Here is a 57,671-nt window from a genome sequence, read left to right as displayed (position 1 = left end):
GAACCTACTCCTGAGCGCTTCGATACTTTTGTGAGAGACAATGCAGAGTTTGCCTGGCAAAATCCTGACGTACAAAATTTTATTGGTGAATATTATGATAATCCCAATAATGCCAGCTATATCAGTCAGGGCAAACAATGGGCTAATCAGATTTTGACAAGCAAGGCAAATATTCCGATGGTGGGTGCCTCTGGGGCTATTTTTGGCATACTTATGGCGTTCGGGTTACTTTTTCCTAACACTGAATTATTTCTGTTATTTTTTCCTTTTCCTATTAAAGCAAAATATTTTGTATTATTCTACGGACTATACGAGCTTTGGGCAGGATTTGAACGCGTACCCGGAGACAATGTAGCGCACTTTGCTCACCTTGGCGGGATGTTATTTGCTTTCATACTCATCAAAGTATGGCAAGGAAAACGTAATACTTTCTATTAGCAAAGGTTGTCATGAACAGTATATTAGACGAATTTAAAAATGCCTTCAATAGGCCTAACAACGGCCTGATGAAGATTTTGGTAATAAATTTAGTAGTATTTGTAGCCCTGATCTTTTTCAGGGTTATTTTGGCTTTCTCCGGGGCTGGAGATATATATGAACTTATACTCCGCCAACTGATGCTGCCTGCTGCACTGGACAATTTTATTGTCAAGCCCTGGACACTGATTACTTACTTTTTCACCCACGAAGGTTTTTTTCATATTCTTTTCAACCTGCTTTTCCTTTACTGGTTTGGTAGTCTGATTATGGAGTTTTTAGGCAGCCAGAAGTTTGTTAATTTATATGTATTGGGAGGGCTTGCCGGAGGAATCTTTTATATTCTTATTTATAATACGCTTCCGTACTTTGCCGGACAAGTAGAAACCTCTCGTATGCTAGGTGCTTCCGCAGGAGTATATGCAGTGGTGGTGGGGGCAGCTACCTTTATGCCTAATTATACCATTTCGCTTATTTTGCTGGGGCCAGTCAGAATCAAATACATCGCTATTTTTTATGTTATTCTTTCGTTTGCTCAGTCTGCCGGGCCCAATGCCGGTGGAGAACTGGCCCACCTAGCAGGTGCAGCGCTTGGCTTTATCTACATTAAGCAGCTTCAGAGTGGAAACGATTTGGGTAAACCTCTCACTTCCTTCTTTTCTTTTGTCAAAAGTTTTTTTGTAAGGCAGCCCAAGGTCAAAGTCTCTTATCGTAATGCGCAGAAGAAGAGGAGCAATGGCCGCCCGACCGCAGATACCCAGAGTAAGCAGGAAGAAATTGATGCCATTCTAGACAAGATTTCTGAGAGCGGTTATGACAGCCTTACCAAAGAAGAAAAGCAAAAACTCTTTGACGCCAGTAAGAATTGAAAATCACAATATAAAAAAGTTGCAGATTTCAAATTGAACCGGTGCAATGATAAGTTGAACCGGTTTTTTTATTGGCCGTAGGCTGTCAATACCAGCCGACGATTACCACCCCGGTTGCGATGTTCGCAAAGATAAATCCCCTGCCAGGTTCCCAGGTTGAGCCTTCCTCCAGAAATGGGAATAGTAACACTGCTTCCCATGAGTGAGCCTTTGATATGCGCTGGCATATCATCAGGACCTTCTAATGTGTGCTCATAGTAGGGAGCGTTTTCAGGCACCATCTTATTCATATGGCTCTCAAAATCTTCTCTTACCGTAGGGTCAGCATTTTCGTTGATGGTGAGGCTGGCCGAGGTATGCTGGATAAACACATGGAGCAACCCCTGCTGGATTTTTTTGATCTCCTCAAATTCCTTTTCTACCTGATGCGTAATAATATGAAAACCTCTAGGGTAGGAGGGTAGTCTTATTTCCTTCTGAAAGATTTGCATGATATCAGTAGTAATTTATGGTTAAAAAATCTATTCAATCTGCTTCACATATTCATATGCGCCTAAATCAGGCTTTTCATCTCTTTCTTTTGACTCAATGTCTTCTTTTACAAAAGTGATTTCACCCTGATCTATGGCCGCAGATGTTGAGTCTAATGCATATTGATATATTGCCGGATCTGTAAACTGGGGGTCTTCGTTAAGGATATTGGCCTCTGAAAAAGGGAAATCCGCTCCCGCTGCTTTGATGAGATTGGAAGTTATTGCGAGCGCAGAGCTTTCTTCAGCAAGGATAAAGCTCAATTCATTCTCCATATTTCCCCAGATGATGTTATTCCGAAGCTCCAGATGAAAAGCCTGGCTAAGGGACGGATCAGCCTGTAGCGTATCTATAAAAAAAGCGGTGCTCCCTTCGCGGGCAAAGTTTACCGCATCATTGGCAAAAGTGCAGTGAATATATCTGTAATAACCTTTACCAAAATTACCCACAGCGTTAACGATGCAATGATTAACTACCAGGTTGTAGGCATCAATATCCGAGTTAATGGCTAATATTCCATTGACAGACATGTTTTCAATAATTGTATTACTGATACTCAGGTCGGGTATGGTATCTTCATCCGGTTTGGAGATATACAAACCCACTTCAGCATTGCGGATGATTGCATGGTCTATGCTGTGCTGTTGGCTTTTTTCACTCATCAGTATACCCTGCCATTGCCCCGGGCCATTGGCATAAGGGCCGTCCTGACGAACATAGGTAAACCTGACTGGATTCTCTGCACTGCCTGTTACTTCCAGGCTACCATCTACCCATAAGCTTCCTCCTCTTTCAAAAAATATACTTGCTCCTTCGGGAATTTGCAGCTTTGCATTTTCTTTCACCCAGATAGAATCTTTGATCACATAAGGTCGCTCACCGCTCAACACTAAATCTTTATCAATCTGCCAGCTCTCCATGAAATATGCATCCTGCCCCCAACTTAGTAGTTTCACTCTTTGCTGATTACCATTGGTGAGAAAAAGAAGGGAATCTTCAACAATGAAAGGAGCGTCTTCATCTCTGGATGCAATGTTGACCTCTACGAGCACCAGTAGGCTATCACCTCCACGGAGAAGTACATTTTCAAAATGTACTCCTTCTGCACCATTTAAAAAAATACTGTAGGCCGAGTTACTTCCCCCTGCCAGCTGTATAGTAGTTTGCACAGCTTTTTCCTCAGTATTGTAAACTTGCAGAGCATGGGTGATACTTTTCTGCGTACTAAAAAGTGTATCAAAACGCACTGTATCCTGGCTGAAGTTTAGCCTTATACCTTCCTCAGTAGAGATAATTTCCTCTTCAGGCGTACATGATAGTGCTATGCCTAGCAGCAACAAAACTGCCAGCTTACAAAGATCAACTATGAACCTCATGCTAAGCTTCTTCCGACTTATGGCTTTCCTTCTTCCATTTTTTCAGTATTATCGGCGATTCTCAGTTTCTCAACAAAATCATCCAGGTCACCATCTACTACTGAGGGTAAATTATATACAGTATGATTGATTCTATGGTCTGTCACACGGCTCTGAGGATAATTATAGGTTCTGATCTTATCGGAGCGGTCACCACTTTTCACCATAGAACGGCGCTGAGCGCCTATTTCCGCATTATGCTTTTCCAGTTCTATCTCGTATAAGCGGGAGCGAAGTACTTTTAGCGCTTTTTCCAGGTTTTTGATCTGTGACTTCTGATCCTGACAGGTGACCACCAGTCCGGTAGGCTCATGAGTAAGGCGCACCGCAGAATAAGTGGTGTTAACCGACTGACCACCCGGCCCTGAAGAACAGAAGGTATCTTTACGAACATCATTCATATCAATCTCTACCTCCACATCTTCCATCTCAGGTAATACGGCCACGCTGGCTGCTGAAGTATGCACCCGTCCCTGAGTTTCGGTAGCAGGTACTCTCTGTACACGATGTACACCAGATTCAAATTTGAGCTGGGCATATACATCTTCGCCTGATACTGTACTGATAATTTCTTTATACCCTCCCGAAGAACCTTCGGTCAAATCCAGCACTGTCAGGTTCCAGCCTTTTTTCTCTGCATAGCGCTGATACATACGGAAGAGATCTCCTGCAAAAATAGCAGCTTCATCTCCACCGGTTCCTGCCCTTATCTCCAGAATTACATCTTTGCTATCATTAGGATCTTTGGGAATCAGCATTTGCTTGAGCTCTTCTTCCAAAGTCTCCTTCTCTTCTTCCTTAACCTCAATTTCTTCCTTGGCCATTTGCCTGAACTCCGGATCTTTCTCAGTAGAAAGTAACTCTTTGGCACTCTTCAGGTCAGAAAGCACGTCCTGGTAAGCCTTATATTTTCTCACTACCTTCTCAAGGTCTTTGTATTCTTTACTTAGCTTGGAGTATTTTTTCATGTCAGCCATGGCGTCAGGCTGCACTATCAACTGCCCTACTTCTTCAAAACGGTCTTTTATGGCTTCTAATTTATCTATCATTACATTTTGGGTTTGAATACAAAGTTAATAAACAGCACGGATTGTAGAAGTACTAGTTTTAGCATTACGATGTATAACCTGAAAAAATTACTTCACGATAAGTTACAATATTGGACGGTGGCAGGTCAAAAAGCTTAAAGAAATTACCCTGTAATATTTCATCTTCAGATAAGTTTTATATCCGCCAATAAAGATGAAAACTTGTACTCTACTAATATACCTTTTTCTAATCACATAGTTTTGATCCGTTTATCCGAAAAATCGGGCCATTAGCATAGAATACATCTGTAATCATTATGAAGAAACCTAAGTTCACAATTGGGAGTAAAATTTTTGGCGGTTTTATTTCACTGATTGTCATTTTCGCCATCAATGCGGCTGTTAGTATTATCACAATTAGTAACAGTAATACCCTGATCAATGAAAACACAGAGGTCATTGATCCTTCAGTAAAAGCGATTGATGAATTTATCCTTTTGGTAACTGAATCCAAAATGCTGGTCACCAACTGGGTTTATTTACAGAATAACCAGGAAGACAAGGATGCGCTTAAAGACCTGCATAGTTTCCGCTATCCAGAGCTTAAAGATAAGCTGAGTACTCTTCTTCCTAACTGGCAGGATTCCATCCAGCGTCAAACTGTAGATTCAGCATTTATCGGCTTTGAAGAGCTGATAGATATTGAGAAAGATATTATGTCGCAGTTGGTTTCTTTTGAAGATTACGAGGATGCTATGGTAAAGTGGCAGGCCACTGAAGCTGTAGAGAGTGAGGTACTACCCAGAACCAATAAGCTTAAAGACCAACTGTACAAAATCAGTGCGCTAAAGCGTGAAGAAGCGGATCAGGCTCAGGCCAGTATCATTGCTTCTTCTGATAAGCTTAGTAACATAATCTTAATTCTGTGTACTATTACCATCGTTATTGGCCTTCTTGGAGCATTTTGGCTCACCCGTAATATTACCAAACCCATTAACTATTTGAAGGGCTTGATCCAAAGACTCGGTAGAGGCGAACTTCCCCAGGAAGAAGAGGGTACAGAGAGCAATAGCCAAAAGTTCAATCATGATGAAGTAGGGGATATGGCTAAAGCAGTAGATGTACTGGTCAACGGCCTACGCGATACCTCCGAGTTTGCAGAACAAATCGGAGAAGGAAATTATCAGGCATCTTTCAGCCCGCTTAGTGAACATGATGTACTGGGTAACTCATTGATCAATATGCGTAATAACCTGCAAAAGGTAGCCGAAGATGATAAGAAAAGAAACTGGGCTACTGAAGGTTCTGCTAAATTTGGTGAAATACTCCGTCAAAATAACCATAGCGTAGAAGAGCTGAGTAATACTATCCTATCTGATCTTATCAAATACCTGAATGCCAACCAGGGAGGCATGTTTATAGTACAGGATACCGAAAGTGACGAAGCTTATATGAAGCTGGAGGCATGTTATGCCTGGGACCGACAGAAGTATGTTGAGCAAAAAGTCTATAAAGGTGAAGGCTTAGTAGGACAATCATGGCAGGAAAAAGACACTATTTTTCTCACTGATGTACCGGAAAATTATATAGCAATTACTTCCGGCTTGGGAGACAGCAATCCCACTAGTATTCTGATTGTTCCGCTTTTGGTTAATGAGGAAGTATACGGAGCTATTGAAATTGCTTCCTTCCAGGTATTTAAAGACTATGAAATAGAGTTTTTACAAAAGATTGCCGAAAGCATTGCTTCTACTATCTCTTCTGCTAAGGTGAACTCTCGTACCCAGCAGCTTCTTGAAGAATCTACACAGATGACTGAGCAGATGCGTGCTCAGGAAGAGGAGATGCGCCAGAATATGGAAGAGCTTCAGGCTACCCAGGAAGAGATGAACCGTAAGCAAAGAAGCATGACAGAACGGGAGTCTCGCATCAAAGCTGTACTGGACACTGCGGCAGCTTCCTTCATAAGCATCAATGCCAATGGTGAATTAGACTTCTTTAATAAAAATACGCAGAAGATGTTTGGGTATACCGAAGAACAGCTAAGTGGGATCAATGTAAGTGCTTTCTTCAAGAATGTAAGCGAAGGTGAGATGATAAGCTATCTGAAAGAACATCTTCATACCGAATCACAACATACTCTGGTAAATAAAGCCGGACTTGAATTTGAGGCTGAAATTAAGTTTGACGATTTCAACCTGAATGGTCAGACTTATTTTATCGCCAGAATTGTGGATGCAAAAGCGTACGCTAATAAAGAGGCGGCTGAAGCATAATAGGCAAGTTTTATAATCCAAAAATATTGAAAGGGACCGGATAGCAGTATTATCCGGTCCCTTTTTTTATCTCAGCTTATCAAAATTATTAATAGCCGAGCAGTTTCATCATTGCTTCGCTATCCTGCTCCCGGGCGAATAGCTGATAGTCTAATGTGCCATCACTTTTTTTATTAATCACTACATGTTTAGGTGCCGGAATCAGACAATGCTGTATACCGCCATAGCCCCCTATTGCCTCCTGATAAGCGCCAGTATGAAAAAACCCAATGTACTGCTGATCGCCATTTTTGATCTTTGGCAAAAAAACCTCATTGGTATGTGCTTCAGAATTGTAGTAATCCATGCTGTCGCAGGTAAGCCCTCCCAGGTTTACTTTCTGATATTCGCTCTCCCAGTTGTTTACTGCCAGCATAATGTACTTTCTATTCAAACCCCAGATATCAGGCAGTTGGGTAATGAAAGAACCGTCTATCATATACCATAGCTCTTTATCATTTTGCAGCTTCTGATCCAGAATGGAATAAATCGCTGCCCCGCTCTCTCCTACGGTATAAATACCAAACTCTGTATAAATATTGGGCACTGGCACATCGTTCTCGTCACATATCTCTTTGATGTTGGCAACGATCTGCTCCGCCATATATGCATAGTCATAAGTAAACCAGAGGGAGTTTTTGATTGGAAAGCCGCCACCAATATCAATAGAATCCAGTTCGGGACATACTTTTTTTAGTTCGCAGTATTTGTACACAAAGCGGCTGAGTTCGCTCCAGTAGTAGGCTGAATCGCTGATCCCCTGATTCACAAAAATGTGAAGCATCTTAAGCTTAGCCCTGCTATTTTTGAGTCTCTCGTGATAAAAATCTACAATATCGCTATAGCGTACTCCCAAGCGTGAGGTGTATAGTTCGAAACGGGGTTCCTCATCCGAAGCTACCCGGATGCCTACTTCGTATTCCCCTTTGACATGCTCTTCGTAATAATTTATTTCCCCAAGGTTGTCCAGTACAGGGATACAATTTCTGAAGCCATCATTCAGAATTTCGCTGATGTACTGCTTGTATAAATCCCGCTTGAATCCGTTGCACACAATGCGAATGTCTTTATCAATCTTTCCCTGCTGATGCAGTTTCCTGATAATTTCAATGTCGTAGGTGGAAGAAGTTTCCAGGTGAATATCGTTTTTCAGAGCCTCACGCAACACAAATTCAAAGTGAGAAGACTTTGTACAGTAACAGTACTGATAGTTTCCCGGATAATTATGTTTATCAATGGCAGCATTAAACATCTGTTTGGCCCGCTGTATGTTCTCACTGATCTTTGGCAGATAAGTAAGTTTAAGCGGTGTACCAAATTCTTTGATGACATCCATCAAAGGAACATCATGAAAATAAAGTCCCTGCTGATCTACCTTAAAATCTTCGGTGGGCAGATCAAAAGTTTGTTCTATCAGATCAATATATCTTCTCATCAGAAGGCTTTAAATTTTTGTGTGAACTAAGAGGCATGCAATATTGATATATATTTGACATCTTTGCAAAACTTAAAACTGCGCTGCAAAAATCGCAAACGAATTGTCAATATCAGGCCGATGGATATAGAAAAGTTAATTGTTAAAGATATTATAGATGCGTTTCAGAGTCTTTATGGGCATGCACTGAATGCGGACGAAATTAAGCTGCAACCTACACGCAAGGAGTTTGCTGGTTCTCATACTTTTGTCGTTTTTCCTTATGCTCGTTTTTCTAAAAAAAATCCTCAGGCTACTGCCGAGGAGATCGGACAATACCTGAAGGAACAGAGTTCTGTTGTTAAAGCCTTTAATGTAGTAAAAGGTTTTCTGAATCTGGAAATTGAAGAGCAAATCTGGCTTTCATTACTGGAAGAGATCGCCAGATCAGGACTGCAGGAAGGGAAAAAATATGGATTCAGAGAGGTGCAGGAGCGTAAAGTAGTAGTAGAATTTTCTTCTCCCAATACCAATAAACCTCTCCACCTGGGGCACCTGCGTAATAATTTTCTGGGCGATAGTGTATCCCGCATTTTGGCAGCCAATGGGTATCAGGTGAGGCGGGTAAATCTCGTCAACGACCGGGGTATACATATTTGCAAATCCATGCTGGCTTATCAACGCTTTGGTAATGGCGAAACGCCAGCATCTTCCGGTATCAAAGGAGATCATCTGGTAGGGAAATATTATGTGGAATTTGATAAGGCTTATAAGGCAGAAATTGAGCAGCTAAAGTCAGAGGGCATGCCTGAGGAGCAAGCCAAGAAAGAAGCTCCTCTTATCAAAGCTGCGCAGGATATGCTGCAAAAGTGGGAGCAGGGCGATGCTGAAGTAACTGCTCTCTGGGAAAAAATGAATGGCTGGGTATACGAAGGTTTTGATGCTACCTATCAATCCATCGGTGTGCACTTTGACCAGATTTACCATGAGTCTCAAACCTATCTGCTTGGAAAAAATATTGTAGAAGAAGGGTTGGAAAAAGGTGTCTTTTACAGAAAAGATGATGGCTCAGTATGGATTGACCTTAGTGAAGATGGCCTGGACGAGAAGCTGGTACTAAGAGCCGATGGCACTTCAGTGTACATGACGCAAGACTTAGGCACCGCGGACCTGCGCTATAAAGATTACCCCTTTGATAATCTGGTATATGTGGTGGGCAATGAGCAGGACTATCACTTTAAGGTACTTTTTTTGATCCTGAAAAAGCTGGGAAGGAGCTATGCAGAGGGCCTTTACCACCTTTCTTACGGCATGGTAGATCTGCCTTCGGGCAAAATGAAATCCCGTGAAGGTACGGTGGTAGATGCTGATGACCTAGTGGCGGAAATGATAGACACTGCCAAAAATCATACAGAAGAACTAGGTAAAATAGAAGGTTTTACTGATGAACAGGCGGAAGCGCTGTACAAAATACTCGGCATAGGTGCGCTTAAATACTTCTTGCTCAAAGTAGACCCTAAAAAACGTATGCTGTTCAATCCGGAGGAATCTGTACAGTTTCAGGGTAACACCGCACCTTTCATCCAATATACTCATGCGCGTATCTCGGCCATCATAAGAAAAGCCAAAGAGATGCAATTAGACCTGGAGCATACCGATGTGCTTAAGGCCAATAAAATTCCTCATCCGGCAGAGTTAGAGGTGATTCGTATCCTCACAGATTTTCCCCAAAAGATTTCGCTGGCCGCTGATGATTATGCTCCTTCTGTCATTGCTCAGTATGTTTATGATCTGGCCAAAGAGTACAACCGTTTTTATACCGAAGTTTCTATCTTTGGTGAGGAAAATCCAGACCTCCTGCTCGCCAGGGTGATTTTCTCTAAGGCAGTGGCAGAAACAATCAAAAACGCCATGAGTTTATTGGGTATTCAGGTCCCTGAAAGAATGTAAACCTATGAAAAAGCTATTATTCTTCGTTTCATGTTTTTTATTGCTAGCCTTCGCTAATCCTATGAGTCAAATTAATGATGCCCCTGCTTCTTTCTATGATTTTAGCATGAACAGCATTGAAGGTAAAGCTATCAACTTCTCTCAGTTCAAAGGAAAAAAAGTGCTGCTGGTCAATGTAGCCTCTAAATGTGGATACACCCCACAGTATGAAGGTCTTCAGGAACTGAACGAAAAGTACGGTGATAAAGTAGTTGTCTTGGGCTTTCCCGCCAATAATTTTGGAGGACAGGAGCCCGGCAGCAATGAAGAGATCGCTACTTTTTGTGAAGCAAGTTACGGAGTGACTTTCCCGATGTTTGAGAAAATATCGGTCAAAGGTTTAGACAAACATCCCCTTTACCGCTGGCTGAGTGATAGCAGCCAGAACGGATGGAACGATCAGGAGCCCAGCTGGAACTTCTGCAAGTATCTGGTAGATGAAGAGGGCAAGCTGGTGAAGTTTTTTCCATCTTCAGTAAAGCCTCTTTCAGATGAATTAATCAAGGCGATTGAGTCTTAACATAGCATGAGTAAACTTCAGGCCTGGATACTGGCAGCACGCCCTCGTACCTTACCTCTGGCACTGGCCAGCATAGGGATGGGAGCTTTTCTGGCAGCCTATGCAGATCATTTCAACTGGCAGATATTTGCCCTTAGCGTGCTTACCACCATATTCCTGCAAATTCTCTCTAATTTTGCCAATGATTATGGCGACTCCATTCATGGTGCCGATAGTATTGAGCGTGAGGGACCTTCTCGTGCCGTGCAGGCCGGGCATATCAGTCCGCAGGCCATGAAAAAAGCAATTATCCTATTTGGAGTGCTTTCTTTTGTCAGTGGAGTGTTACTTTTGCTTACCGCGTTGCCCGGCAATCAATTGTTATTGCTATTTTTCCTCCTACTGGGCGTAGCAGCTATTTTCGCGGCCATTACTTATACCTCGGGTAGCAAACCTTATGGCTATGCCGGCCTGGGGGATATTTCTGTCCTGATCTTTTTTGGACTGGTAGGGGTGTTGGGTTCTTATTATTTATATGCCCAACAGCATCCATGGGATTATCTGCTACCCGCCCTGAGTTGTGGCCTCTTTTCTACTGCGGTACTCAATGTGAACAATATTCGGGATATACGGACCGATGAGCTGGCCGGAAAACGTTCTATTCCGGTGCGTCTGGGCCGTGGCCGTGCAGTCATTTATCATTGGATACTATTACTGTCAGGTATGCTTTGCTCTATCTGGTACATACTGCTCAACTTTGAGTCCTGGTGGCAATTACTTTTTTTGATTACAGTACCGCTACTCATCAAAAATGGCTTGGCTGTACAGCATAAAAAAACTTCGGTTGAACTAGACCCTTATCTTAAACAAATGGCTCTTACTACACTTATTTATGTACTCAGCTTTGGAATCGGCCATTTACTTATCTGAATTTTTCTGAAAAAGGCCTATTAATTTTTCTATATTATTACAAGCGGCTCGACTAATCCGATAAATCTTATAATTTACTGCTGCATTAGCCAATCAACGTAAAATTATTTTTAGTTATGAAAAGTATTCTTGTTCCTACTGATTTTTCTCAACAAGCGCAATATGCACTGGATCTTGCCCATGGTATAGCCAAAAAAACCTCTGCAACTGTAAAGCTACTCAACGTTGTTGAGGCTCCTCATGGCACTTCTTTCAACGCTATGGGGGAGGTAACTGCTCCCGACGGTATGGACTCCATGTTCTTTGCCCAATTGCTCAAGCGAATGAAAGAGCAACTCACTGAACTGGTAAAAAATCCTAAATACGCAGATATCCAATTAGATGGTGAGGTAGAGATCGGAAATCCTTACGAAAGTATTGCCCGAACCATTTCAGACCAGGAAGTTGACTTAGTGGTAATGGGTACTCAGGGCAGTAGCGGTATAGAAGAGGTATTGATAGGCTCCAACACAGAAAAAGTAGTACGCCGTGCCCATTGCCCGGTACTCACTGTCAAGGGAGCCGTTGAGCCTGATTCTATCAAAAACATTGTGTTTGCTACCAATCTGAGAGACGATGACGATAAGCTCGTGCCTGAGCTTGCTAAATTACAGGAACTATTTGATGCCACTCTCCACATTATATGTGTCAATACACCCAGCTCATTTGAGAGCGATCGTTACTACAAAAAGGAGATGAAAGCTTTTGTAGAAAAGCATAAATTGAAAAATTACACTTTGAATGTATATAACGATGATGTAGAAGAGGATGGCATAGTCTTCTTCGCTGAAGATATCAATGCAGACATGATTGCTCTGGCCACTCATGGTCGCAGAGGCATCAGTCATCTGCTGAGTGGAAGTATCGCTGAAGATGTGGTAAACCATGCCAAACGTCCGGTGTGGACGTTTAGCCTGGCAAAAAAATAATACACTAAAAGAGCTTAGGCATCTTGTTTCCAAAGATGAGGTGCCTTTCTCCACTCTTGCAGTGAAGAAAGATCGGTAGCTGAGATCAGGTCCTGCTCTACCGCTTCTTTGATTAATACATCATAATTACTCAACGAGATAAAGGGAATACCTGCATTGGCGAAGTGTTCTCGTGCAGTATCAAAACCATAGGTAAAGACTGAGATAAGCCCTAATACTTCCAGCCCTGATAAATCTAAGGCTGCGGTTGCTTTCAGCGAACTACTCCCGGTGGACACCAGGTCTTCTATTACCACTACCTTTTGGCCTTTAACCACTTCTCCTTCTACAATGTTTGTCATACCGTGTCCCTTAGGTTTGGTGCGTACATACAAGAAAGGCAATTCCAATAAATCTGCAAGTAACACTCCCTGAGGTATCCCTGCAGTAGCCACTCCTGCAATAGCTTCAGCATCCGGAAAACGTTTGCGAACAAGCTCTGCCAATTCCTCCTTGATGTAACTTCTTACCTGAGGGTAAGAGAGGGAAATACGCCCATCACAATATATTGGAGATTTCCAGCCCGAACTCCATTGAAAAGGTTCCTCGGTATTTAACTTTACTACTCCTATGTCAAGAAACATTCTTGCGATCACTTCTGCTACTGATGCATCTCTTCCGTCTGATATATGATTCATGCTTTTGTTTTTAAAAAGTAAAAAAATATGCTTTTATCCCACTTACCTGGCTTTAACTACTTTATCCTTCAGTATGTTGAGGTGCAAATTTATGCACATTACAAACATTTCCCTTATCCTTCCCAGAAAAGAGTCTCTAAAAATGAAATGAGTCATTGGTTTTGATAAATTGCAATAAGATAGTTGGCACATTAAATCTGCTTTTCTCGCATTCTCATAGGAAGGTTTAATCCATGAATCAAGAAAAACTTTATCATCTTTTTGAAAAATCTTCAGATGCTATCGTCATTTTTGATACTTCATATGGCATACAGTATGCTAATCCTTCTGCGCTGCATTTACTATCCTACGAAAACAAGCAACTAAGTTATCAGCCATTTTCCGGGCTGTTTTCGTCAGCATTTCAAGCCGAACTTGATATGTTTATAAGCTCTACACAAAAGAGTATCCATATATCTCAAAAACAGGTGCGGGGCCACCAGCAAGACTCGTTTACCGCAGATATAGGCATACAACGAATTTCTCGCCTGCACAAAATACCTGCGGTGTATCTTGCTACACTTTACCCTAAAAACAAAAAGATCAAGGCTGAAAGAGAGGAAACTCAACAACATATCCAGGCCGAAACCCGTCAGTTGCTCAACTTACTAAAGGATGAGACTGATATGCCCCTCAATACGCTTTCTACGCTGGTAGACCGTCTGTTGAATATGCACCCTCGTACTGACCAATTACCTCTCCTGCACAATATGCAGCATTCAGGTCAGCGGTTACAAAAAGCAATTGAGCACATACTACTTTATGATGACCTTATTCATGAACGAATGTCTCCAGATCCTCAACCTTTTAGCGTCCTCGAGGTGGTAGAAGCGATAGAAAAGGCTTTTAATACTTATCCGCAAACTCAGAGATTAAAGCTGAAATATGAGGCAGATACAGTACTTCCGCTCTTTTTGATGGGCGATATGCAGCTTATCTGCAAAGCGCTGATAATTATACTGGAAGCGCTTATAGAAGCCGCCACAGAAAAAAACAATGGTATCAAACTTCAGATTACCTATAACAAATCAGATGAGGATGCTGAAAAATTCAACTTCGTATTTAATGCGGAACTTGATAAAAATATATTTGACAAAGCAGCATTGGGGATTGGCGTTGTAAATCATATTGCTTCCCTTATCGGAGCAAATTGGTATGTTAATACCCACTCAGCTCGGCAAAAAGAACTATGCTTTACTGTTCCTCTTACTATTATAGGAAATGCTCAGGCTAACAATCAAAAGCAAGGTGAGGTATTCTCCTTTGATCAACCTCAGGACCAATCTGTGCTCCATGGTCTAAGGCTTTTGTATGTGGAGGATATTATTGCAAATCATTTCCTGATGGAAGGCTTATGTTCTATCTGGCAGGTACATCTAGATACTGCTCTCAATGGACGCGAAGCCCTGGACAGACTTCATCATCATCATTATGATATTGTACTGATGGACTTAAAGATGCCAGTGATGGATGGATACATGACTACACAGATTATCCGTCAGGCAGGATCATTATTCAATGCTTCAGTACCCATTATCGCATTATCTGGTTCATTTTCTGATGAGACCATCGAGCAAATTAAGCAGTACGGAATGAACGACTATATTCTCAAACCTATTAAGCCTGATGAGCTTTATCAGAAACTCCTTAGCTTTGTTTCAACGTAAATTTTCACTTTTCAAATCCTTGATTAATTTCTTAACTTACACGTTAATTTTGTATTTAATTGAGCAATTTATCTATAAAATGTTCTTTTTCAGGCTCAATTAAAGCTTATAAAGACTTAGTAAAGACATCTAGAAAAGATTATTTGTCATTTTTTAATAAAAAATATTATAATTTTTATATTTTTAATCAAATAAACCATACATTTGTGAGGAAAAATCCTCTGTACCTTGAAAATGGATAAAGGCAGACTTAATGAAATATTCAATGATGCTTCGGAAGCTGTTGTCATTTTTGACAAGCAAGGGAGTATCATTTATTTTAATTCCACTGCCAGTTATTTATTTCAATACACTTCAGCAGAAGCCGAAGGCAAAAGTATATTTGATCTAATAGAGCAAGACATTCATCAGAACCTACAAGCGTTCCTGTCCCATAAACCTGCTTCTTCATCTCAAACATTAGAACAAAAAGCTTTTATCATCCGCCAGGATGAACAGCTGTTGCCAGTCAGCTTTCTGCTTAGTACCATAACCCACGAAAAAGGTGATATCTACATGATGGTAATTGAAGCCCTGGCCGCCAGTGAAGATGCATTAAGCCTCAATTATAAACTGTTGGCAGATAATGTGCCTCACATAGTTTCACTCTACAATGCCCAATTGCAATGCCTGTACGTAAACCCTGCGGTACGTCAGCTCTATGGTTATCGTCAGGCTGAGTATATTGGTGTAGGAGGGTTTACAGCTCTTATAGCAGATGAAGACAAGGCGCGTATTCAACAGGAAATGGAGCAGGATACCCGAGACCGTCTTGCCTTAAAAACTTATACTTATCGGGCATACCAAAGTAACGGAGAACTTGTCCAGGTACAAAACATTGTAAAAAGGACATTTGATACCCAGGGAAAACTGAACCGGCTCATTGCTTACGAAAAAGGAGCAGAATATGAACCTCCGGTTTTTCCTTCTTCTTCAAACTCCTCAAGCCAGGCAGCGCTTTTGTTGTTAGATGCTCAAGGTAAAGTCAACTATATCAGTCCGGCCACTACCTCACTGCTTGATATTAGTGTCTATCAGGGCAGTAATTTTATTGATATGCTACATCCGGCAGATCAGCAACGCTTGCGGTTTGCCAAGGAAGAAGTAATACTTAACGGGATAGTCAGTACGCAATACCAGTGCAGAATCAAGCAGAATAATACTTTTATACCCATGCGGGTGATGCTGGACAAGTTTTATAGTGCTCAAGGCCAGCAAACCCATACTACGGTTCGGCTTTATCCACTGGACGAACAAGCATTAAATGATTTTCAGTCAGCACCTCAATACCTCAAACTCATCGCTGAATATGTAGATGAAGTAGTATGTTTTTTTCAGAAAGACCTAACAATAAAATACATAAGCCCTTCAATACGGCAAGTGCTTGGCTATTCGCAAGATGAGCTTGAGGGAAGAAGAATAGAAAGTATTATTCATGCTGAAGACCGTACCACTGCGGAACTTCATTTTCAGAATGCCTTTACTGCTCCTTTAGAAAGCTTCAAAAGTCGTTTTATCACTAAATCTGGAGAAATACTGGCGTTAGAAGTTGACTTTAGAAAACTGGAAGAGTCTGCTCAGGATGAATCTCCTTCTTTTCTGGTGCTGCTCAAACGTATCCCTCATGCAGAATCAGTATCTGACCCTGCTTCTTTATTCACCAATGTATTTAACTACCTGGCAGATGCAATTGCATTGGTAGAATTGCCCTCTTTGATAATTAAAAAGGTAAACAAAAACTTTCTGGAAGTTTTTGAAACCTCTGAAGAGGAACTGGAAGGGAAACATTTTCAAAACTTATTTGATAGCAGTACTGAGCTTGAGCCCCTGGAAAGCGCGTTGCTGAATACCAAAGCCTTGCAACAAAATATACGCTGTGTTGACTTGCACCAGAAAGCTTTCTGGGCCAATGTGGCTATCTCTTTTTTTCAGACCAATTATCAAAGTTTTGCCCTATTGCGCATTTCCGATATTAGCGAACTCAAAGAAAACGAAGAACGACTGGAAGAAGCACGCGAAGAGGCTGAGCAAACTTTGAAAAATAGAGAAGAGTTTTTGTCTACCATGAGCCATGAGATAAGGACACCTCTCAACGCTGTGCTGGGCATGACACATTTGATGTTACAGGGTACCCCTCGGGCAGACCAGACTAAGCTACTCCAGACCCTTAAGTTCTCTGGTGAAAGTCTTACAGCTCTTATCAATGACGTGCTGGACTATTCCAAAATTGAAGCGGGTAAACTAGGATTTGCCGAGGACGATTTTAATCTCAAAGAGTTTCTTCAGGGTATCAAAATGACTTACAAAACGCTTGCCCAGGAAAAAGGCTTGCTGTTTCGTACCTTACTGGAAGAAGAGCTTCCTGAGATGCTCAATGGTGATGTCAATCGCTTAGGGCAGATACTGAATAATCTCCTTAATAATGCTATTAAATTTACCGAAGACGGACAGGTAATCCTTAGTATATATGTAGACAGCGAGACTGAGCATGAATATACCCTTCTTTTTGAAGTGGCTGACACCGGCATCGGTATTCCGGATGATAAGCAAGAGATTATTTTTGATCCTTATAAACAAGCTAGCCAGCGAACGTCCCATTATTTTGGGGGTACCGGCTTAGGGCTCTCTATCGTAAAAAAGCTGGTAGATATGTTTGGGGGGGAAATTATACTTCATAGTGAAGAAGGTAAAGGCACTACTTTCAAAGTCAAACTTCCTTTCAAAAAAGTACCGGGTTCGGCATCTTCCCAGACAGAAAGTGATCAAAGCTTTATCCATGAGTTTCAGTCTTTGGAGGGACTAAAAGTACTATATGTTGAAGATGTGATTCCTAACCAGTTTTTGATGGAAGGGTTATGTGATACCTGGCATATACAGCTAGACACTGCCCTCAACGGACTGGAAGCCTTAGAGAAAGTAAAACAAAACCATTATGACCTTATCCTGATGGATATACAAATGCCCGAGATGGATGGTTTTGAAGCAGCCCGGGAAATCAGAAAACTCAAGGACCCACATTACAGCAATATTCCTATTCTGGCTTTGTCAGCCTCCGTATCAGACCGTACAAGGCTGCGTATTAAAGAAAACGGAATGGATGATTATATTGCCAAGCCTATTAATCCTAAAGACCTCCACCACAAACTCAGTTACTTCTCTAGCATTGTGAATGCTAAAATCGTAAACGATTCGGGAAACAATGAACATGAGGAGGAAGTAGTGACCGCCGATATTAACCTGGATACACCTGATTTTTCTCAGCTCAAAGCCCTTTATATAAATGATCAGGCAGATTATGTTAAGATTTTAGAACAGATTCTTAAGCTTACTGAAAATAGTAAGGTTTTCATTATAAACGCTTTGAAGGTAGGAGATGAAGAACTGTTTCGTAGTAACAACCATAAGGTAATGTCCTACATTAAACTGATGCAGCTACAGCAGATGGAAGATATTATCAATCATATTAAAGCGAACTTTGATGAATATAGTAAATCACCCGATCACTATACTCATCTTTTAGGTCTTCACTTCAACCATTTTATCACGAAGCTTATGCAGGAAATAGAGGAAACCTCCCCCTAATTAATCTGATTTAGAATTCATGATCAGCTGAAGTTCATTCAGCTTCAGCAAGGCTTCTACTGGTGAAACTGTGTTGATGTCTGTATTCTCCAACATCTCTTTGATTTTGATAAACTTAGGGTCTGCCTCAAATAATGAAAGCTGAAAATTTTGCTGTTTGGGGATTTCTTTCATCTGCTTTGATGCTTTACCATTGATCTTATCTTTTTCCAGATGACGCATGATTTCACTGGCACGCATCACTACCTGCTGAGGCATGCCCGCCATTTGTGCCACATGAATACCGAAGCTATGCTCGCTTCCTCCTTCTTTTAGCTTACGCAAAAACAAAATCTTATTGCCTACTTCCTTGACTGCTACATTGTAATTTTTGATCCTTTCAAAGTCGGAAGAAAGCTGATTTAACTCATGATAGTGGGTAGCAAAAAGTGTTTTGGCCTGAAAACGTGGGTGATTGTGCAGATATTCTACGATAGACCAGGCAATAGAGATTCCGTCATACGTACTGGTACCCCGTCCTATTTCGTCCATCAGTAATAAGCTACGATTACTCAAATTATTGATAATACTGGCGGTTTCTATCATTTCTACCATAAAAGTAGACTCGCCCTTTGCCAGGTTATCCGAAGCCCCTACACGGGTGAATACCTTATCCACTATCCCAATCTGCGCATGGGTAGCCGGTACGAAGGAACCCATCTGCGCCATCAGTACGATCAGTGCTGTCTGCCTCAACAGGGCTGACTTACCCGCCATATTAGGGCCAGTGATGATGATGATCTGCTGCTTTTCATTGTCCAGATAAATATCATTAGGCACATAATTTTCTCCGGGTGTCATCTGCTTTTCTATCACCGGATGCCGCCCCTCTTTGATATCAATCACCTCATCTTCTGTCAAAGCAGGCTTAGTATAGTGATTCTGAAAAGCAATCTGTGCAAAAGAAGAGAGACAGTCTACCACCGCCAGAGTACGGGCATTCTGCTGAATCTGTGTCACAAACTCAGAGGTAGCCAGCACTAAATCCTGATAAAGCTTTTGCTCAATATGGGTAAGCTTTTCTTCGGCATGCAGGATTTTTTCTTCGTATGTTTTTAGCTCCTCGGTAATGTAGCGCTCAGCATTTACCAAAGTTTGTTTCCTGATCCAGCTGGAAGGCACCTTGTTTTTGTGGGCATTGCTTACTTCCAGATAGTAACCAAATACTTTGTTGTATGACAATTTCAGAGAGCTGATGCCAGTATTCTGAATCTCCCTTTGCCGAACCTGCTCCAGATAATCTTTACCGGAGTAAGCAATTTTATTGAGTTCATCCAACTCCTCGTGTATTCCTTCTCTGATCAGCCCGCCCTGATTGGTGACCAGGGGAGGATCATCCCGGAGCTCACGCTCAATCTTATCCAGAATGTACTCACAGGTGTGGAGCTGATCGGCCAGCTTTTTAAGTTGAGGAATGTCTAAAGAAGCCAGCAACTGCTTAACCGGAATGGTATGCTTGATGGCTCTTTTAAGCTGTATCATCTCTCGCGGATTGATTCTTCCCGCCGCAACTTTGGAGATGAGCCTCTCCAGATCGCCAATAGTTTTAAGATACTGGATAATCTGTTTTCGGAGTTCTTCCTGTTCCAGTAAAGCTTCTACCGTGTGCAGCCGCTCTTCTATGGCCGTCTTGGATTTCAGAGGCAGTACAATCCACTTCTTAAGTAGCCTGGCTCCCATAGGGGTACAGGTTTTGTCCAGCACATCAATCAGGGGCACTCCCCCTTCGTGCTGCGGAAAGATGAGCTCTAGATTGCGGATCGTAAATTTATCCAGCCAAACATATTTTTCTTCCTCAATACGTGCCAGAGAGGATATATGACTGATCTCCCTATGCTCGGTTTCTTCCAGATAATACAGCACTGCTCCGGCAGCAATAATGCCTTCAGCTAGATTTTCTACCCCAAAACCTTTGAGGGATTGGGTATTAAAATGCTTGGTGAGCCTTCCGTAAGCATAATCGTGTGTAAACAGCCAGTCTTCCAGGCGATAGGTATTATACTGATCACGGAAAAGCTCTTCATAAATTTTTCTGTCCTTTTTGCAGTAAATAACTTCTGCCGGGTTGAAGCTCTGCAGCAGCTTTTCTATATAAGCAACTGTACCACAGGAAGCGAGAAATTCTCCGGTTGACAAATCCAGCAGGGCTATGCCGACTGTATCTTTTTCAAAATGCAAGGAGGCAAGATAATTATTGCGCTTACGGTCCAGCACGTTGTCGTTGAAAGAGAGGCCGGGTGTAACCAGTTCGGTAACTCCTCTTTTCACCACTCCTTTAGCAAATTTCGGATCTTCCAGCTGATCACAGATCGCTACACGCTGACCAGCACGCACCAGTTTGGTCAGATAATTATCCAGCGCATGATGAGGAAAGCCTGCCAGTTCTACTTCCGAGGCAGAACCATTTGCCCGCTTGGTTAGTACAATGTCAAGTATTTTGCTGGCCGTAATGGCATCTTCTCCGAAAGTCTCATAAAAATCTCCTACTCTAAACAGCAATAATGCCCCCGGGTACTTAGCTTTTACGGCATTGTACTGTTTCATGAGAGGCGTTTCTTTTTTTGCTTCCTTGCTGACCTTCTTAGCTTTGGCACCAGGCATATTTGTGTTTTTTTAAAACAGGAGATTTTACAAAAATAAGAAGAAGCCTTACCTCCGCAAAAACAATTCGTACTTCATAAGTGTAGATAAATTTTTATATTCATTGTCTTCATATCAATATCTTATATATTGACTATTTAGCCAAAACCCGCTTCTACTACAGAGTACATTCATGATAGGATAGCTTCATCTTGCTTAAGGTGAAACTCAGGATTTGTAGGGGAGCATATATCTATGCACATATGAGAAAACTTAAGAACGAAGAACTGGAACGCCTGAGCCTGGAAGAGTTTAAGGCTAAAAAGAAGCACCCGATCGTCATTGTGCTGGATAATATCCGCAGCATGAATAATGTAGGATCAGCCTTCCGCACGGCAGATGCTTTTTTGATTGAAAAAATCTATCTCTGTGGCATTACGGCTACTCCTCCTCACCGCGAGATTAATAAGACGGCTTTGGGCGCTACGGATTCCGTAAGCTGGGAATACCGCGAAAAGACTGTTGAATTAATTGAAGAGCTTAAAGAAGAAGGCTTCAAAATTTTATGTGTGGAACAGGTAGACGAAAGTGTACCACTACAGGATTTTCTTCCTTACCGAGATAATAAATATTGTCTGGTATTTGGCAATGAAGTTTTTGGGATTACAGACGAAGTAGTGGAGAAAGCAGATACCTGTCTGGAAATTCCCCAGTTTGGCACCAAACATTCGCTCAATATTTCTGTCAGCATAGGCATTGTCATGTGGGATTTTTACAAGAAGCTGGTGGATTAGATTTTTTTCTCCAAAACTTTGAGCATTAACTGCTTTCAAGAGCTTGCCAGGTAAGAGAGGGCTACTTCATTTTCTCACATTTGCCAAAACTACATACTGCTATTTTCGTTGCATTATATTTGTGCTCTGTTAAAAATCATCTGGAATTAACATTCTAAACATAGAGCGTATTAGCGGAAAAAATATATTGCGACATGAAAGAGCATATCAATCCCTGGAAGCAAATCAGTAGCAAAGAGATTTACCAGAATCCCTGGATAGAAGTCCATGAAGATCAGGTGATCAATCCACGAGGAGGGGAGGGTATTTATGGCAAGGTGCTTTTTAAAAACCTGGCAATAGGCATTATTCCAATAGATAATGAAGGTAACACCTGGCTGGTAGGCCAGTATCGTTATACGCTGAATGAATACTCCTGGGAGATACCTATGGGTGGCGGTAGCAAAGCCAACGATCCGCTGGAGTCTGCCAAGCGGGAACTTAAAGAAGAAACCGGCCTTACCGCCAAAAGCTGGACTTTGCTCATGCGTCTTCACACTTCTAACTCGGTGACTGATGAAGAAGGATTTACTTACATCGCTCGCGAGTTGGAAGAAGGCAATCCCGAATTTGACGAGACTGAAGATTTGGAAATTATGAAGCTTCCCCTCACGGAAGCAGTTGATATGGTGATGGAAGGTCGGATTACTGACGCCATTAGTGTTTCAGGATTGTTGAAAGCCGCTCGCCTCTTAAACCTTTAAATGGAAAGGAATTTTTTATCAGCCAGATTGTTTATCATCAGGCTATAATTTGGTCATACTTATTGACCGCCTATTTCAAGCATGTCATTACAACCTTTAAGCAAACATTTTCGGACTACTTTCATTATTGCTTATCCAATTGTGCTCAGCCAGCTCGGGCATATTACTGTTGGTGTAGCCGATAGCGTGATGGTAGGAGAATTAGGCACTGACCCGCTGGCTGCCGTGTCACTGGCAAACAGTATTTTTTCGCTGGTACTGATGTTTGGCATTGGCGTATCTATGGCCATCACCCCACTGGTAGCGGCTGCCGATGGCGAAGGCGATAAGCAAAAAAGCGGGCAGGTATTTCGTCATGGCTTCATCATTAATATATGCGCTGCTTTTTTGCTAGGCTTACTGGTGTTGGGAGGCTCGTCACTACTTTACTATCTGGAACAGCCTGAGCAGGTGGTTGAGATCACTATTCCTTACCTGCTGATCATCACGCTCTCATTGGTTCCTTTTATGCTGTTCCAGACTTTCAAGCAATATGCAGAGGGGCTTTCTTTTACCCGTACGGCCATGTTTATTACGCTGAGTGCTAACCTCCTGAATATAGCCCTCAATTATCTGCTGATCTATGGCAAGCTAGGCTTTCCTGCTCTTGGACTAAATGGTGCCGGGTGGGCTACTTTTATCTCAAGAATCATAATGGCAGTAGTAATGATTGCTTATGTGACTAGAGCAAGCTGGTTTCAGCAGGGCCTCAAGATCAAGCATTTTCAAAAAAAGCTGGTTGTACGGATGCTGAAATTAGGCGTACCTACTGGTTTTCAGTATGTATTTGAAGTAGGAGCTTTTAGCTGTGCAGCTATCATGATGGGCTGGCTGGGCGCACAGGCACTGGCAGCACACCAGATTGCGCTCAATATGGCAGCAGTCAGTTATATGATGGTCACTGGTATTGCCGCGGCCTCTACCGTAAGAGTTGGTAATCAATTAGGGAAGCAGGATATCCCCAACATGAGAAGAGCCGGCTTTAGTGCTTTTCTGATGAGCTTGATGCTGATGACTCTCTCAGCTATAATTTTTGTTGTAGGCAAACATTTTCTTCCCTCTCTCTATATTGACGAGCCGGAAGTAATAGAGCTGGCAGGCTCTTTACTGATAGTAGCTGCGTTCTTTCAGCTTTCGGATGGCGTACAGGCCGTGGGGCTGGGTACGCTAAGAGGAATGGCCGATGTGAAAATACCCACCATGATTACCTTGGTAGCTTACTGGCTGGTAGGCCTGCCTATTGCTTACTGGCTGGCTTTTACTATGGAGTTGGGTCCGCATGGTATCTGGTATGGATTACTCCTTAGCCTTACCATCGCTGCCATTTTACTTTTCGCCCGCTTCCATTACCTTAGCAAAAAGTTACTTAAAAGCTACCCTGTAGTAAATAAAGTGCAGACCGCTTAAAGGCAAAGTTGTACTCATCAGTTTATGACTAAATTTTATTGGATTCTCTTATTTCTGCTTTGCAGCATATTTGCCTGTGATTCTCCCCCTCCTACTGTACAGCAAGGAGACGTAGTGAATGTATACACCAATGCGCTGAATACTGCTGACCGAAAATTATTTACCGCCTTTGAGCGATCTTCAGGAGTGAGAGTGAATATTATAAGCGATACCGGTGAGCAGATTATTGAACGCCTGGTCCAACAGCAGCAGGATAGTGTAATGGCTGACCTTATTCTGTTAGAAGGCATCACTTATCTTCAGCAGGCAAAGCAGGCTGGTTTATTGGATACCCTTTCCCAGGGGAGCATTGTCAATGCCGTTCCAAATCATCTTCGCGATCGTAATTTACAATGGATAGGGCTGGGCTATAGTGCTAATGCCATTGCTTACCTGCGCGATAGTGTAGATACCCTACAAGTGCGTAGCTATGCTGAACTGACCAATCCTGAATGGCGAAGAAAAGTAGGCTGGGGAGCCCGGAACAAAAATATTTATTATTCACAGCTTGCCTCTATGCTGGCTGACCAGGGATCTGAAGCTGAAAAATGGATATCTGAGCTACCCGATAATTTGGTAGATTCTATTCAGAACCGTTCCTCTGCTCACTTTTCCATTAGTGATAGTACTGCCTGGCTTGCGCTTATGAATACAGCAGAATACGTAAAGCACCATAACGGTGATAAGCGTTTCCAATCCGCTCAACTGATCTTTCCCACTCCTGCTACCTATCTCCACCTGACAGGAGTCAGCATTCTCTACGAAGCACCTCATCCTGCTCAGGCTCGTGCGCTGCTCAATTATCTTTTCTCCCGTGACATTATTGCACAATACACTCGTTCACATTTTTTGTACCCTGCCCGGCCTGATATTGAAGTACCTGCCAGCCTAAGCAATCTAAAATTAGTCAGGGCAGATACTACTTCACAAAGTGATATTGCACGTTTTGCAGAAGAGGCAAAAAGCTTATTTGACCGTTACAGCTGGTGAAGCAGCTTAATCCTTCACCCATGTTACTTTTGTATCAATGGGGCTTCTCCGACCTTGCGGCCACCTACCTTCTTTTGGCATCCCTATGTACAAAAAGCCTAGAAGCTTATCTTCTTCATTCAAACTAAAAAATGGCTTGGCTTCTTTGCGATAGGTAATTCCTCCACTTCCCCAATAACAGCCGACTCCATAGGCAGTAGCTGTCAGGTACATATTCTGTACAGCACAGGCTGTGGATTCTACTTCTTCTATTTCGGGTACTTTTTTCTTAGGGTCACGGCTCATCCCTATAGCAATAATATGAGAGCATTGCAGAGGCTTATCCTTCAGCTTTTGGTATTTATTCTCATCAAAATTGCCTTCTGCCAAGCTCAATTCTTTATATAATTCCGACTGAAAGTCAGCTAGTTTTTGTAAGCCAGTTCCTGTGAATACTGTGAAACGCCAGGGTTCGGTCAGGGCATGAGTAGGAGCCCAGTTAGCGTTCTCTAACATTTGCTCAATAATATGATGGTCTACTGTTTCCCCACTATAGAGGGGAGGATAAATGGACCTTCTCTTCTGGATGAGTTCGTTGGCCTGCTCCGGAGTGATATGCATAACATTGATATTTTTTGAAAAAAACAAGTATACAAAATCCTTATCAGGGTCAGGGGCTGCAGTAGAATAAAATTCTCAGGACAAAAAAATAATTTATACTTGTTGCAGATTTTTTTTAACTTTTCCTTTGTAAATTATTTACATATATAACTTATGAAAATAGATTTATCAGGGCAGAAAATACTGGTCACCGGAGCCAGCCGGGGGATAGGAAAAGCAATTGCAGAACAGTTGGCTGAAGCTGGCGCGCAAATCGCTGTACACTACCATCGCAACAGCAATACAGCCCATCGGGTAGCGGAAGATATTGGTAGGGGAGCAGAAACCTTTCAGGCAGATTTAGGCAAACCGGTTGAAGTAATTCAGCTGTTTGAGAATGTTATGGCTAAGTTTGGCAGATTGCATGCAGTAATCAATAATGCAGGTATTGCCATCAGCTCTGAGGTTGAAGGCGATGATATTGCGTTTACGGATGCCTGGTCCAAGACAATGCTGGTCAACTTACATGCTACTGGCTTACTCTGCAAAAAGTCTATTGAGCATTTTACCAGCTGTGGTGGGGGGCGTATCATCAATATCTCTTCCCGCGCTGCGTTCAGGGGTGATACGGCAGACTTTCTGGCCTATGCGGCTTCTAAAGGAGGAATAGTAGCCCTTACCCGTTCTATTGCCAGGGCATACGGCAGACAAGGAATTAAAGCTTTTATTGTGGCCCCAGGCTTTACGCATACTGATATGGCTGATGATTTTATAAAAAAATATGGCGAGTCCTATGTCAAGGATGACTTAGCTCTTAACACATTGACCAAGCCGGAGGACATAGCGCCTACCGTTGCTTTTTTGGCCAGCGGACTGGCGGATCATGCTACTGGTTGTACGATAGATATTAATGCAGGAAGTTATGTGCATTAACAGGATAAAAATTTGCCCACTCCAAAGGATAAAAGTTGTATGCTAGAAGAGGAAGAACTAAGGGTAGAACCCTGGATGAGGGGAGTCTTACTACTTGCTGGCACATATAATTTAGGCTGGGGTTTTTTTATCTATAATTTTCCCAACTCTTTTTACCGATGGATCAGTCAAAGTGGATTGGATGCTCCTGCCATCATCAGTTGGCAGGGAGTAGGGGTTATGCTATTTGGCGCTATGTATGTAGCCATTGCTATTTATCCTACCCGTCTGTGGTATCTATTAGCAGTGGGGATTGCTTCTAAAATTGGAGGAGCCCTCTGGTTCTACTTTTTTGTGCTGGAAAAAGAAGCTACCAAGCAGTATTTGTTTCATCTCATCATGAATGACCTAATATGGGTAATTCCTTTTGTATTTATTCTGAGCAGAACTTATCAAGTCAAAAGTGCCGAATCAAGCTATGAAAAATTTACCTGACTGGATTGCTATAGTCCTTCGTTTTGCTGGCATTACCAATGCCGTCTGGGGACTAACTTTTGCGCTTTTTACTGAAGTAATGTTGCGCTGGGCAGGTATGCCTACTCCTTTTGTCCTTTTTCCCTGGAAGATACTAGGGTTAATAGCAGTGATTTTTGGTGCAGCATATTATCTCGCTGCCGACGATCCTGTCCGACATGTTTTGATCATTACCACAGGCATCTTCATCAAATTATGTGGTTCGGTAATGTTGGTCAGTTATTATTTTAGTGAGCTTATTACTGCCCGCCTTGCTTCATTTCTTGCCCTTAAAGATGTACTCTGGTCAATAATATTTGGCATCATACTTTACCATATTTTTAGAGCCTGGCAGTCGCCCAATGATGATAAATCTAACCCCCACGATTCTCTACCCGATACTTTAAAGAAATTCCATACGCAGGAAGGAGACTCATTAAATGATCTATCATTTCGCAAACCTATTTTTCTCGTCTTTTTACGTCACTTTGGCTGTACTTTTTGCCGTGAAGCTATGGCTGATATCCAAAAGCACCGTCAGGAAATAGAGCGGCAAGGAGTGGAAATAGTACTGGTACATATGAGCTCTCATTATGAAGGAGAGCTTTTTCTGGAGAAGTATGGCCTTGCAGATGTTAAGCATATCAGTGATCCGGATTGCAGCCTCTACAATACTTTTCAGCTTAAGCGTGGTACAATTAGTCAACTTTTTGGTATCCATGCCTGGATCAGAGGTTTCAAAGCAGGAGTTATCAAAACCCATGGTATAGGATGGCTAGCCGGGGATGGGTTTCGTATGTCAGGCGTATTTGTGCTTTATCAGGGAGAGATGCTCAAAAGCTACCGCCATCAACATGTAGCGGACCGTCCTGACTATGTAGCTTTGGCTAATTGCGAACTTGCTTAGAGTGTTATAGTTTCTTAGATAGTATATTTTAAAGCATAAAAATAACTATAATACTATAACACTTAGCATCATAACACCACCATGCTATTCTAAATACACTCCTAACAGCCCTTCTGGCAGATGGGTAAATACAATTTTTCTTTCTTTATCTACCTTCAGAATAATATCATCATTGAGGGGGATCAGAACTTCGCGGCTTTGATAATCCATCGCGATCAGGTACTGCTCGCCAGCCTCATATACATCTTTGACCGTACCAAGCTGACCTTCATTTTCATCTTCTACCTGAAAGCCGATGATCTCATGGAAATAAAACTGCCACTCCTGCAACTGAGGAAGCTGATCCAGGGGCAAATACAACCCTGCTTTCAACAGACTTTCTGCCTGCTCTATAGTGTCAATGTCTTCAAATTTGACAATTAGGCTTTCTTTATGAAGACGGAGGCTCTCAATAAAAAAAGGAATCAGCGTTCCTGAACCCGGAAGTTGCAGAAATACTGACTCCATTTCTTCGTATGCCTCAGGAAAGTCCACATCTAAATATACGTTAACTTCCCCTTGCAGGCCATGCGTTTTGGTGACGAATCCTAATTGATAGCAATCATCAGCCTGCATAGCGTATTAACTTTCTTTCTTTTCTTCAGAAGATTTGTCTTCTTTCTTTTCCTCAGCTTTCACCTCTTCTTTTTCAGCAGCAGGAGCTTCCTCTTTTTTCTCCTCGGTTTTTTCTTCTGCCTTAGGTTCTTCAGCCTTGGCCTCTTCTTTAGGCTTTTCAGCCTGAGACTCTTCAGCCGAAGACTCTTCCTTAGTCTGAGCTTCTTCTTTCTTCTCAGCTACTGGTGCATCTTCCTTCTTTTCCTCAGCTTTCACCTCTTCTTTTTCAGCAGCAGGAGCTTCCTCTTTTTTCTCCTCGGCTTTTTCTTCTGCTTTAGGCTCTTCAGCCTGAGGCTCTTCCTTAGCTTCAGGAGTTTCTTCTTTTTCTTTAGCAGGGGCTTCAGCTTGTGCCTCTTCTGCAGGAGCTTCTGTGCTGGCTTCCTCTGTAGTTTCAGCCTTAGCTTCTTCTGCTTCAGCTTCTTCAACCTCTGCCTGCTGGCTTGCTGCTAATTCCTTAGCGCGAGCTTCGTTGATTTTCTTCTCAGCTTCCAGGCGAGCTTTTCTCTCTTCCTCCTGCTTCTTAGCCAAAGATTCTTTCTTGCCTGTTACCTCAGCTTCTTTAGACTCAATCCACTCATTGAAGCGTTTGTCAGCTTCTTCCTGCGAAATAGCGCCCTTGTTGACACCAATCTGCAGGTGTTTTTTCAACATTATCCCGCGATAAGACAACATTGCTCTTACCGTATCGGTAGGCTTGGCACCTTTCAGCAACCAGTCCAAAGCTTTGTCTTCCCTGATATCAATCATCGCAGGGTTAGTGTTAGGGTTATAAATACCCAATTTTTCAATAAAGCGACCATCCCGTGGTGCTCTGGCGTCGGCTACGACTACGTCGTAAATTGCCAGTTTTTTGCGTCCTCGACGCGCCAATCTAATTTTTACTGCCATAATAAATGTTTGTTAAACATAATGGAACCCGTCCATTTGTCGTAAAAGACTGCAAAGTTAACAGATTTTGTTTTAAATGTCACAAATGCTTAGCTTTTAACTACTTTTTATTTCTACACGTTCCTTTATATCTTGCTCTTTTGAAAAATTTATGAGTCACACACCTAAATCTACTCGACGAAAGTTTTTGCGTCATGGCTTAACCGCCGCAGTAGTTGCTCCGGCATTGGCCCAAACTGCCTGTACCTCAAGCCAGCAAAAGCAGCAAGCTCAGGCCCCCTACATCAATTTTAATGAGACTTTTCGTTGGAAAATGGTAACTACCTGGCCGCCTAATTTTCCTATTCTGGGCGAAGGCTGTAATATGTTTGCCGACTGGGTTAAGGAGATGTCGGGCGGACGTATGGAAATTACTGTTTATGGGGGGGGAGAACTGGTTCCTGCGCTGGAAGTTTTTGATGCGGTGAGCAACGGAGCCATAGAGTTGGGGCATGGCGCAGCTTATTATTGGGCAGGAAAAATTCCGGCAGCCCAGTTTTTTGCTTCAGTACCTTTCGGCATGAATGCCCAGCAAACCAACTCCTGGTTGGTGGGTGGTGGTGGTACCGAACTGTGGCAGGAAACTTATGCGCCTTACAACCTTCTGCCTTTCCCTGCCGGAAATACCGGTATGCAGATGGGGGGCTGGTTCAATAAGGAGATCAATACCCCGGAAGACATTCAGGGACTGAAGATGCGGATTCCTGGTATCGGAGGCAAAGTTTTCAATAGAGCAGGAGGTACTTCTGTGCTGGTAGCAGGAGGGGAAATTTACACCAACCTGGAAAGAGGCGTGATTGATGCCACCGAATGGATAGGTCCTTTTCATGATTATCAGATGGGATTTTATGATGTGGCTCGCTACTACTATTATCCCGGCTGGCATGAGCCGGGCACTGCCTTAGAGCTTTTTGCAAATAAAGAAAAGTTTGAAGCACTTCCTTCCGACATTCAGGCAATCCTCATTACTTGCGTTCAGCGTTTGAATATGTGGGCCTTTTCTCAGTCTGAGGTGATGAATAGCCTCTATGCCATCAAACTTAGAGATGAAGAAAACGTGGATTTTCGTAAGTTTCCGGATGAGGTGCTGAATGTGTTCCGCCAAAATAGTGACGAGATCGTTAACGAAATGATTGAGATGGATCAAGCCAGCCGTAAGGCTTATGCGTCTTACAAAAAATTCCAGGAGCAGTTCAATGATTATGCTCAGTACAATGAGAAAATCTACTACTCCAGCTTTCATCCTAATGTCTGACTTATGCTTCGTTTCAAAAGCCTTGCTGTAATCTCTCTTCTTTTTGCTTTTGCCTGCGACACCCTTCCTGAAGAGGAAGAGTACCCGGTAATCAACCATCCGAATGTGATACTCATCCTTACCGATGATCAGGGTTATGGTGATATAGGCATTCATGGCAACGATACTATTGAAACACCCGTGCTGGATAATTTTGCCAAAGAAGGAGTAAGGCTAGATCGCTTTTTTGTAAGTCCGGTTTGCGCTCCCACCCGTGCCAGCCTCCTGACTGGTAGATACCATTTACGTACCGGCACTACATGGGTAACCGATGGAATGGAAGATATGCGTAGTGAAGAGGTAACACTGGCCGAAATGTTTAAGCAGAATGGTTATGCCACCGGCTGCTTTGGCAAATGGCACAATGGCGCTCACTACCCCCGTGATCCTAACGGGCAGGGATTTGATGAGTTTATCGGTTTTAAGGCAGGACACTGGTACAACTACTTTGATACCCAGCTGATGCATAATCAGGATACCATCCAGACCGAGGGTTTCATCACAGATGCCTTGACTGACTATGCAATCAACTTTATTGAAGAGCATCAAAGCCAGCCTTTTTTCTGCTATATTCCTTATAATGCTCCCCATGGCCCCTTTCAGGTGCCGGATCAATATTTTGATAAGTACAAAGCCAAAGGGCTGGGCGATAAGCTGGCCACTATCTACGGGATGTGCGAAAACATTGATGACAATGTGGGGCGCATTTTAAAGAAGCTGGATGAACTGGCGATCAATGAAAATACCATTGTGCTCTTTATTACCGATAATGGCCCTAACACCTGGCGTTACAATGGAGGTATGCGAGGCCGCAAAGCACATGTGCATGAGGGAGGTGTAAGGGTTCCTAGCTTTATCCAATGGGACAGCCATTTACCTAAAGGAAGAGTGATTGATCAGATTACTGCCCATATAGATATTTTGCCTACCCTCTACGAACTATGCCAGTTGGAGCCAGTCAAGACCAAACCCTTGGATGGTATCAGTCTTCTTCCTTTGCTCATCGGGGAAAAGGATTATCTGGAAAAGGATCGCACTATTTTTACCCATCAGGTAAACGGTGAAATAGAAACTTACCCCGGAGCGGCACGCACACCGCAGTACCGACTGGTGATGCAAAATGAAAACGATATCAGCTTGTTTGATATGCTCAATGACCCGGGCGAAACACAAGATCTGGCTGCCGAGCGAACAGATATAGTCAGAAGTTTGCATAGAGATTATCAACAGTGGTTTTCAAAAGTGACTCAGGATGGTACGGATGCCCTTCCAATTCCTGTCGGTTATGATCAGGCTCCGGTAGTCACTTTACCAGCACATGAGGCTACACTTTCCGGAGACCTTAGCTACAAATTTGGTCCCTTTGGCTGGGCCAATGACTGGGTTGATCAGTGGACAAGTACGCAGGATAGTATGTACTGGAAGCTGGATGTTGTAGAAGCCGGACAATATAAAGCTATGCTTAAATACACCGCTTCTGCTGAGCAGACAGGAGCTGAGATGCAACTTGCTGTGCCCGGTGATAAAATCTCGCGCCAAATCAGTCAGCCTTTTATTCCTGATATTATTAGCGGATATGATCGTGCTGACCGCGGACAGGAATCATATGAACAGAGTTGGGGGTATTTAACCTTGGGAAACATACAGCTTGCAAAAGGGCAGCAGTGGCTAAGCCTTAAACCTTTGCTAATTCCTCAGCAAAATGTAGGAGAGATCAAGGCAATAATTTTAAGTAAACTCTAAGCCTTACTTACTAAACTGGTTGCCTACAGCTAAGGCTCCTCCCGCCATCGCCAGATCTTTCAGTAAATTGGTAATAGACTGTTGATTACCACCCATAGCACCCGGTAAATGGATAGTGAATACGTAGATCAATAACAGTAGTGCCAATAGCAAACAGGCTATACGAGCATATTTTCCAGCTAAAATCGCAACACCTGCTGCCAGCATTGCCGCTCCGGTCAAATAAACCCAAAAAGCACCTCCCGGTACAGGAACCATACCTGCCATGGCTGAAGCATTCATAAAATGGAACAGGCCGAAAATGACAAAAGGTACGGCAAAAAGAATACGCGCTACTGTTGTGGTGAGTACTTGCATGACATTAATTATTTGTTGGTACATATAATTTAGCCAACCTGATGTACATTTAAAAGCATTAGTCCGATAAAAGAAGGAAAAAGTGCCGGGTTGAATATCTCTCAGAACTACCTAAAGGTCAAAAATTGTCCATGATCCAGTGGCCTATATCTGAAACTGCTAAGCCCGCTGAGAAAATTGCTAAAGCCAGATAGTGATCTTTCATCCAGAACATGAGTTGCCCATCTACCTGCATGGTTTGACGAAAAATTTCCTGTATCAGAAAAGCTAAACCTGCCATATATACCAATCTCGTGCAGGTACCCACCAATGGGCAATGGCTGATGCCTCTATGCTTAAAAAACAAGGCATACGGATACCAGAGAAAAATCCAGATATAGCCCACTCCCCAGGACCAACGCAGCAGCGTAGTCTCAGATACCGTACGGGTAGGCATGTCCAGATCAGGACTGATGAAAATACCACTCAGGCAACCTCCTGTAGCCAGGGCAGTAACTGCCTGATCACCATCGCTCAGGTGCCAGGCTACCAGCCCTGCCAGTGGGGTTAAAAGTATCGTCCCGAGTGTATGTTCTTTCCCTGACGCCATGCAGAATAAATTTTGCGGGTGAGAATGTAACGCTCACATCTACAGTAAATTGTAAACTGCTATTCTAGCTTATCGGGCAGAAAGAAATACATGATTTATTACCAAAAGCTAAGCGGGCTGCTTTTTCTCCTCATATTTCACTACTGCGTTTCCCAAACTACCGATCAGCATGCCAAAAGAACCTATAATAAACAGCCAAACGCCCGCAGTTTTGAGTGATTCATACAGAAAAAAAATACTGCCAATGAAGAATAATACATTACCAATAATCCCCAAGCTAAGATGAATCCATTGGTATTCTCTGAAAATTGTCCGAAAAATGTGAAAATTAGATTTCATGAAAAAAATAGCTTTGCGTTTGCTATGCACAACTTAAAAAGCTACAGAATGATTATAAAAATCAGGATTTGAATATTTTTTTACTCGCTCAACGCTCTGCCACAACATAATCCGCTACTTCACCAACCGGAGCCAGCCAGATGCCATGGGCTGGGTCTTGTGCATACTGAATCAGAGCTTCCAGCATTACTGTACGTGTGGTTTGAGCACCTTCCTCTCCGATATCATGACCGGCGAATACTAACCAAAGCCCTTGCTCCGCTGCGGATTCTATCATGGGCTTTATTTCATCAAAATTCTTGGCATCCATAGATACACCCGTAATCTGAGCCATATCGCAGTAGGAAGGATCATTTGGCGCTTCATCCAGCCACCCACGTCCGGCGGTGAATAATTCTGCCACTACCGGCACATAGCTTTGCGTCTGTGTACCCCTTCCCACATAGGTTTGTCCGCAGGGATAGGCAAAAGTAATGGGTACGACGCCCAACATTTGCTCAATGTGTTGATTTGCGCTTTCTAGTTCCTTCTTCATTTGTGCCAGCGTATATTCTTCTATCGCTTTCTCCCGCGCCCAGAGAAAATTACCGGAGCAGGGGTGTTTTAAGGAATGATTACCCATTTCATGTCCATTGCTTGCGGCTTGCTTCCACTTAGAAAGACGCTGTTCTACCGCTGAAGGCACAAGATAGAAAGTAACTTTAGCATCATAACGATCAAATAGTGGTGCACCTATATCTACCTGGCTGGGGCGACCATCATCAAAGCTGAGGCTCAGCGCCATGCGCTTGCCTTCCGGCCATTGTATGGGTGAAGTAGAAGATTGAGCTAAGCCAAAGTAGCCAATTAAGATGAAGAATAAAGTAGAATAGACAGATTTGTACATGATAGCAGTAGGTTGTTGTAGAAAATATTTATCTGTATGGAAATTATGATCACCAAGTTGAAAGCTTACAGTTAAATCAAAATTTTTGAATAACTAACAAAATTTATTGTAGCCAATTCTTGGGATAATTTGAGCTTTATTAAAGAATTCTTCAAACTTCAAACTCTGGTATATTCCCGTTATAAAGCTTTGGATCATCATCACGGCTATATATTTCTACTACTACCTTATATTTTTTACTCATTGACTATTTCATTTAGAGTAAAATCAAATAGATGGTTGCCAAAACTGCCTGATTCCCTTTGGTTCAAATGTTTGGCGGGCTTGGGCAAGGTCATAATTTTCCTGTGCTCGCAACCAGAAGGTAGCATCCGTATTCGGAAACGCCTTTTCAAGACGTAACGCCATAGAAGGGGTCACGGATTGGCGACCATTCAAAATAGCATCTAAAGTTTTACGAGAAATCCCTAACCCTTCCGCTACTTCACGAATAGGCAGCTTTTCACCGGTTTCTTCTCGAATACCTTCTATCGTTTCTCTAATCAATTCGCCCGGATGGGCAGGGTTCAACATAGCCATATCTTTGCTCATTTAATGATAATCTGTGTAATCTATACCTGTGGCATTCTTGCCTTCAAAGCGGAAAATTATTCTATAATTCCCACTTACTCTCACTGAATAAAAGCCTCTTAGATCTCCAGACAATGCATGGAATCGGTAACCGGGCACATTCATTTGCTCGGGTGCGCTGGATGCATCCAGACGGGTTAGAATCAAGCGGATTTTCGCAATATGCTGGGTAGGTAATTTATAACTATTACCTTTTTCATAGTAGATTTTTAGTCCCTTATGCTTGAATCAAATAATCATAACATAATTGTAACCTGAAAAGTGGCAGGTTGCAAATTATTTTTAAGATAATCTATCCCTAGCCTAAAATAAGCTGAAGCTCCCTCTTATTTATCCAACAGAAAAGTCACCATCTCTGGGAAAATGATTACCAATGCCAGGAAGATCAATTGAATAATAACATAAGGAATGATGCCTCTGTATAAGTGACCGGTTGTCACTTGGGGAGGTGCTACGCCTTTCAGGTAAAAGAGTGAAAAACCAAAAGGTGGCGACAGAAAAGAAGTCTGTAAGTTCAGCGCCAGCAATATTCCAATCCAGATCAAATCTATGCCCATAGTGCTAAAAATAGGCGCGACTACCGGAACGATGATGAAGATGATTTCAATGAAGTCAATGAAAAAGCCAGCGATAAACACTACCACCATCACAATCGCCAGAAAAGCCATTGGAGAAAGATTGGCCTGCTCAATCAAACCAACCAGATAACGGTCTCCTTCCATACCACGAAAAACTAATGCAAAAGCCGTAGCCCCTACCAGGATGATGAATACCATACAGGTCAGATGAGTAGTCTCCTGCATCACTTCTTTTAGTACTTTTACGTTAAAGCGTCCCTGGAAAATGGTCAGCAAAGACGCACCCAAAGCACCAACTGCCGCAGCTTCCGTAGGTGATGCTATGCCAGCAAAGATAGAACCCAGTACAGCCGCAATGAGCAGAAAGGGCAGAATAAAAGCGCCTACCACTCTTTTAAGCATACCTGCTTTCCTGAATTCAGCGATTTCTTCAGCGGGCATTGGGGGAGCCGATTTGGGATGCACTATGGCTTTGATCACTACATATAATAAATAACAACCTACCAGCGCAAGCCCTGGTACCAAAGCAGCAGTAAATAAATCTCCTACTGATACATTGAGCACACTTCCCAAAAGCACTAATACTACCGAAGGCGGGATGATCTGACCTAAGGTTCCTGAAGAGGCAATCGTCCCCGTAGCCAGTTCGGCGCTATAACCTCGCTTGAGCATGGTAGGCAGGCTAATCAGCCCCATGGTGATGACCGTTGCTCCTACAATTCCTGTAGATGCCGCCAGCATGGCCCCTACAATGATTACTGAAATGGCCAACCCTCCTTTGAATCTTCCAAAAAGCAGGGCCATAGTTTCCAGCAGACTCTCGGCTAAGCCGGATTTTTCCAGCATAATCCCCATGTAGATAAACAGGGGCACTGCCAGCAGCACATAATTGGTCATGGTACCAAAAACACGAAGCGAAAGCAGGTAAAAGAAATCCGGTCCGAAAGTAACCAGACCGAACAAAACAGAAACCCCGCCCAGCGTAAAGGCTACCGGAAAGCCAAAAAGAATTAACAGGAAAATAGACAGAAAGAGAATAATCGGCAGTATATCAGGCATGGTCGCGAGTGGTGGGTTCGGTGATGGTGAGTAAAGACCTGAAGGCTAAAGAAAAGGCTTGTAGGAGCAGGAGAAAGAAGCCGACAGGAATCGCTCCTTTTACGATAAAGCGAGCGGGCAAGCCTCCCGGATCGGGCGAGCCTTCATTGATGGCATAGGCATTGGCAGTAAATTTCAGTGAGGACTGAATGGTGATGATGCAAAAAGGAATCAAAAACAGCAGTGTGCCCACCAGATTTACCCAGGCCTGTTTTTTGGGTGAGAAATTCTGATAAAAAACATCTACCCGCACATGCTTATCGTGCTTCAGAGCATAAGCAGCTCCCAGCAAAAAAATAAATGAAAAGATATGCCATTCCAGTTCTACGATGCCAGAGGAAGAAGTATTGAAAAGATAGCGTGCCGTCACATCATAGCAGATCAGTATGACCAGTAGGGTATTGAGCCATGAGACGCCTTTACCAATGACTTCGTTCATGCCATCGATAAAGTTACTGGCGCTTTCTAGGGTTTTTCTCAACTTATTCGTCTAATTTTGAATTAGTAGCTAATAAATATTGTATTAATAGGTCATAGCAAATATATCATAAATTTGCAGAGAAGGAAGCCGACTTTCGTTTGATCCGTTGATTAAGGCTCAGCCAGGATCATCAGAAAACCGGCTTTTCTTCAAAGTCATTTATCATTATTCGTTCGTATGAGTGTAGTGAGTACGCCGCAGAAAACAGATATTCGTAAAGCCAAAACTGAAGCCATTCAGGCATTTCTAGCAGCAATAGGCGAGAAGCCCTTCCGTGCCAAACAAATACAGGAATGGTTGTGGAAAAAGTCTGCCCGTAGCTTTGAGGAGATGACCAACCTTTCTAAAAGCACACGTGAGCTGTTGCAGGAGCACTTTGTCATTCACTCTGTTGCCATACAGGAGCAGAATTTTAGCAGCGATCGTACCATCAAATCCATGTTTCAGTTGCACGATGGGCATGCGGTAGAAGGCGTACTTATTCCCACCTCTAGCCGTATGACAGCCTGTGTGTCTTCGCAGGTAGGTTGCTCACTCACTTGTAAATTCTGCGCCACCGGTTATATGGAGCGTAAGCGCAACCTGGACGCTGCCGAAATTTATGATCAGGTAGTGCTGATCAATCAGCAAGCAGAGAAAAATTACCAGATCCCTCTGTCCAATATTGTGTACATGGGCATGGGTGAGCCTCTGCTAAATTATCAGAATGTGCTAACTTCCATTGAACACATCACTTCTCCCGAAGGGCTGAATATGTCGCCCAAACGAATTACAGTATCTACTGCCGGTATCGCCAAGATGATCAAAAAGCTGGGAGATGATCAGGTGAAATTTAACCTGGCGCTGTCGCTGCATGCCGCCAATGACAAAAAGCGGGACCAGATCATGCCGATCAATGAGAGCAATACGCTGGAAGCTCTGCGTGATGCGCTGAATTATTTTTATGACAAGACCGGCAACAAAGTTACTTTTGAGTACATCGTCTTTTACAACTTCAACGATACACTGGAAGATGCCCGTGAGCTTTGGGAATTTACCAAGCGGGTGCCTAGCAAGGTCAATATCATTGAGTACAATCCCATCAAAGAAGCTGACTTCAAAAACACCGAAGCCGACCGGCTGGATCAGTTCGCCGGCTATCTGGAAAAAAAGGGCGTGACTGTCAATGTACGCCGGAGCCGGGGTAAAGACATAGATGCTGCCTGCGGCCAGCTGGCGATTAAGAAGAAATAATTTGAATTATGCAGTAACTTCAGAAGCTTTCTTCTTTTTCTTTGCAGAAGAAGGTTTATTGGAAAGTTTTGCATCCGCCTCTTTAGAGATTTTCTTTGTTTTAATGACAAACTCGATACCTAGCCCTTTCTCCAGTTTGGCTAGTGTTTCCATATTAATGAGTTTGTCTCCTCTAAATAGCTGTGTAACATAGCTGGGAGAAGTCCCAATCATTTTAGCAAGGTCTTTCTTTTTCAGATTTTTTTCTTCCGCAACTCTTTCTACCTCGCTGAGAAACCGAAACATCAACATATGGGCATTGTGCTTGATTTCACCTTTTTCATCTTTGAAAGAGAACAAGTCATCAAAAGCCTGCTGAATGTTTTCTTTATTCTTCAAATTTGTATTCATAGCTTGCTACTTTTTCAATGATATTTTTTTCCTTATGAGTAAGTTTTTGGCTTTTCTTTTTAAGCCGTAGCTCTGCCATAATCACTACAAAAATTTTATCACCCTTAGTAATTTCCTTACAATACAGTCTGTCATTTTCCTGCCTTTTGAAAAACTTCATAGCAGTGACTCCTTTACTCTGCTCGTTGATTTCTTCTTTATCATAGAGATCAGTATTACGAATCCCATTGAGAATTATGTCTGCGATAAACCTAAATTTTTTCTTGTGTCTTTCATCCTGATTAATGTATGCTACAATATCTTTACTATTCTCCTCATCTACATAAATCTCCCTTTTTCCGTCAGTTGAAGAACGTATCTATGGCAGTTCGTTTCAAAAAATTAACCTATAGGTTAATTTTTTGAAAGTCAATATATTGCATTTTTCCAGTCAAACCAGCTTATTTTAATATAGAAATTAGTTGCGTATAATCTCAGGCAAAGACATAGACGCTGCCTGCGGGCAATTGGCCATTAAGAAGAAATAGGCTGCTGGACCTTGGGGGTGATGACACCATCGGCAAATTTCTCATGTTTGATATTGACCAGTACGGCATGCAAAGTCTCTGCTGCCAGTCCGTGCAAAACCAATCGGTAAGCCGCACTATATGTAGTTTCCGGCACCATCGGATGTTTGTTGTTCACCAGACTCAAATGTCCTGGTGTGTTGAGAATTTGTGAGGTATAGATGCCTATCGTCTCATCCAGTTGCAGCGAATTAGACGCCCTGATAAAGTCATTGGCAGTGAGAAACAACTGGTAGAAAGGCGTAAATAGCTCAATCGCTGATCTTAAGTCCAGAATATTTGTCCAGCGATCAGGAAATTCAATGTGGTCAAAACGATCAGGCGTGATCATAGACAGATCAATTGGACGCTTTCCTTTGATACCCAGATTCTTCTCTTTGAGCTGACGATTCAGGTTGATCACAAAATTGTAGAGGTTCAGATCATGTTTGAGAAAAAGATCATCCTTGATATCCTCAAAATCTTTGGGTTTTAGCGGGCTGGTTTGTACTTCTACCCCTTCCACATTTTTAGCGATAAACTGCATGATTTCACTACCCACATGAAAATGTCTGAAGATCAATAAATTGGCATCCTTGCTCACAAAATTTTTGAGTCCCCAGGCCAGAATTTTATGGAGCATTTTGGAGGAATTAGGCACCTTCGGAAAGAAGAATTTGAAGACATGAATGAAAAAGATCATGATCTTGGACCAGAAGCGCACCAGCGGAAGCAGATACATGACTGAGCGTGAACTGTTGTCCCGCATCAAAGCCAGCTTGGTGTGGTCATTGATCGGAATGCTGCTGTCCAGGTACATCGCCAGCCAGGGATTGGGGTCGCGGCTGTCGTGGGTGGAAAGATCAAAATTTTGTTGTGAGCCCATAAGATTAAGATTTTAATAGTTACCCAGTTCTTCCAGTTGCATCTGATATAAGCGGGCAGTCACTTTTGCTGTCTTCGCGATTTTTTCCGCTACCTCCCTATTAAGCTTCGGATGATTGAGCGCCTGCTCCAGATTGTGAAAATGATTTTCATCGGCTACGCCATGATAAGTGAAGAAAGATACCTGATCCTGCTGCAGGTTCAACTGCTCCTTCATCATTTCTCCCCAATAGCCCGCTAATCTTTTTCCAATGCCTTCTATGATAAACATAGCACCTAATAAATCTATCGGATTAGGCTTGCTTGCCTGCTGAAACATAAAAGAAGAAAGCGCTATGCTTCCCACATTTTTTTGTCCGCTGCGAATTTTGCTCAGGTCTTCTCCCAATGCCTGGAAGTTCTTTTCCAGTATCTGATAGTCTTTATGTTCGGTAGCGGTATGTTTGATAAACGCGGACCGCAGTTCAAACAGCTCAATATCGATGTTGGAGGCCGCGCGGGAAATCCACTGTGAGCCGTCAATCACCTGCTGACGCAGATCCATCAGCAACAGTTTATAATCATCCAGGCTTAGCTGTCCATCATGAATCTTGCGCACTATGGGTACTTTGAGCAGTTTACTCTCGAAGTCAATCCAGATCTGACTGAGCTGACGCACCAGCCATTCCGAAGTTGGATTCTGATTTACTACCAGTTCAGGCGCTTCAATTTCACGGACTGGATAAGCCTTATCAGTATTTTCTGCGCCTTCTACCGTAAGTTGCATAAAGGAAGTGATGAACCTGCCGCTTTCCGGTACCATACACAGTATGGTATCGCCCGCTTTCAGTTTGCCGGAATACATTAACTCTTCCAGCATGATGTAGATGGAAGCCGCTCCGGTATTGCCTTTGGTCTTCAGATTGCTGAACCACTTTTCGTCAGGAATTAAAGCACCTCCTTTGGCCATCAGCTCTTTGATGGGTGCTTTGAAAAACTCGGAAGAGTAGTGGCAGCACAGCCAGTCAATATTGTCTACTTTGATTTTTCCCTGATCAATGAGTTCAAAATAATGGGCGATACCAGTCTTTACCACCTGGTCTAAAAGCCGGATGTCCTGCTTGAGGTTGATGGCTCCGGCATTGGCAGCCGCAGTATAATCAGGATAATCCAGCCAGCTAGCCTCACTAGGGTTTTTATTATCGTTTTTTCCGGTATACATACATTCCGGAAACTGATGGGCATGAGAAGTCAGTTCTATCCAGTCAATCCGTAGCGATAAGCCGTCCTCTCTTTTATGATTTTCCAAGACCAATGCACCGGCGCCATCAGAGAGCATCCAGCGCAGAAATTCTGTATCAAAAGGAACCGAAGTCATATTTTGGACATCATAGCGTGAAGCCTTAAACAGGCGACTGGCAAATTCACTGCCTACACAGATCGCATTTTGTTTTTCTCCGCAATGAATCTGCGTATACGCATTTTTGATGGCCATCATTCCGCTGGCACAAACACTCTGGAAACTGGCTACTTCACATCTGGACAGACCCGATTCACCATGTACCATGCTGGCAAAGCCCGGCACCGGCAAGTCTCCCTGGGTAGTACCGGTAGCCAGCAATTGTACATCATTCGCCTTAAGATTGCTTTTGTCCAGCGCCTGTTCTACAGCCAGGGCAGCCATCTGGGCGTTGGAGTGGGTACTCTGCTGCGCTTTGTCCATAGCATAATGTCTGGACATAATCCCGTTTTGCCTGAGCATACGGCTTTTTACAGCACTGCTTTTGCCATTGATGCGGCCCAGATAGTCTTCCATCTCATCGTTAGAGACAGGCGCATTGGGCAAAAATGTGCCTAGGGAAGTGATATAGACTTTATGCATTGGGCTGTTGTTGCTTCTTAGAAACGTTGGATTTGGATTTTGAAGTATGTAAAGCCGTTAAATTATCCAGGATAGGGCTGGCAAAGCCATAGTTTTTTTTGCCTTTGCGATGGTGCTCCGCATGTCGCGTACTCAGTATTTTCCAGCCTGCACCCATCCCATTGCCGAATCTGTAATTGCAGTGTCCGCAGAAATTCAACAGTATGCTTACCAGAGGATACAAGAAAATAGCCATAGGCGAAAACGGAATCCAGGGTGCGATGGTCAATGGAACAGTACTCAGCAAAAAAGCTTCCAGACCATGAAAGCTATAGACGGAATACACGGTAGGGGTATTGGATCGGTGATGCACATAGTGTACCTTTCTCATGAAAAAAGGAAGATGCATCAGGCGATGGATGACAAAGAAGTGGATTTCGTTCCAGATGCTCAGGAGGACTAAGCCCAGTATAATGTAGCCAAAGCTATCTGGCAGAAGCTTGATCCAGTCCTGGCGAATCATCCATACCAGCGGAATGGCTGACAGACCGAAGATAAAAACTGATTGCAGGGAATGCCTGATCTCAAAACGGATCTGCTTTGGAGTGGCTTCTTTGGCAATAATTTTCTGCAAAAACCTCTTCTTCCACAAATACTTACAGACTAGCAGAAAAAGAGGAGCAAGACCAAGGTACAGTACAAGGAAATAAGCGATTGTAATGCCTACTACCTCAGCATATGTGTAACTGTAGATGATATCCTCAACCAGCGTGCGTAGCATGTTATAGCAATATTTTGGGCTAAAACTCCTACTATGAAGATAAGCTATTTTTTCTCGATCTAATTGTTATCCTGGCTCTTTAAAGTTTTCAGAAGATACACCTGAAAGAATTAGTAAAATATCATATAATATTAAAAGTAAACGGCTACCTCTTTTCAGTTTTTAGACAAAAAAAGCGGCAACAATTTTGCCGCCGCTCAAATAAATTATTCTTCCCTATTGTGCACCTGCGATGGTGGAGAAGTAGCTTCTACTGCCGAAAACGGCTCCAGAATTTTGTAGGTATGTTTTGCCTCTTTGGGCACCAGATAAGAATCGCCAGGTTCCAGCGTTACTACCTGTCCTTCGGAATGCAGCTCAGCTTTACCTTTCAGTACATAGCCCACTGTTTCGTAAGGACGGCTAACTTCCGGCTTATCCTGAGTGGGTGATTCATCTTCCCACATCCGCATGGATACTCCTTTTCCGGAAGCTAAAAATTTTTCACCGTTCTTCATCTCAGGTGAATGACTTGAATCTATCTTCTTTATGCTTGTATCAGCCATAACTTCTATATTTTAAGTTCAAAAAAAATAATTGCTACTTATTTAACTTCAGAAGAATGGTGTTGTTTAGGGGAGTAGCGTAACAGCTTGTCCGGTCATGCTATAGAACTCACCGTTTTCCAGACGGTAATGTACTGTAAATTCATGGGACTGCACTTGTGCCGGGGCTGATGACGGTTGCAAAATAACCCCTTCATTTGAAGCTTCCAGATTTTCGTCAATCAGAAAGTCATTCAAACCCACAATACGCCCGCTATAAAAATCATAAATGTTGAAAATTGAATTAAGCGTATCTCCGGCTGCCAAAACTTTGCTACTATTCGCCTGTACATAGTCAGCATTGCTAAAAATAGCAATATCAGCGATTTCTTCAGTAGGCTGAGGAGGTTCTGGTGAACAGGCGTAAGCTGCGGGAAAAAAGCCAGCAGATATTTTCTTAGAAGGCTGGTTAGTTTTTTCCGATAGCGGCATCAGATTAATTCCATAGCGATCATAGGCGATTTCTGTCTGGGCTGTAATATTTTCCTCTATACTATATCCCCCCTCTATCAAACGAACATTGGCCAGGCTGATATCGGTAATCTGGTAGTACTGGGTTCCTCCCAAATCTCCACAGTCATCGCTGTTACATCCCCAGGGCATGATAAGCAGTATGCTAAAGATATACTTTTTCATAAATTCAACTGACAAGTTTAGATTGTCAGCGGGCATAAATCGTGCCCTGAGACAAAAAAGTTACTGCGAAAAAGGGTGATTTTATACACCCACTATCTCAACTATTTTACTACTTCTCTAGGGATAGCTGATGGCAATCGGCTCAGCATTTCATTGTTTACCAATTGGGTGAAATTAGTAAAAGACTGTACCCCTATAACGTTATTTTTTTGCCGTCCTACCAGCACCACTTCATCTCCTACTTTTGTATCGGGGATGTGGGTAATGTCTACCATGAAGAGGTTCATATTGATCAGGCCTACAATAGGCGCTTTTTTACCACCAATCAATACATGTCCGCGATTGGATAAAGCACGAGGATAACCATTGGAATAGCCCAGCGGCATTACCGCAACTTCCATGTCTTGGGTAGCCTGGTAAGCGGTACCGTAGCCAATAAACTCTCCGGCTTTTACATGACGGATATCCATGATGTCTGTCTTCCAACTAAAGATCCGCTTCAGTGGTTTGTCAGTAGTTTTGTCTACTTCTTGCAAATGGAGGTAATAAATATCCGGGCTGGGCCAGAACCCGTATTGTGCTACCCCCACCCTCACCATGTCATAGACAGTATCTTTCATTGCCAGTGCTGCTGCGGAGCAGGCGATATGGCGGTAGTTAGGCATGAACTTTTTGGACTTGCACAGTTTTAAAAAGTCCTTATAGCGCTTATGCTGCTGATCAATTTTGAACTGATTAGACAAGCTTTCCGCTCCTCCAAAGTGCGTACAAAGCCCTTCAAAAATCAAGTAGTCCTGATGGGCCTTCATGAATTCCAGGGCTTTAGGGAACTCATCATCCTGCAAGCCGGTACGGTTGGCTCCGGTTTCTACTTCCAGATGAATTCTGGCTTTCTTATTCAGCTTCCTGGCTGCTTCCAAAGCCTTGGGAAGTCGATCAAAATTATAAACGTAAAATTCAATGTCATTTTCAATGGCCCAGGGTATATCATCTTCATACAGTATACCCATGATCATGATACCGGAACCCTTAGTAACGCTATCCAGTACCTCTTCTGCCTCAAAGGCTGAAGCCACTGAAAAATGCCGTACACCACAGGCCTCAGCCATGGGTACAAACTGATGAATGCCATGCCCGTAGGCATTGGCCTTTACTACGGATGAAAACCGGACCTCAGGCCCGGTTTTTTTCTTAATAAAATTGATGTTGCTTTTGAGTGCTGCCTGATTTAATAATATCCTTGAAGAGTGTTTTACCATTGTTTTTTGATTTCATTCCAAAGATAGGCACGGCCCCAACTCTCACGGGCCAGCTTTTCTACTTTTTTAATTTCCGGGGCAGGAACTTTATCTGCCCATTGCTTTACTTCCAGGCTGTTAAAGTGAAAAGCATATACCCGTGAAGCAAACTGATAGAAGGGTAAAGATGATTCCCCATGCTTTTCACCATGATCATACACCGAAGGCTTGATACCCTGCCCCCAGTCCTGGCGCCCTTCATTGTTAGGGTTAAGAAAGTAAGCCCGCATTACACCTTCCGGATCACGGCGGATCCGCAATAATGAAACCGCATGAAACCCTAGCATATCGCCCCGGGAGGAAGTAATGAAAATTCCTACCGGATTAGGATAGACTAACCTATGCCCTCCGTTATAATCAGGATGGCAGGAGGCATAAAATACCCGCTGGAAACCTTTGAAATCCTGAATAGCATTGAACACATAATTATATACTGAAGCAAAGCCCACCTGTATCCATTGTCCATAGAGCGCAGGGTTAACCCATTTGTGAGGATCTTCGCCCCGGCCTGATGCCAGGCGCATCATTTCATTATATATCTTATCCAGATTTTGTACCAGCACTACCGAGACTGCATCCAGGTTATAATCCATTTTTTCTACCAGCCCTTTGCCTAGTTTACTGGATTCTAACTCTTGCCCTTCAAAGCGAAAAGCGAGATTGTTTTGCGTAGCTGCTGTAATCACCAAATTGATCAGTTTGGCGGGTGCATGCTGGCTCCACATACTAATACCCCGGGCTGACTGACAGGTAGGGTTGTTACCTTGTCCGACCCCTAAAGGTTGGCCAAGAATACGAATCAGGGCCCCGATGAGATATTGTAGGGCTTTTACATCAGGATGCTTCTGAACAATAGACTGAATAATATCCTCTTCTATCTTGTGATGTAACCTGATACGGCGCATATTATCCAGACCGGCACGTACTGCCTGACGTGAAAATAGTCCTTTCTCCAGCATCTTGGCAAAGCCATAGATACATTGGGCATTATTTGGATGAATAACTTCCCTAATCAGTTTCCTGACAAACTTCTTATGGCGATACCATTCTGCCTCACCCGTATCGCTAAGGTTAAAAGCCGCTGGTACCAAATCATCCTGCTCTGAATCAATCAAATGGAGCAATAAGCTGGCATGAAAGCTACTGACCAGGCCATGAGCACGCATGGATTTTCCTATCTCATAGGCTTCTTTTGCCAATATATCGGGCGAAGCCTGTTTTAGAAATGCTTCATAGGCATCCAAATCCTGATGTTCACGCGCACCTGAAGTAGGAGCATACAATTCATCCACATACATTTGCAGTGTACTGTCACTCTCTGACTGGGTATCCAACTGAACTTTTTTCTTTACCAAGCTAATGATCTCACGAGCAGGGCGGGTTACTACCGGACGTTGTTCGCAAATGATGGTGATTTCTTCAGCCAGCTTTTCTTTGATACCTTCCAGGCGAGAATGCTCCAGTAAAAACTTAAAAAGCAGCTGTACTTTTTTCAGTTCACGATCACTCATATTGATCCGAGCTTCTTCGGTTGGTTCCTGAAAAACAAATTCCAGGTTATAAACCAATACTTCTTCCAGAAAGTTGGCGGCTTCTCCCTTACTTAGCTTAGGGGATTTAATATCTCCTTTGGCATAAGCCAGCATACGCAGCTCACTAAGTATCTCAATAGAAGAATTTGGGTGTCCACTTTTTAAAGTTCCCTTTACCAGGGTAGGGACAAGCTTATTAGGCTCATTCCAGGCAGTTCCTTTGAAAATACCTACCTTTTCCAGGGAGCCTATCTTTTCATACAGATATGCTATACCCTCAAAAGTCAGACTGAGTATATCTACCTGACTCATGAGTTTTGTGGCTCTATCCTGTTTTGTTAATTCACTGGCTTCCAAAAACTCCTGATAGGAATGTTGGAAGTTGTCAATATTCTGCTCTACTAAAATAACTTTATTCATTCAATGGTTTACAAATAGAAATCTACGTTCTCGTAATGTTTTAGCAACTCCGTCATACGATCCGGGTCTTCTCCCTTAAAATTAATCGTACCAAAATGATTACCATAGCCTTCACGAGAATTGATCTTTTGGGTGCTCAATGGAGGCACCAGATTATGATCTATAAAATACGGCTCTTCCGTAAGTTCATCGGGTATTTCCAGCTTGGAGATTTGTCCCTGACGTGGATAAATCATGACATTGCCATAATATGTTTCCGGCTTATGGCCTTTTGGGGGGAAAATAGCATCCAACTCCTCTTCCGTAATATTAGGATCGTGGCACAATACAAAAGCACCCAGCGCATCAAAATCATAAGCTTTAGCGGCCAGTTCTAAGATGTGGCCTCCGGGAATACGACACGCCACTTCACCGAAGTTCATCTCATCATTTTCTGTAAGGAACCACTCGGGGTGAATCATACCATATTCTATGCCGAATATGTCTACCAGCTTCTGCACTTGTTTATGAATGAGTTCGCGCTTGCTCTCCAGATAATGCCCTTCTGGAATAAAGTTAGAATAGCCTAATTTCACATATTCCGTAATGTTTAAGAACCTCACTTTTCCTTTATTAATATAAGCCTCGCAGGAGAACTCGCGTCCGCTCAGGTGGCTTTCAGCCATGCAGGGGAAGTCAGTATCTTCTACTTTTTCGTCAATATCACTCATGGAGCGCAGCAGGCGGTGACCCACTGTACCAGCCGCCGCAAATGGCTTGAGGTGTACCCAGCTATCTTCTTCTCCGGGCACCTGCAAATTGGCCTGGTTAAGCCTTTTCATAAATTCACGCACCTGTTCACGGTTATGAACTTCTTCAAAGAAACCAACTTTTAAGCCTCCGATCAGCGCTTTACGCTTCATCATGGCTTTATTACGGAATAGAAATGCCCGGTTGAGTACACGAGGGTCGTCTCTGTAGATAGAATTGAGCGCGCCAGCCCATTCTACTGTTTCCTCAAACAAAGGAACAGCTACATCTACATTAAAAGGTTTTAGCTTTTCAGCAAGGTCAATAGAGTTTGAGCTGTCGCTCCACTCATCAAACTGGTAGGAAACAAAAGGGATATCGTTCTCCTGAGCATATGACTCAAAATCAGGGAAGGAAACAACCACATAAGGTTTGTTGAGCTTTTGCATGCTTTCAATGACAGGTAAACTCCAACCTAAAAGTGCAAAACAATTTGCCATAACTTATATTAATTTATAGTTAGATGAAAAAACTTATTGGTTTCACGTGTATGTTAATAGCTTGTACGTAGGTACACATATTAACAACGCTATGCAACGATAGGTGTTTGCTTCTTTCTGCTTTATCTTATTTATGGCTGCTTAAACTCCTCATAATCCTATTTTTATTCATAATTCTTTAGTAATCGGGAGACCATCCTCATCCAAAGGCTGATATTGGTGGCGTACATAAGCGGAGATAATTTTCTTTTTATACTTCGTCTGACTTAACTCCTGATTTACCGCCATCTGTAAATCACTTTTCCATTTTCTCCTCGCTTTAGCACCTACCAGATAGCGAATGGTTATGTTGGTCCAGGAGTCAGTAGCTGAAATGAACAGCTGAGGTTTTTCTGCTACTGTTTCATGGATATTTGATTTTTTAAGGATTTGGGCATAGTCCTGAGCCGGTTGAAGCATATACTCTCCCAATAGTCCATCCGCCACCTTTTGTAATACTTCCAGTGCCAAAGATATATCTGACTCATTGGCAATAGGTATCGCTAATTCGTCCCATACATAAGGAAAATCCCTTGTCAGATTAATTACTGTGCCGGTCAGGATTTCGTTATTAGGAAAAGTTACTAACCTTCCGGTAGATTGCTCAGCCTGCACTGCTCCCGGCTGATCGGGAGACCCGATTTCCCAAACAGTGGTGGTGAGTGAGTCTATCTGATATACATCCCCAAACACTTCGCCTACTGCTATGCGGTCTCCTACGCTATAGTAGCCCTGAAAAGAGTTGAGCAGCCAGCCGGTAAAGCTCTCAATGGGTGTCTGCAACGCCCAGGAAAGGGCCAGTCCTACCAAACCTACTGAGCCCACCAGTGCCCGAATATCTCCTGCCAATACACTAAGTGCCACACCCGCTGCTAAAAGCCATACGGAAATAGAAACCACAGCGATCACTGCATTTGAGATGTTCCAGCGATGAGTAAGCCTGCGTATCAAGGGACGCAAGAGCCTCAAAAAAGCCCAGGCCAGAAAAAATGCCAGTAATGAAATGAGCAGCTTTGGCAAATTCTGGTAAAAGCCGTTCCATAATTCCCGGACGGTAGTAAGCGCCTCATCAGCAGCCACCGAAGTACCTTCGCTGATACTTTTTTCATCCACAATAACGGTATCTTCAGTGGATGATTCTTGTGCCTGGCTAGGCTCTCCTCCGGGAAAAAACATCAAAAGAAGCATGGTAAAGGCTACTGCCACAATAGATGCCTGACGAAATTTGCCCAATTGCTGGTTGGCCTGATCGGCAGTCTTACGGCTGCTCATGCGTCGTTTGCTACTGCGTGTGCGCAGTTTTCCTTTTCTTCTTACGGTTCTTTTGAGCGTACGTCCTCTGCTTGTTCTTTTGTTGCTGAGTTGTTTTGTATTTCTGGCTTTCATGAAAGGAGCACAAATTATTGAGTAATTACAGATGCATATTTGCATATAACTCGGCAGGCGAGGGTGTGTTTATTTTCAGCACTTTCTTCATTATCCAGAGAATATTAGAAAAGTTATATTATTGGGGGAATTACTTTTATTCATCAAGACAAGTAAATAGAAAGATGAACAAAAAAATTTTCTCTGTAAATCCTCTGTTTTACAGGAAATTGTAGCTTTTAAAAAAAGGCTTAGCGTACCAAAAACCTTTTAGTAAAGTCCTCGTTTTGAGAATTATTTAAACACAATTTTTTCCAACCCTTTTAATTTTTTTAATCATGGAAGAGCATAAAAGATCAATCAATATTCTTAATGAATTACTGGAGAAAAACTATGATGCAGAAAAGGGCTACCGTAGTGCAGCAGAAAATGTGAAAAATTCTCGTCTGAGTAATTTTCTCCTCCAGAATGCTGACATAAGACAGGGTTTTGCCATAGATATTGCTGAAGAAATTCTGGACCTGGGCGGTAAACCCATCTCTGATACCAGTATCATGAGTGAATTACACAGAGCCTGGATCAACTTTAAGTCTGAAATTACGGCTGAGAATGATGAAGATGCTGTACTTAAAGAATGTATCCGAGGTGAAGAGGCTGCTCTGAAAGACTACAATAAAGCACTGAAGAGTAAGTCACTGGATGATTCTACTGAGGTATTGCTGGAAGAGCAACGAGCACAGATTGTACTCGCCATCAGCGAGCTGGAAAGCCTGGAAGAAGAAGCAGGGGCAGGGGAGGTATTATAAATTTACACAGGAGGGAAAACCCCTCCTGTATTCTTTACTTTCGTAAATGCTGCATCATCACATTATACACTTCAGTAGGTGCTATATGGCCTTCTTTCAATAGGCTTTTATCCTGACTAATTAATAAAGGTCGGTCTTCTACCGATTCAGGAATACGGCCATGAGCGCCTTTTACCAGCGTAGCATCCACGGGAATTACGTCCATCAAATAGCGGAAGCCCAGTTTTTTCTTCAGCAGTTTCATCCCAACTTTAGCTTTCAGAAATTTGATGTCAGGATCAGCAAACACTTCTACCGGATCATAACCGGGTTTCTGGTGAATGTCGACAGTACGGGCAAAGTCGGGCGCTTTTTTATCCTCAAGCCAATAGTAATAGGTAAACCAGGAATCTTTATCGGCCACTACTACAAAATCACCGGCACGATCGTGATTGATATGATATTGGTTTTTGCCTTCTTCATCCAGCACCAGTTCTACGCCAGGTAGATCTTCCAATAGCTGTTTCACCTCCTGCATTATGCTTTTATCATTAACATACACATGAGCCAGTTGATGATCTGCCACAGCAAAGGCACGGCTGGCCCCGGCATCCAGTCTTTCCAAGCCAAGCTCTTCTTTAATGGTAATCCAACCTTTTTTCCGCAGTGCCCGATTGATATGTACCGGATGGTTTACATCTGTTATGCCGTATTCTGACAAAAGCATCACCTGAGCACCTCTTGACTCGTAAAAAGTGATCAGGTCTTTACATACATCATCAATCTCTCTAAGATCTTTGGCGATTTTGCTAAAATCAATGCCACAGCGCTGCAAATTATAATCCAGATGGGGCAGATAAATAAGCGTAAGGGTTGGATTATGCCATTCTTCTACTTTTTTACTGGCATCAGCGATCCAGCGGGTAGAACTGATGTTGGCATTGGGTCCCCAGAAGCTAAAGAGCGGAAACTGCCCCAACTCCTGCTGCAGACGATCTCGCATATCCATAGGGTGCGAATAGATATCCGGTAGCTTGCGCCCATCGGAAGGGTAAAGCGGACGAGGAGTTACCGAATAATCTGCGCTGGAGTACATATTGTACCACCAAAACATATTGGCACAGGTAAAATTGGGATCGGCTTTCTTAGCCTCCTCCCAGATTTTAGGGGATTGTACCAGATGATTGGACTGACGCCAGAACTTGATTTCACACTCATCCTTAAAGTACCAGCCATTACCCACAATACCGTGCTCTTCAGGATGTTTCCCAGTCAGATAAGTGTACTGGGAGCTACAGGTAACCGCCGGCAGTACCGGGTCAATAGATACTTGCCTGCCTTTGTCTCTCCACTGCTTTAAGAAAGGAGTGTGTTCCCCAATCAGGCGTGGGGATAGGGCTACTACATTGATGACAACCGTTTTCTTCATACCTGCTCAAAATTTTCTCTTACCCAATGTAATTCTCTAGCGATGGACTCTCCCAACTCTATGCGAATGTCCTCCGGCAGCACCTCCCAGGTATAAGTTTCTACTTCCAGATGGTGCGTGACCGGGTGAGTTTGCAGGTACTGAAAAGTCTTGAGCACATCGTCCTGGGTAGATTGTAGCAAGCCGTAATTTTCTAAAAAGACCGGCACGTGAAAATGCGTTCTCCATTCCTGATACTGAGTATTGTTGATATGCTCCAAGGCATCCGGTAGGTCTGGATACTGCTGACGTTCACCATTCTGCCCGGCAGCCACTACCTGATGTAAGTAAGTAGATTCTGACAGATCACGAAAGGCTTGCTCGGTAAGTTTGCGATCTTCTGAACGCTGTGGAAGATTTGCTTTCAGGGCGGCGCTGATCTGCACTTTACCGATGCGTATATCTTCTCTCTCAAAACGTTGAAATACAGCTTCCGGCTCTTCATACATCACTGCAAAATGGCAGACATCATAGCAGACACGAATATGCTCTCGCAAACATTCTTCTGCTTCCTCTACACTCATGCCATGCTTCTCTTCCAGATATTGAATACCATGAGGCAGCAGATGTTCCTGATAAAAATGTACCGTGGTTTCAGTATCTTCTAACAGTCCGTCCGGCTCCGGCTCAATATCCAAATGGAGAAACCGGCCATTTTTTTTTCTGATCTCGTGTAGTTGCCAGGCAATTTTGCTCAAATATTTTACGCCTTTCTCCATAGCAGCACTGATTTCTTCCTGACTGTTATGCCAATATTTGTAGGAAATGGGAGAAGTAGAAATTCCTCCATCCACGGCATCGGGCAGAAGTTCGGTCAGAATATTGAAGAGGTTGCGGGTATATTCATAACGTTCTTCGGTAGTCCAGTCGGGCTGATGCACTTCATCCTTCACCCGCTGACGGTGAAAACCTCCGTAAGGAAAACCGTTCATAGTAAACACGTAGCAGTCGTTGGCCGCCAACCAGTTTTTGAAAGTGGCCAGATGATGGGCATTTTTCAACTGCTCTGCTGCCTGCCGTGACAAGCGTAAGCCAATGCCAAAAGGTGTATCAGGAGAAAGGGCTGCTTTGATTCTGGGCACATAAATATCCAGGGTCTGCATCACGCTATCCCAGTCTTCGCCCGGATGAATGTTGGTACAATAGGTAAGTTGATACTGCTTATTCAGTTTCATAAAAAAAGATTAAAAAAAATATACTATACGATGAGATCGGTCTCTTCAAATACTTCCAGCCGTGAGATAGCTTCCCGGATAAGGGCCACATCCATCTGATGTACTTCTACGCCTTTTCCAATGGCTTCCAACAACATGATGGTAAGTTCGCCACCAAGGTGCTCTCTGAATTCCTGCAAACCCTGCACGATTTCTTTTTGCTCCATTTGGGGAATATATAGTGTAAAGCCCAGCACTTTCAGCAAATGAATTACTCTGTGCAGATCTTCTTTACTGATCATACCTTTCAGATGAGAATAGGTGACGTCCAAGGCAATGCCTATCGCTACGGCTTCCCCATGACGCACCTCATAATTTGTGATTTGCTCCAACTTATGGGCGGCCCAGTGTCCGAAATCCAGGGGGCGGGATGAACCCATTTCAAAAGGATCTCCCCCGGCGATATGATCCAGGTGGAGCTCCGCACAGCGGTAGATAAGTTCCTGCATAGGCTTAGCTTCACGGCTGGCTAAGGCTTCCGCATCTTCTTCCAGTTGCTTGAAAAAGACCTTGTCTTTAATCAATGCTACTTTGATGGCTTCTGAAATTCCTGCTCTCCAGTCACGATCATCCAGCGTAGAGAGAAAGTCAGAATCGTTGATTACAGCGAATGGAGGGGCGAAGCTGCCCAGATAATTTTTCTTACCAAAATAGTTAATTCCGTTTTTCACCCCCACACCGGAGTCGTTCTGCGATAGTACGGTAGTCGGAATCCTGATATGCCGTATGCCTCTGTGCGCTACCGCGCTGGCAAAACCTACCAGGTCAAGCACTGCACCTCCGCCTATAGCAATGATGTAGGAGTGGCGGTCAATGCCATAAGTATGGGTAGCTTCTACAATTTGCTGCAGCAGCTTGGTATCATTTTTAGCCTGCTCACCTCCCGGTACTATCATAGGTTCAGCACATAAAATAAAGTCATCTGCGTGATGCTGGGAATGCTCACTGAGCTGCTGTAGCAATGCCGGATGGGCTTCCGCCACACCACTATCCAGCACATAATAGACTTTAGGCTTTTGCTGGCTTCTGATAAGGTCGGCTAAGAGTGAATTATTTTTATGAAAGAGTTTTTCAGTAAATAAAACCTGGTATTGAAAGGGGACACTAAAAGACTGCTGTATGGATTTCATGTACTCGTATTAATCAGAACGATAGATTGCAAGATAATAGTTATGTTACAAAAATAACTGCGAATCTTTACTAAAAGTGCCTGAAAAGCACAATGTTTAGGTTACCGCAAAGGCCCTTCCTACCAGACGAGAGATCGGAAACAGCAGCACAATGATGAGTCCATAAAGCCAGCCGGCAAAAGCAGTAGCCAGTGCGGCATCCAATATGATAAGGGAAAGGACACCCGCTTTGACCGCCAGGCCTACTAAGCGTGGCTCAGGGTTTCTCAGTGCTTTGAAGAGAGGAGGGAATATAAAGTAGGCCAGCAGGGCCAGAAAAGGAAGTACCTGCCAGTATGCTTGATTGAATACAAATGCTAAAAGAAATATGCAGATGAAAATCAAGCCGTACATAAAAGCCGCAGCACCTATGGCCTGCTTATTTCCTCCATGCACCTCGCCCCGGCTGATCATGGTGATGGCTGCTATGTAAATAATCGGAATCAGGCTGATGTACCAAACCTCTGCGATAACTCCAGGAACTACGCTTACTCCTAAAAGTAGATTCCCTCCCCGGCACATCCCCATATTGATAGGGCCCCAGATGTTCTGATGTTTCCCCCAGGCATCATACAGCAGAGCGCAGGCGGCCACCAGAAAAGCAATGAGTAAACTGATCATTGATATCATCCAGGCGGATAACACACCTAAAGCCAGTAGCAAAGCGCCCAAAAGACTTGCACTTACTAAACTGGCATCGCCACTGGGTATGGGCCTTTCCGGTCGTTCTATACGGTCCAGTTCAGCATCAAATACATCATTAAATACCACGCCTCCCGCATACAAGCCAATAGTAGCCAGAACCAGCCACATCAAAGGTTCGCTATGATCGCCATTGTCAATCCACTGTATGGCCAGACCAGAAGCAGCAAAACCCGCCATAATATCCGCTATGGCAGTGATTACATTGGCCGGGCGCATCAGTTTGATATGAGCAATGAGTTTTTTCATCTCTTCTTTATCTCGCTTAAGCCCGCAGTATTCAGATTCATTTACTGTGTTTTTATACCTTCTATATTCATTACTTCCGCCAGCTTAATGTCATTTGTTTTAGCCACATGAATATCCTTTTTTCACAGCCAATGCACTTGCTAATTGGATAGCATCCAATGTTCTAAGCCCTCTTTCCCAATGCATTTCTAACAAGCTTGCTGCTTTATCAAATAATTCGGAGTTAAATTCTATGACCGTAAAATTTTTCCAATCCTTAGCAAAAAGCTTAATTAAACCTTTAGCCTGTTCATTTGTGATTTCATTCATTCTGACTTTCTTAAATACAGCGGAAGTAAATTCTACCTTCGTAATTTCAGAAACATAAAAATGGTCTACATCATTACTTTCAATAAACTGATCTATCTCCTTTGTCCCTTCTTCTTCATGATAGAGCTTGAATAATGTAGAGGTATCTAAAAAAAGATTCATTATTCCTGGTTTCTTTCCTCAATTACAGCATCACTAAAAGAGCCTTTATAATCAGCCAATAACTTTCGTGATTTTTTAAAAGAAAACTCTCTTTTCTTTTGTTTCATTTCAGCCTCTTCCTCCAGGAAGGTAACGATTACTTTTAATGGCTTGTCTGAGTCTACTGCTTTATCTAGAATAAGCTTGCCTTTATGATAAATACCTTTTAATGCGATCATTCCATATGTTTTTTCACATCAACAAAATACTTTACACCTTAATTTTCTACAATACCGGATGAGCCTTTGACTTTTGGGGTTTGGCCTCCACGTAGCACACTATTACCAGAATATTTTTCTCGCTGATCTATAGCGACGCCTTGTTGCCAGTCACTTTCTTTCATTTGTCCACTCTGGCTGTACGCCTCCAATGCATTCTGATAACAAGCCTTATGTACATCCGCTTCAGAAATTCCTTTTTCCAGCATGAGTTTTGCAGTTTTAGGCACGGCCAAAGGATCGCTTACGCCCCAGTCGGCAGCGCTATCTACGATAATACGCTCCGTACCGTACTGCTTCACAATTTCTACCATACGCTCACTGCCCATTTTGGTGTGCGGATAAATGGTAAAAGCTGCCCAGAATCCACGGTCCAGCACTTCTTTTACCGTTTCTTCATTGTTATGATCTACTACCACCATATTAGGCGCTAGCCCGTGCTCAATAGCCACGTCCATACTGCGGGTTGTACCACGCTTTTTATCTCGGTGGGGCGTGTGGATCATCACCGGCATAACCACTTCTTTGGCCAATTCCAACTGCATTCGGTAATACTTATCTTCTGCTGGCGTTTGGTCGTCGTAGCCAATTTCTCCCACGGCCACTACGCCTTCTTTACCTACATAGAGGGGCAACAATTCCATTACCTGCTCTGCCAGCCGTTCATTGTTGGCTTCTTTAGAGTTAAGTCCTATGGTACAGTAATGCTTGATGCCAAACTGGCTGGCTCTGAACCTTTCAAAACCTACCAGGCTATTAAAATAATCCTGAAAGCTACCCACTTTGGTGCGGGGCTGGCCCAGCCAGAAAGCAGGCTCTATGATAGCAACAATTCCCGCTGCCTGCATAGCTTCGTAGTCGTCTGTAGTACGGGAAGTTACGTGTATATGTGGATCTATGAATTGCATGAATTAATTGTAAGTTAAAAGTTTGAGGTTTTTCTATTTAATAACTGAAGTTACGCAACTAAGCTGATACCTAATCCTTGCTTTATATCATTCAAATAGGCAAAGGCAGTTTTA

54 protein-coding genes and 1 pseudogene (1 of these 55 running past the window's edge) are annotated in these 57,671 nt (G+C 43.0%); 20 read left to right on the top strand and 35 right to left on the bottom strand.

Going from position 1 to position 57,671, the window contains the following annotated elements:
• Positions 1–438: the 3' portion of a rhomboid family intramembrane serine protease gene (locus WJR50_RS25410; RefSeq protein ID WP_341296115.1), read on the top strand. It extends 360 nt beyond the left edge of the window; 438 of the gene's 798 nt are visible here — the last part of the coding sequence; its start codon lies off the left edge, out of view; its stop codon occupies positions 436–438.
• A gap of 11 nt (positions 439–449) precedes the next feature.
• Entirely contained in the window at positions 450–1,346 is an 897-nt protein-coding gene (locus WJR50_RS25405) for a rhomboid family intramembrane serine protease (RefSeq protein ID WP_341296114.1), read from the top strand.
• A 68-nt stretch (positions 1,347–1,414) separates the two neighbouring features.
• Here WJR50_RS25405 and WJR50_RS25400 read toward each other — a convergent pair whose 3' ends face one another.
• Genes WJR50_RS25400 through prfA form a run of 3 tightly spaced genes read right to left on the bottom strand, consistent with a single transcriptional unit; the run spans position 1,415 to position 4,341 of the window.
• Positions 1,415–1,837 carry a secondary thiamine-phosphate synthase enzyme YjbQ gene (locus WJR50_RS25400; RefSeq protein WP_341296113.1) on the bottom strand — a complete coding sequence of 141 codons (423 nt, stop codon included), beginning with the start codon at positions 1,835–1,837 and terminating at the stop codon, positions 1,415–1,417.
• A gap of 30 nt (positions 1,838–1,867) precedes the next feature.
• Positions 1,868–3,253, bottom strand: a complete 1,386-nt coding sequence (locus tag WJR50_RS25395; protein WP_341296112.1) for a hypothetical protein — start codon at positions 3,251–3,253, stop codon at positions 1,868–1,870.
• Between the two features lie 17 nt (positions 3,254–3,270).
• Complete coding sequence (gene prfA, locus WJR50_RS25390; RefSeq protein WP_341296111.1) at positions 3,271–4,341, bottom strand: peptide chain release factor 1; 1,071 nt, start codon at positions 4,339–4,341, stop codon at positions 3,271–3,273.
• A gap of 296 nt (positions 4,342–4,637) precedes the next feature.
• Here prfA and WJR50_RS25385 point away from each other — a divergent pair, with 296 nt between their 5' ends.
• Entirely contained in the window at positions 4,638–6,596 is a 1,959-nt protein-coding gene (locus WJR50_RS25385; RefSeq protein WP_341296110.1) for a GAF domain-containing protein, read from the top strand.
• Between the two features lie 88 nt (positions 6,597–6,684).
• Here WJR50_RS25385 and WJR50_RS25380 read toward each other — a convergent pair whose 3' ends face one another.
• Complete coding sequence (locus tag WJR50_RS25380) at positions 6,685–8,070, bottom strand: type III PLP-dependent enzyme domain-containing protein (protein WP_341296109.1); 1,386 nt, start codon at positions 8,068–8,070, stop codon at positions 6,685–6,687.
• A gap of 120 nt (positions 8,071–8,190) precedes the next feature.
• Here WJR50_RS25380 and argS point away from each other — a divergent pair, with 120 nt between their 5' ends.
• The 4 genes from argS to WJR50_RS25360 all read left to right on the top strand — a co-directional run bounded on the left by argS (position 8,191) and on the right by WJR50_RS25360 (position 12,435).
• Positions 8,191–9,999 (top strand): arginine--tRNA ligase, encoded by a 1,809-nt coding sequence (argS, locus tag WJR50_RS25375; protein ID WP_341296125.1) that lies wholly within the window; start codon positions 8,191–8,193, stop codon positions 9,997–9,999.
• Positions 10,000–10,060: 61 nt separating this feature from the next.
• Entirely contained in the window at positions 10,061–10,558 is a 498-nt protein-coding gene (locus WJR50_RS25370) for a glutathione peroxidase (protein ID WP_445223487.1), read from the top strand.
• A 6-nt stretch (positions 10,559–10,564) separates the two neighbouring features.
• Positions 10,565–11,467 carry a 1,4-dihydroxy-2-naphthoate polyprenyltransferase gene (locus WJR50_RS25365; protein WP_341296107.1) on the top strand — a complete coding sequence of 301 codons (903 nt, stop codon included), beginning with the start codon at positions 10,565–10,567 and terminating at the stop codon, positions 11,465–11,467.
• 116 nt (positions 11,468–11,583) lie between these two features.
• A complete protein-coding gene (locus WJR50_RS25360) occupies positions 11,584–12,435 on the top strand; it encodes a universal stress protein (protein WP_341296106.1) in 852 nt (283 codons plus the stop codon).
• Between the two features lie 14 nt (positions 12,436–12,449).
• On the opposite strand, the gene pyrE is transcribed toward WJR50_RS25360, so the two are convergent.
• Positions 12,450–13,112, bottom strand: coding sequence for an orotate phosphoribosyltransferase (gene pyrE / locus WJR50_RS25355; protein WP_341296105.1), 663 nt, complete (start codon positions 13,110–13,112; stop codon positions 12,450–12,452).
• A 233-nt stretch (positions 13,113–13,345) separates the two neighbouring features.
• On the opposite strand from pyrE, the gene WJR50_RS25350 reads away from it, so the two are divergent.
• Complete coding sequence (locus tag WJR50_RS25350; RefSeq protein ID WP_341296104.1) at positions 13,346–14,818, top strand: ATP-binding response regulator; 1,473 nt, start codon at positions 13,346–13,348, stop codon at positions 14,816–14,818.
• Between the two features lie 234 nt (positions 14,819–15,052).
• Positions 15,053–18,439: a PAS domain S-box protein gene (locus tag WJR50_RS25345; RefSeq protein WP_341296124.1), complete on the top strand. Its 3,387-nt coding sequence runs from the start codon at positions 15,053–15,055 to the stop codon at positions 18,437–18,439.
• On the opposite strand, the gene mutS is transcribed toward WJR50_RS25345, so the two are convergent.
• Positions 18,440–21,079 carry a DNA mismatch repair protein MutS gene (mutS, locus tag WJR50_RS25340; protein WP_341296103.1) on the bottom strand — a complete coding sequence of 880 codons (2,640 nt, stop codon included), beginning with the start codon at positions 21,077–21,079 and terminating at the stop codon, positions 18,440–18,442.
• Positions 21,080–21,321: 242 nt separating this feature from the next.
• Between mutS and WJR50_RS25335 the strand changes: the two genes are divergently transcribed.
• The 4 genes from WJR50_RS25335 to WJR50_RS25320 all read left to right on the top strand — a co-directional run bounded on the left by WJR50_RS25335 (position 21,322) and on the right by WJR50_RS25320 (position 25,070).
• Positions 21,322–21,852 (top strand): RNA methyltransferase, encoded by a 531-nt coding sequence (locus WJR50_RS25335; RefSeq protein ID WP_341296102.1) that lies wholly within the window; start codon positions 21,322–21,324, stop codon positions 21,850–21,852.
• A gap of 194 nt (positions 21,853–22,046) precedes the next feature.
• Positions 22,047–22,595, top strand: a complete 549-nt coding sequence (locus WJR50_RS25330; RefSeq protein ID WP_341296101.1) for an NUDIX domain-containing protein — start codon at positions 22,047–22,049, stop codon at positions 22,593–22,595.
• 81 nt (positions 22,596–22,676) lie between these two features.
• Complete coding sequence (locus WJR50_RS25325; protein ID WP_341296100.1) at positions 22,677–24,041, top strand: MATE family efflux transporter; 1,365 nt, start codon at positions 22,677–22,679, stop codon at positions 24,039–24,041.
• A gap of 24 nt (positions 24,042–24,065) precedes the next feature.
• Positions 24,066–25,070, top strand: a complete 1,005-nt coding sequence (locus WJR50_RS25320) for an ABC transporter substrate-binding protein (protein WP_341296099.1) — start codon at positions 24,066–24,068, stop codon at positions 25,068–25,070.
• A 6-nt stretch (positions 25,071–25,076) separates the two neighbouring features.
• On the opposite strand, the gene WJR50_RS25315 is transcribed toward WJR50_RS25320, so the two are convergent.
• Entirely contained in the window at positions 25,077–25,670 is a 594-nt protein-coding gene (locus WJR50_RS25315; protein ID WP_341296098.1) for a nitroreductase family protein, read from the bottom strand.
• 153 nt (positions 25,671–25,823) lie between these two features.
• Between WJR50_RS25315 and WJR50_RS25310 the strand changes: the two genes are divergently transcribed.
• From WJR50_RS25310 to WJR50_RS25300, 3 genes are read left to right on the top strand one after another with little or no spacing between them, the layout of a single operon-like run.
• On the top strand, positions 25,824–26,582 hold the full coding sequence (locus tag WJR50_RS25310; protein WP_341296097.1) for an SDR family NAD(P)-dependent oxidoreductase: 759 nt from the start codon (positions 25,824–25,826) through the stop codon (positions 26,580–26,582).
• 39 nt (positions 26,583–26,621) lie between these two features.
• Complete coding sequence (locus WJR50_RS25305) at positions 26,622–27,056, top strand: hypothetical protein (protein WP_341296096.1); 435 nt, start codon at positions 26,622–26,624, stop codon at positions 27,054–27,056.
• The gene (locus WJR50_RS25300; RefSeq protein ID WP_341296095.1) at positions 27,040–27,981 is read left to right on the top strand and encodes a SelL-related redox protein; all 942 of its coding nucleotides are present in this window, start codon (positions 27,040–27,042) and stop codon (positions 27,979–27,981) included. The genes WJR50_RS25305 and WJR50_RS25300 overlap by 17 nt, the downstream gene beginning before the upstream one ends.
• Before the next feature lie 84 nt (positions 27,982–28,065).
• Here WJR50_RS25300 and rimM read toward each other — a convergent pair whose 3' ends face one another.
• Positions 28,066–28,596: a ribosome maturation factor RimM gene (gene rimM, locus WJR50_RS25295; protein WP_341296094.1), complete on the bottom strand. Its 531-nt coding sequence runs from the start codon at positions 28,594–28,596 to the stop codon at positions 28,066–28,068.
• Between the two features lie 6 nt (positions 28,597–28,602).
• Positions 28,603–29,523: a 30S ribosomal protein S16 gene (locus WJR50_RS25290; protein WP_341296093.1), complete on the bottom strand. Its 921-nt coding sequence runs from the start codon at positions 29,521–29,523 to the stop codon at positions 28,603–28,605.
• A gap of 151 nt (positions 29,524–29,674) precedes the next feature.
• Between WJR50_RS25290 and WJR50_RS25285 the strand changes: the two genes are divergently transcribed.
• Entirely contained in the window at positions 29,675–30,817 is a 1,143-nt protein-coding gene (locus WJR50_RS25285) for a TRAP transporter substrate-binding protein (protein ID WP_341296092.1), read from the top strand.
• 3 nt (positions 30,818–30,820) lie between these two features.
• Complete coding sequence (locus WJR50_RS25280; RefSeq protein ID WP_341296091.1) at positions 30,821–32,599, top strand: arylsulfatase; 1,779 nt, start codon at positions 30,821–30,823, stop codon at positions 32,597–32,599.
• Between the two features lie 3 nt (positions 32,600–32,602).
• Here WJR50_RS25280 and WJR50_RS25275 read toward each other — a convergent pair whose 3' ends face one another.
• The 8 genes and pseudogenes from WJR50_RS25275 to WJR50_RS25240 form a co-directional block, all read right to left on the bottom strand.
• Complete coding sequence (locus WJR50_RS25275) at positions 32,603–32,956, bottom strand: DoxX family membrane protein (RefSeq protein ID WP_341296090.1); 354 nt, start codon at positions 32,954–32,956, stop codon at positions 32,603–32,605.
• Positions 32,957–33,074: 118 nt separating this feature from the next.
• Positions 33,075–33,545 carry a DUF2227 family putative metal-binding protein gene (locus WJR50_RS25270; protein WP_341296089.1) on the bottom strand — a complete coding sequence of 157 codons (471 nt, stop codon included), beginning with the start codon at positions 33,543–33,545 and terminating at the stop codon, positions 33,075–33,077.
• 108 nt (positions 33,546–33,653) lie between these two features.
• On the bottom strand, positions 33,654–33,884 hold the full coding sequence (locus tag WJR50_RS25265; protein WP_341296088.1) for a YrhK family protein: 231 nt from the start codon (positions 33,882–33,884) through the stop codon (positions 33,654–33,656).
• Positions 33,885–33,972: 88 nt separating this feature from the next.
• The gene (locus tag WJR50_RS25260; protein WP_341296087.1) at positions 33,973–34,770 is read right to left on the bottom strand and encodes a polysaccharide deacetylase family protein; all 798 of its coding nucleotides are present in this window, start codon (positions 34,768–34,770) and stop codon (positions 33,973–33,975) included.
• Positions 34,771–35,037: 267 nt separating this feature from the next.
• Positions 35,038–35,361 carry a HigA family addiction module antitoxin gene (locus WJR50_RS25255; RefSeq protein ID WP_341296086.1) on the bottom strand — a complete coding sequence of 108 codons (324 nt, stop codon included), beginning with the start codon at positions 35,359–35,361 and terminating at the stop codon, positions 35,038–35,040.
• Positions 35,362–35,616, bottom strand: a pseudogene (locus WJR50_RS25250) (type II toxin-antitoxin system RelE/ParE family toxin); the annotation flags it as partial.
• A gap of 110 nt (positions 35,617–35,726) precedes the next feature.
• Entirely contained in the window at positions 35,727–37,037 is a 1,311-nt protein-coding gene (locus WJR50_RS25245; protein WP_341296085.1) for a TRAP transporter large permease, read from the bottom strand.
• The gene (locus WJR50_RS25240; protein ID WP_341296084.1) at positions 37,030–37,557 is read right to left on the bottom strand and encodes a TRAP transporter small permease subunit; all 528 of its coding nucleotides are present in this window, start codon (positions 37,555–37,557) and stop codon (positions 37,030–37,032) included. The genes WJR50_RS25245 and WJR50_RS25240 overlap by 8 nt, the downstream gene beginning before the upstream one ends.
• A gap of 177 nt (positions 37,558–37,734) precedes the next feature.
• On the opposite strand from WJR50_RS25240, the gene rlmN reads away from it, so the two are divergent.
• Positions 37,735–38,790, top strand: a complete 1,056-nt coding sequence (gene rlmN, locus WJR50_RS25235; protein WP_341296083.1) for a dual-specificity RNA methyltransferase RlmN — start codon at positions 37,735–37,737, stop codon at positions 38,788–38,790.
• 6 nt (positions 38,791–38,796) lie between these two features.
• Here the strand turns inward: rlmN and WJR50_RS25230 are convergent, their stop codons facing one another.
• The 11 genes from WJR50_RS25230 to WJR50_RS25180 all read right to left on the bottom strand — a co-directional run bounded on the left by WJR50_RS25230 (position 38,797) and on the right by WJR50_RS25180 (position 50,355).
• Positions 38,797–39,180 carry a helix-turn-helix domain-containing protein gene (locus tag WJR50_RS25230; protein ID WP_341296082.1) on the bottom strand — a complete coding sequence of 128 codons (384 nt, stop codon included), beginning with the start codon at positions 39,178–39,180 and terminating at the stop codon, positions 38,797–38,799.
• The gene (locus WJR50_RS25225; protein WP_341296081.1) at positions 39,158–39,340 is read right to left on the bottom strand and encodes a hypothetical protein; all 183 of its coding nucleotides are present in this window, start codon (positions 39,338–39,340) and stop codon (positions 39,158–39,160) included. Before WJR50_RS25225 ends, WJR50_RS25230 begins: the two co-directional genes overlap by 23 nt.
• A 353-nt stretch (positions 39,341–39,693) precedes the next feature.
• Positions 39,694–40,611, bottom strand: coding sequence for a DUF6999 family protein (locus WJR50_RS25220; RefSeq protein ID WP_341296080.1), 918 nt, complete (start codon positions 40,609–40,611; stop codon positions 39,694–39,696).
• Between the two features lie 12 nt (positions 40,612–40,623).
• Positions 40,624–42,471, bottom strand: coding sequence for a beta-ketoacyl-ACP synthase III (locus WJR50_RS25215; RefSeq protein WP_341296079.1), 1,848 nt, complete (start codon positions 42,469–42,471; stop codon positions 40,624–40,626).
• Entirely contained in the window at positions 42,464–43,231 is a 768-nt protein-coding gene (locus tag WJR50_RS25210; protein ID WP_341296078.1) for a sterol desaturase family protein, read from the bottom strand. Before WJR50_RS25210 ends, WJR50_RS25215 begins: the two co-directional genes overlap by 8 nt.
• Positions 43,232–43,437: 206 nt before the next feature.
• Positions 43,438–43,776: a cupin domain-containing protein gene (locus WJR50_RS25205; protein WP_341296077.1), complete on the bottom strand. Its 339-nt coding sequence runs from the start codon at positions 43,774–43,776 to the stop codon at positions 43,438–43,440.
• 66 nt (positions 43,777–43,842) lie between these two features.
• Positions 43,843–44,451, bottom strand: coding sequence for a hypothetical protein (locus WJR50_RS25200; protein ID WP_341296076.1), 609 nt, complete (start codon positions 44,449–44,451; stop codon positions 43,843–43,845).
• A gap of 101 nt (positions 44,452–44,552) precedes the next feature.
• On the bottom strand, positions 44,553–45,710 hold the full coding sequence (gene alr / locus WJR50_RS25195) for an alanine racemase (protein ID WP_341296075.1): 1,158 nt from the start codon (positions 45,708–45,710) through the stop codon (positions 44,553–44,555).
• Complete coding sequence (locus WJR50_RS25190; protein WP_341296074.1) at positions 45,704–47,701, bottom strand: hypothetical protein; 1,998 nt, start codon at positions 47,699–47,701, stop codon at positions 45,704–45,706. The genes alr and WJR50_RS25190 overlap by 7 nt, the downstream gene beginning before the upstream one ends.
• 8 nt (positions 47,702–47,709) lie before the next feature.
• On the bottom strand, positions 47,710–48,930 hold the full coding sequence (locus tag WJR50_RS25185; RefSeq protein WP_341296073.1) for an ATP-grasp domain-containing protein: 1,221 nt from the start codon (positions 48,928–48,930) through the stop codon (positions 47,710–47,712).
• A gap of 168 nt (positions 48,931–49,098) precedes the next feature.
• The gene (locus tag WJR50_RS25180) at positions 49,099–50,355 is read right to left on the bottom strand and encodes a mechanosensitive ion channel family protein (RefSeq protein WP_341296072.1); all 1,257 of its coding nucleotides are present in this window, start codon (positions 50,353–50,355) and stop codon (positions 49,099–49,101) included.
• A 317-nt stretch (positions 50,356–50,672) separates the two neighbouring features.
• Here WJR50_RS25180 and WJR50_RS25175 point away from each other — a divergent pair, with 317 nt between their 5' ends.
• The gene (locus tag WJR50_RS25175; RefSeq protein ID WP_341296071.1) at positions 50,673–51,140 is read left to right on the top strand and encodes a ferritin-like domain-containing protein; all 468 of its coding nucleotides are present in this window, start codon (positions 50,673–50,675) and stop codon (positions 51,138–51,140) included.
• Between the two features lie 34 nt (positions 51,141–51,174).
• Here WJR50_RS25175 and WJR50_RS25170 read toward each other — a convergent pair whose 3' ends face one another.
• The 7 genes from WJR50_RS25170 to WJR50_RS25140 all read right to left on the bottom strand — a co-directional run bounded on the left by WJR50_RS25170 (position 51,175) and on the right by WJR50_RS25140 (position 57,557).
• The gene (locus tag WJR50_RS25170) at positions 51,175–52,548 is read right to left on the bottom strand and encodes an alkaline phosphatase family protein (RefSeq protein WP_341296070.1); all 1,374 of its coding nucleotides are present in this window, start codon (positions 52,546–52,548) and stop codon (positions 51,175–51,177) included.
• Positions 52,545–53,762 carry a metabolite traffic protein EboE gene (gene eboE / locus WJR50_RS25165; protein ID WP_341296069.1) on the bottom strand — a complete coding sequence of 406 codons (1,218 nt, stop codon included), beginning with the start codon at positions 53,760–53,762 and terminating at the stop codon, positions 52,545–52,547. The genes WJR50_RS25170 and eboE overlap by 4 nt, the downstream gene beginning before the upstream one ends.
• Positions 53,763–53,785: 23 nt before the next feature.
• A complete protein-coding gene (locus WJR50_RS25160; protein WP_341296068.1) occupies positions 53,786–54,931 on the bottom strand; it encodes a 3-dehydroquinate synthase in 1,146 nt (381 codons plus the stop codon).
• A gap of 96 nt (positions 54,932–55,027) precedes the next feature.
• The gene (gene eboC, locus WJR50_RS25155; protein WP_341296067.1) at positions 55,028–55,921 is read right to left on the bottom strand and encodes a UbiA-like protein EboC; all 894 of its coding nucleotides are present in this window, start codon (positions 55,919–55,921) and stop codon (positions 55,028–55,030) included.
• 99 nt (positions 55,922–56,020) lie between these two features.
• Entirely contained in the window at positions 56,021–56,392 is a 372-nt protein-coding gene (locus tag WJR50_RS25150; RefSeq protein ID WP_341296066.1) for a type II toxin-antitoxin system VapC family toxin, read from the bottom strand.
• Positions 56,392–56,610 (bottom strand): hypothetical protein, encoded by a 219-nt coding sequence (locus tag WJR50_RS25145; RefSeq protein WP_341296065.1) that lies wholly within the window; start codon positions 56,608–56,610, stop codon positions 56,392–56,394. Before WJR50_RS25145 ends, WJR50_RS25150 begins: the two co-directional genes overlap by 1 nt.
• Before the next feature lie 38 nt (positions 56,611–56,648).
• The gene (locus tag WJR50_RS25140) at positions 56,649–57,557 is read right to left on the bottom strand and encodes a TatD family hydrolase (RefSeq protein ID WP_341296064.1); all 909 of its coding nucleotides are present in this window, start codon (positions 57,555–57,557) and stop codon (positions 56,649–56,651) included.
• Positions 57,558–57,671: the final 114 nt, after the last annotated feature.

Source organism: Catalinimonas locisalis (genome assembly GCF_038039535.1).
Classification (GTDB): Bacteria; Bacteroidota; Bacteroidia; order Cytophagales; family Cyclobacteriaceae; genus Catalinimonas.
Note: the sequence above shows the minus strand (reverse complement) of the source record. Positions and strands in the feature narration are given on the sequence as shown.

What these genes read in the sequence shown, in the direction of transcription:
- WJR50_RS25405 (WP_341296114.1), top strand. Translation starts at nt 450, where the DNA reads ATGAACAGTATATTAGACGAATTTAAAAATGCCTTCAATAGGCCTAAC.
- WJR50_RS25400 (WP_341296113.1), bottom strand. Translation starts at nt 1,837, where the DNA reads ATGCAAATCTTTCAGAAGGAAATAAGACTACCCTCCTACCCTAGAGGT.
- WJR50_RS25395 (WP_341296112.1), bottom strand. Translation starts at nt 3,253, where the DNA reads ATGAGGTTCATAGTTGATCTTTGTAAGCTGGCAGTTTTGTTGCTGCTA.
- prfA (WP_341296111.1), bottom strand. Translation starts at nt 4,341, where the DNA reads ATGATAGATAAATTAGAAGCCATAAAAGACCGTTTTGAAGAAGTAGGG.
- WJR50_RS25385 (WP_341296110.1), top strand. Translation starts at nt 4,638, where the DNA reads ATGAAGAAACCTAAGTTCACAATTGGGAGTAAAATTTTTGGCGGTTTT.
- WJR50_RS25380 (WP_341296109.1), bottom strand. Translation starts at nt 8,070, where the DNA reads ATGAGAAGATATATTGATCTGATAGAACAAACTTTTGATCTGCCCACC.
- argS (WP_341296125.1), top strand. Translation starts at nt 8,191, where the DNA reads ATGGATATAGAAAAGTTAATTGTTAAAGATATTATAGATGCGTTTCAG.
- WJR50_RS25370 (WP_445223487.1), top strand. Translation starts at nt 10,061, where the DNA reads ATGAGTCAAATTAATGATGCCCCTGCTTCTTTCTATGATTTTAGCATG.
- WJR50_RS25365 (WP_341296107.1), top strand. Translation starts at nt 10,565, where the DNA reads ATGAGTAAACTTCAGGCCTGGATACTGGCAGCACGCCCTCGTACCTTA.
- WJR50_RS25360 (WP_341296106.1), top strand. Translation starts at nt 11,584, where the DNA reads ATGAAAAGTATTCTTGTTCCTACTGATTTTTCTCAACAAGCGCAATAT.
- pyrE (WP_341296105.1), bottom strand. Translation starts at nt 13,112, where the DNA reads ATGAATCATATATCAGACGGAAGAGATGCATCAGTAGCAGAAGTGATC.
- WJR50_RS25350 (WP_341296104.1), top strand. Translation starts at nt 13,346, where the DNA reads ATGAATCAAGAAAAACTTTATCATCTTTTTGAAAAATCTTCAGATGCT.
- WJR50_RS25345 (WP_341296124.1), top strand. Translation starts at nt 15,053, where the DNA reads ATGGATAAAGGCAGACTTAATGAAATATTCAATGATGCTTCGGAAGCT.
- mutS (WP_341296103.1), bottom strand. Translation starts at nt 21,079, where the DNA reads ATGCCTGGTGCCAAAGCTAAGAAGGTCAGCAAGGAAGCAAAAAAAGAA.
- WJR50_RS25335 (WP_341296102.1), top strand. Translation starts at nt 21,322, where the DNA reads ATGAGAAAACTTAAGAACGAAGAACTGGAACGCCTGAGCCTGGAAGAG.
- WJR50_RS25330 (WP_341296101.1), top strand. Translation starts at nt 22,047, where the DNA reads ATGAAAGAGCATATCAATCCCTGGAAGCAAATCAGTAGCAAAGAGATT.
- WJR50_RS25325 (WP_341296100.1), top strand. Translation starts at nt 22,677, where the DNA reads ATGTCATTACAACCTTTAAGCAAACATTTTCGGACTACTTTCATTATT.
- WJR50_RS25320 (WP_341296099.1), top strand. Translation starts at nt 24,066, where the DNA reads ATGACTAAATTTTATTGGATTCTCTTATTTCTGCTTTGCAGCATATTT.
- WJR50_RS25315 (WP_341296098.1), bottom strand. Translation starts at nt 25,670, where the DNA reads ATGCATATCACTCCGGAGCAGGCCAACGAACTCATCCAGAAGAGAAGG.
- WJR50_RS25310 (WP_341296097.1), top strand. Translation starts at nt 25,824, where the DNA reads ATGAAAATAGATTTATCAGGGCAGAAAATACTGGTCACCGGAGCCAGC.
- WJR50_RS25305 (WP_341296096.1), top strand. Translation starts at nt 26,622, where the DNA reads ATGCTAGAAGAGGAAGAACTAAGGGTAGAACCCTGGATGAGGGGAGTC.
- WJR50_RS25300 (WP_341296095.1), top strand. Translation starts at nt 27,040, where the DNA reads ATGAAAAATTTACCTGACTGGATTGCTATAGTCCTTCGTTTTGCTGGC.
- rimM (WP_341296094.1), bottom strand. Translation starts at nt 28,596, where the DNA reads ATGCAGGCTGATGATTGCTATCAATTAGGATTCGTCACCAAAACGCAT.
- WJR50_RS25290 (WP_341296093.1), bottom strand. Translation starts at nt 29,523, where the DNA reads ATGGCAGTAAAAATTAGATTGGCGCGTCGAGGACGCAAAAAACTGGCA.
- WJR50_RS25285 (WP_341296092.1), top strand. Translation starts at nt 29,675, where the DNA reads ATGAGTCACACACCTAAATCTACTCGACGAAAGTTTTTGCGTCATGGC.
- WJR50_RS25280 (WP_341296091.1), top strand. Translation starts at nt 30,821, where the DNA reads ATGCTTCGTTTCAAAAGCCTTGCTGTAATCTCTCTTCTTTTTGCTTTT.
- WJR50_RS25275 (WP_341296090.1), bottom strand. Translation starts at nt 32,956, where the DNA reads ATGCAAGTACTCACCACAACAGTAGCGCGTATTCTTTTTGCCGTACCT.
- WJR50_RS25270 (WP_341296089.1), bottom strand. Translation starts at nt 33,545, where the DNA reads ATGGCGTCAGGGAAAGAACATACACTCGGGACGATACTTTTAACCCCA.
- WJR50_RS25265 (WP_341296088.1), bottom strand. Translation starts at nt 33,884, where the DNA reads ATGAAATCTAATTTTCACATTTTTCGGACAATTTTCAGAGAATACCAA.
- WJR50_RS25260 (WP_341296087.1), bottom strand. Translation starts at nt 34,770, where the DNA reads ATGTACAAATCTGTCTATTCTACTTTATTCTTCATCTTAATTGGCTAC.
- WJR50_RS25255 (WP_341296086.1), bottom strand. Translation starts at nt 35,361, where the DNA reads ATGAGCAAAGATATGGCTATGTTGAACCCTGCCCATCCGGGCGAATTG.
- WJR50_RS25245 (WP_341296085.1), bottom strand. Translation starts at nt 37,037, where the DNA reads ATGCCTGATATACTGCCGATTATTCTCTTTCTGTCTATTTTCCTGTTA.
- rlmN (WP_341296083.1), top strand. Translation starts at nt 37,735, where the DNA reads ATGAGTGTAGTGAGTACGCCGCAGAAAACAGATATTCGTAAAGCCAAA.
- WJR50_RS25230 (WP_341296082.1), bottom strand. Translation starts at nt 39,180, where the DNA reads ATGAATACAAATTTGAAGAATAAAGAAAACATTCAGCAGGCTTTTGAT.
- WJR50_RS25225 (WP_341296081.1), bottom strand. Translation starts at nt 39,340, where the DNA reads ATGAAGTTTTTCAAAAGGCAGGAAAATGACAGACTGTATTGTAAGGAA.
- WJR50_RS25220 (WP_341296080.1), bottom strand. Translation starts at nt 40,611, where the DNA reads ATGGGCTCACAACAAAATTTTGATCTTTCCACCCACGACAGCCGCGAC.
- WJR50_RS25215 (WP_341296079.1), bottom strand. Translation starts at nt 42,471, where the DNA reads ATGCATAAAGTCTATATCACTTCCCTAGGCACATTTTTGCCCAATGCG.
- WJR50_RS25210 (WP_341296078.1), bottom strand. Translation starts at nt 43,231, where the DNA reads ATGCTACGCACGCTGGTTGAGGATATCATCTACAGTTACACATATGCT.
- WJR50_RS25205 (WP_341296077.1), bottom strand. Translation starts at nt 43,776, where the DNA reads ATGGCTGATACAAGCATAAAGAAGATAGATTCAAGTCATTCACCTGAG.
- WJR50_RS25200 (WP_341296076.1), bottom strand. Translation starts at nt 44,451, where the DNA reads ATGAAAAAGTATATCTTTAGCATACTGCTTATCATGCCCTGGGGATGT.
- alr (WP_341296075.1), bottom strand. Translation starts at nt 45,710, where the DNA reads ATGGTAAAACACTCTTCAAGGATATTATTAAATCAGGCAGCACTCAAA.
- WJR50_RS25190 (WP_341296074.1), bottom strand. Translation starts at nt 47,701, where the DNA reads ATGAATAAAGTTATTTTAGTAGAGCAGAATATTGACAACTTCCAACAT.
- WJR50_RS25185 (WP_341296073.1), bottom strand. Translation starts at nt 48,930, where the DNA reads ATGGCAAATTGTTTTGCACTTTTAGGTTGGAGTTTACCTGTCATTGAA.
- WJR50_RS25180 (WP_341296072.1), bottom strand. Translation starts at nt 50,355, where the DNA reads ATGAAAGCCAGAAATACAAAACAACTCAGCAACAAAAGAACAAGCAGA.
- WJR50_RS25175 (WP_341296071.1), top strand. Translation starts at nt 50,673, where the DNA reads ATGGAAGAGCATAAAAGATCAATCAATATTCTTAATGAATTACTGGAG.
- WJR50_RS25170 (WP_341296070.1), bottom strand. Translation starts at nt 52,548, where the DNA reads ATGAAGAAAACGGTTGTCATCAATGTAGTAGCCCTATCCCCACGCCTG.
- eboE (WP_341296069.1), bottom strand. Translation starts at nt 53,762, where the DNA reads ATGAAACTGAATAAGCAGTATCAACTTACCTATTGTACCAACATTCAT.
- WJR50_RS25160 (WP_341296068.1), bottom strand. Translation starts at nt 54,931, where the DNA reads ATGAAATCCATACAGCAGTCTTTTAGTGTCCCCTTTCAATACCAGGTT.
- eboC (WP_341296067.1), bottom strand. Translation starts at nt 55,921, where the DNA reads ATGAAAAAACTCATTGCTCATATCAAACTGATGCGCCCGGCCAATGTA.
- WJR50_RS25150 (WP_341296066.1), bottom strand. Translation starts at nt 56,392, where the DNA reads ATGAATCTTTTTTTAGATACCTCTACATTATTCAAGCTCTATCATGAA.
- WJR50_RS25145 (WP_341296065.1), bottom strand. Translation starts at nt 56,610, where the DNA reads ATGATCGCATTAAAAGGTATTTATCATAAAGGCAAGCTTATTCTAGAT.
- WJR50_RS25140 (WP_341296064.1), bottom strand. Translation starts at nt 57,557, where the DNA reads ATGCAATTCATAGATCCACATATACACGTAACTTCCCGTACTACAGAC.